At 34.7% G+C, this 55,521-nt stretch carries 69 protein-coding genes and 1 tRNA gene (1 of these 70 only partly in view); 32 read left to right on the plus strand and 38 right to left on the minus strand.

The window, feature by feature from the left end:
• The first annotated feature begins 431 nt into the window (after window positions 1-431).
• From CCY98_RS05455 to CCY98_RS05475, 5 genes are read left to right on the plus strand one after another with little or no spacing between them, the layout of a single operon-like run.
• Window positions 432-1,238, plus strand: coding sequence for a TOBE domain-containing protein (locus tag CCY98_RS05455; protein ID WP_112057566.1), 807 nt, complete (start codon window positions 432-434; stop codon window positions 1,236-1,238).
• Between the two features lie 34 nt (window positions 1,239-1,272).
• On the plus strand, window positions 1,273-2,037 hold the full coding sequence (modA, locus tag CCY98_RS05460; protein ID WP_112057567.1) for a molybdate ABC transporter substrate-binding protein: 765 nt from the start codon (window positions 1,273-1,275) through the stop codon (window positions 2,035-2,037).
• On the plus strand, window positions 2,024-2,425 hold the full coding sequence (locus CCY98_RS05465) for a molybdate ABC transporter (RefSeq protein WP_112057568.1): 402 nt from the start codon (window positions 2,024-2,026) through the stop codon (window positions 2,423-2,425). Before modA ends, CCY98_RS05465 begins: the two co-directional genes overlap by 14 nt.
• Window positions 2,419-3,087 carry a molybdate ABC transporter permease subunit gene (gene modB / locus CCY98_RS05470; RefSeq protein WP_220101899.1) on the plus strand — a complete coding sequence of 223 codons (669 nt, stop codon included), beginning with the start codon at window positions 2,419-2,421 and terminating at the stop codon, window positions 3,085-3,087. The genes CCY98_RS05465 and modB overlap by 7 nt, the downstream gene beginning before the upstream one ends.
• Window positions 3,084-3,956 (plus strand): ATP-binding cassette domain-containing protein, encoded by an 873-nt coding sequence (locus CCY98_RS05475; protein WP_112057570.1) that lies wholly within the window; start codon window positions 3,084-3,086, stop codon window positions 3,954-3,956. Before modB ends, CCY98_RS05475 begins: the two co-directional genes overlap by 4 nt.
• Window positions 3,957-3,962: 6 nt before the next feature.
• Here CCY98_RS05475 and CCY98_RS05480 read toward each other — a convergent pair whose 3' ends face one another.
• Genes CCY98_RS05480 through CCY98_RS05495 form a run of 4 tightly spaced genes read right to left on the minus strand, consistent with a single transcriptional unit; the run spans window position 3,963 to window position 8,644 of the window.
• On the minus strand, window positions 3,963-5,183 hold the full coding sequence (locus CCY98_RS05480; protein WP_112057571.1) for an ABC transporter permease: 1,221 nt from the start codon (window positions 5,181-5,183) through the stop codon (window positions 3,963-3,965).
• Window positions 5,183-5,911, minus strand: coding sequence for an ABC transporter ATP-binding protein (locus CCY98_RS05485; protein WP_112057572.1), 729 nt, complete (start codon window positions 5,909-5,911; stop codon window positions 5,183-5,185). The genes CCY98_RS05480 and CCY98_RS05485 overlap by 1 nt, the downstream gene beginning before the upstream one ends.
• Window positions 5,912-5,921: 10 nt before the next feature.
• Window positions 5,922-7,217 (minus strand): efflux RND transporter periplasmic adaptor subunit, encoded by a 1,296-nt coding sequence (locus CCY98_RS05490; RefSeq protein WP_112057573.1) that lies wholly within the window; start codon window positions 7,215-7,217, stop codon window positions 5,922-5,924.
• Complete coding sequence (locus tag CCY98_RS05495; RefSeq protein ID WP_112057574.1) at window positions 7,214-8,644, minus strand: TolC family protein; 1,431 nt, start codon at window positions 8,642-8,644, stop codon at window positions 7,214-7,216. The genes CCY98_RS05490 and CCY98_RS05495 overlap by 4 nt, the downstream gene beginning before the upstream one ends.
• Before the next feature lie 121 nt (window positions 8,645-8,765).
• On the opposite strand from CCY98_RS05495, the gene glnA reads away from it, so the two are divergent.
• The 7 genes from glnA (at window position 8,766) to CCY98_RS05530 (ending at window position 15,512) form a co-directional block, all read left to right on the plus strand.
• Window positions 8,766-10,202, plus strand: a complete 1,437-nt coding sequence (gene glnA, locus CCY98_RS05500; protein WP_112057575.1) for a type I glutamate--ammonia ligase — start codon at window positions 8,766-8,768, stop codon at window positions 10,200-10,202.
• A gap of 36 nt (window positions 10,203-10,238) precedes the next feature.
• Window positions 10,239-11,003, plus strand: coding sequence for a YaaA family protein (locus tag CCY98_RS05505; protein ID WP_112057576.1), 765 nt, complete (start codon window positions 10,239-10,241; stop codon window positions 11,001-11,003).
• A 52-nt stretch (window positions 11,004-11,055) separates the two neighbouring features.
• Window positions 11,056-11,799 (plus strand): 3-oxoacyl-ACP reductase FabG, encoded by a 744-nt coding sequence (gene fabG, locus CCY98_RS05510; RefSeq protein ID WP_112057577.1) that lies wholly within the window; start codon window positions 11,056-11,058, stop codon window positions 11,797-11,799.
• A gap of 65 nt (window positions 11,800-11,864) precedes the next feature.
• Entirely contained in the window at window positions 11,865-12,098 is a 234-nt protein-coding gene (gene acpP / locus CCY98_RS05515) for an acyl carrier protein (RefSeq protein WP_006656108.1), read from the plus strand.
• Between the two features lie 49 nt (window positions 12,099-12,147).
• Window positions 12,148-13,377 (plus strand): beta-ketoacyl-ACP synthase II, encoded by a 1,230-nt coding sequence (locus CCY98_RS05520; protein WP_112057578.1) that lies wholly within the window; start codon window positions 12,148-12,150, stop codon window positions 13,375-13,377.
• A gap of 6 nt (window positions 13,378-13,383) precedes the next feature.
• The gene (gene accA, locus CCY98_RS05525) at window positions 13,384-14,310 is read left to right on the plus strand and encodes an acetyl-CoA carboxylase carboxyl transferase subunit alpha (protein ID WP_112057579.1); all 927 of its coding nucleotides are present in this window, start codon (window positions 13,384-13,386) and stop codon (window positions 14,308-14,310) included.
• Window positions 14,311-14,360: 50 nt separating this feature from the next.
• On the plus strand, window positions 14,361-15,512 hold the full coding sequence (locus CCY98_RS05530) for an aminoacetone oxidase family FAD-binding enzyme (RefSeq protein ID WP_258439449.1): 1,152 nt from the start codon (window positions 14,361-14,363) through the stop codon (window positions 15,510-15,512).
• A gap of 15 nt (window positions 15,513-15,527) precedes the next feature.
• On the opposite strand, the gene nrfD (CCY98_RS05535) is transcribed toward CCY98_RS05530, so the two are convergent.
• From nrfD (CCY98_RS05535) to CCY98_RS05565, 11 genes are all read right to left on the minus strand, one after another.
• Window positions 15,528-16,364, minus strand: coding sequence for an NrfD/PsrC family molybdoenzyme membrane anchor subunit (gene nrfD / locus CCY98_RS05535; RefSeq protein WP_258439182.1), 837 nt, complete (start codon window positions 16,362-16,364; stop codon window positions 15,528-15,530).
• The gene (gene nrfD, locus CCY98_RS08620) at window positions 16,295-16,480 is read right to left on the minus strand and encodes an NrfD/PsrC family molybdoenzyme membrane anchor subunit (RefSeq protein ID WP_258439184.1); all 186 of its coding nucleotides are present in this window, start codon (window positions 16,478-16,480) and stop codon (window positions 16,295-16,297) included. The genes nrfD (CCY98_RS05535) and nrfD (CCY98_RS08620) overlap by 70 nt, the downstream gene beginning before the upstream one ends.
• Window positions 16,477-16,917, minus strand: a complete 441-nt coding sequence (locus tag CCY98_RS05540) for a 4Fe-4S dicluster domain-containing protein (protein WP_258439186.1) — start codon at window positions 16,915-16,917, stop codon at window positions 16,477-16,479. Before CCY98_RS05540 ends, nrfD (CCY98_RS08620) begins: the two co-directional genes overlap by 4 nt.
• A complete protein-coding gene (locus tag CCY98_RS08625) occupies window positions 16,889-17,047 on the minus strand; it encodes a hypothetical protein (protein ID WP_258439188.1) in 159 nt (52 codons plus the stop codon). The genes CCY98_RS05540 and CCY98_RS08625 overlap by 29 nt, the downstream gene beginning before the upstream one ends.
• Window positions 17,048-17,061: 14 nt before the next feature.
• Window positions 17,062-17,310, minus strand: a complete 249-nt coding sequence (locus CCY98_RS08630) for a molybdopterin dinucleotide binding domain-containing protein (protein WP_258439190.1) — start codon at window positions 17,308-17,310, stop codon at window positions 17,062-17,064.
• Window positions 17,307-18,575, minus strand: a complete 1,269-nt coding sequence (locus tag CCY98_RS08635; RefSeq protein ID WP_258439193.1) for a molybdopterin-dependent oxidoreductase — start codon at window positions 18,573-18,575, stop codon at window positions 17,307-17,309. Before CCY98_RS08635 ends, CCY98_RS08630 begins: the two co-directional genes overlap by 4 nt.
• 33 nt (window positions 18,576-18,608) lie before the next feature.
• Window positions 18,609-18,827 carry a molybdopterin-dependent oxidoreductase gene (locus CCY98_RS08640; RefSeq protein ID WP_258439213.1) on the minus strand — a complete coding sequence of 73 codons (219 nt, stop codon included), beginning with the start codon at window positions 18,825-18,827 and terminating at the stop codon, window positions 18,609-18,611.
• Window positions 18,828-19,319: 492 nt separating this feature from the next.
• A complete protein-coding gene (locus tag CCY98_RS05550; RefSeq protein ID WP_258439216.1) occupies window positions 19,320-19,880 on the minus strand; it encodes a methylated-DNA--[protein]-cysteine S-methyltransferase in 561 nt (186 codons plus the stop codon).
• An 8-nt stretch (window positions 19,881-19,888) separates the two neighbouring features.
• The gene (locus tag CCY98_RS05555) at window positions 19,889-21,160 is read right to left on the minus strand and encodes an MFS transporter (protein WP_112057581.1); all 1,272 of its coding nucleotides are present in this window, start codon (window positions 21,158-21,160) and stop codon (window positions 19,889-19,891) included.
• Between the two features lie 47 nt (window positions 21,161-21,207).
• Window positions 21,208-21,852 (minus strand): TIGR00730 family Rossman fold protein, encoded by a 645-nt coding sequence (locus CCY98_RS05560; protein WP_112057582.1) that lies wholly within the window; start codon window positions 21,850-21,852, stop codon window positions 21,208-21,210.
• On the minus strand, window positions 21,852-22,178 hold the full coding sequence (locus tag CCY98_RS05565) for a c-type cytochrome (protein WP_112057687.1): 327 nt from the start codon (window positions 22,176-22,178) through the stop codon (window positions 21,852-21,854). Before CCY98_RS05565 ends, CCY98_RS05560 begins: the two co-directional genes overlap by 1 nt.
• A gap of 122 nt (window positions 22,179-22,300) precedes the next feature.
• Between CCY98_RS05565 and folD the strand changes: the two genes are divergently transcribed.
• The 6 genes from folD to CCY98_RS05595 are packed head-to-tail and all read left to right on the plus strand — an operon-like array spanning window position 22,301 to window position 25,985.
• A complete protein-coding gene (folD, locus tag CCY98_RS05570) occupies window positions 22,301-23,158 on the plus strand; it encodes a bifunctional methylenetetrahydrofolate dehydrogenase/methenyltetrahydrofolate cyclohydrolase FolD (protein ID WP_112057583.1) in 858 nt (285 codons plus the stop codon).
• On the plus strand, window positions 23,155-23,946 hold the full coding sequence (gene lepB, locus CCY98_RS05575; RefSeq protein ID WP_112057584.1) for a signal peptidase I: 792 nt from the start codon (window positions 23,155-23,157) through the stop codon (window positions 23,944-23,946). The genes folD and lepB overlap by 4 nt, the downstream gene beginning before the upstream one ends.
• A 2-nt stretch (window positions 23,947-23,948) precedes the next feature.
• Window positions 23,949-24,632, plus strand: coding sequence for a site-2 protease family protein (locus tag CCY98_RS05580; RefSeq protein WP_112057585.1), 684 nt, complete (start codon window positions 23,949-23,951; stop codon window positions 24,630-24,632).
• Window positions 24,633-24,641: 9 nt separating this feature from the next.
• A complete protein-coding gene (gene rpiB / locus CCY98_RS05585; protein WP_112057586.1) occupies window positions 24,642-25,067 on the plus strand; it encodes a ribose 5-phosphate isomerase B in 426 nt (141 codons plus the stop codon).
• A gap of 8 nt (window positions 25,068-25,075) precedes the next feature.
• Window positions 25,076-25,414, plus strand: coding sequence for a hypothetical protein (locus CCY98_RS05590; protein ID WP_112057587.1), 339 nt, complete (start codon window positions 25,076-25,078; stop codon window positions 25,412-25,414).
• 16 nt (window positions 25,415-25,430) lie between these two features.
• Window positions 25,431-25,985, plus strand: a complete 555-nt coding sequence (locus CCY98_RS05595) for an adenine phosphoribosyltransferase (RefSeq protein ID WP_112057588.1) — start codon at window positions 25,431-25,433, stop codon at window positions 25,983-25,985.
• A 14-nt stretch (window positions 25,986-25,999) separates the two neighbouring features.
• Here the strand turns inward: CCY98_RS05595 and CCY98_RS05600 are convergent, their stop codons facing one another.
• Window positions 26,000-26,860 carry a zinc ABC transporter substrate-binding protein gene (locus CCY98_RS05600; RefSeq protein ID WP_112057589.1) on the minus strand — a complete coding sequence of 287 codons (861 nt, stop codon included), beginning with the start codon at window positions 26,858-26,860 and terminating at the stop codon, window positions 26,000-26,002.
• Between the two features lie 58 nt (window positions 26,861-26,918).
• Between CCY98_RS05600 and CCY98_RS05605 the strand changes: the two genes are divergently transcribed.
• Window positions 26,919-26,995: transfer RNA gene (locus tag CCY98_RS05605), tRNA-Arg, on the plus strand.
• 28 nt (window positions 26,996-27,023) lie between these two features.
• Here CCY98_RS05605 and CCY98_RS05610 read toward each other — a convergent pair.
• Genes CCY98_RS05610 through accD form a run of 4 tightly spaced genes read right to left on the minus strand, consistent with a single transcriptional unit; the run spans window position 27,024 to window position 29,739 of the window.
• Window positions 27,024-28,046 carry a hypothetical protein gene (locus CCY98_RS05610; RefSeq protein ID WP_112057590.1) on the minus strand — a complete coding sequence of 341 codons (1,023 nt, stop codon included), beginning with the start codon at window positions 28,044-28,046 and terminating at the stop codon, window positions 27,024-27,026.
• The gene (dksA, locus tag CCY98_RS05615) at window positions 28,043-28,393 is read right to left on the minus strand and encodes an RNA polymerase-binding protein DksA (protein WP_112057591.1); all 351 of its coding nucleotides are present in this window, start codon (window positions 28,391-28,393) and stop codon (window positions 28,043-28,045) included. Before dksA ends, CCY98_RS05610 begins: the two co-directional genes overlap by 4 nt.
• A 34-nt stretch (window positions 28,394-28,427) precedes the next feature.
• Entirely contained in the window at window positions 28,428-28,892 is a 465-nt protein-coding gene (locus CCY98_RS05620; RefSeq protein ID WP_112057592.1) for a 23S rRNA (pseudouridine(1915)-N(3))-methyltransferase RlmH, read from the minus strand.
• Window positions 28,885-29,739, minus strand: coding sequence for an acetyl-CoA carboxylase, carboxyltransferase subunit beta (accD, locus tag CCY98_RS05625; RefSeq protein ID WP_181566553.1), 855 nt, complete (start codon window positions 29,737-29,739; stop codon window positions 28,885-28,887). The genes CCY98_RS05620 and accD overlap by 8 nt, the downstream gene beginning before the upstream one ends.
• Before the next feature lie 83 nt (window positions 29,740-29,822).
• Between accD and CCY98_RS05630 the strand changes: the two genes are divergently transcribed.
• Together CCY98_RS05630 and CCY98_RS05635 are read left to right on the plus strand one after the other, a co-directional pair.
• Window positions 29,823-30,575 carry an MnmC family methyltransferase gene (locus tag CCY98_RS05630; protein WP_112057594.1) on the plus strand — a complete coding sequence of 251 codons (753 nt, stop codon included), beginning with the start codon at window positions 29,823-29,825 and terminating at the stop codon, window positions 30,573-30,575.
• A gap of 145 nt (window positions 30,576-30,720) precedes the next feature.
• Window positions 30,721-31,896, plus strand: a complete 1,176-nt coding sequence (locus tag CCY98_RS05635; RefSeq protein WP_112057595.1) for a replication-associated recombination protein A — start codon at window positions 30,721-30,723, stop codon at window positions 31,894-31,896.
• An 87-nt stretch (window positions 31,897-31,983) separates the two neighbouring features.
• Here CCY98_RS05635 and CCY98_RS05640 read toward each other — a convergent pair whose 3' ends face one another.
• From CCY98_RS05640 to CCY98_RS05680, 9 genes are all read right to left on the minus strand, one after another.
• Entirely contained in the window at window positions 31,984-32,268 is a 285-nt protein-coding gene (locus tag CCY98_RS05640; protein WP_112057596.1) for a 4Fe-4S binding protein, read from the minus strand.
• Between the two features lie 125 nt (window positions 32,269-32,393).
• Window positions 32,394-32,969 (minus strand): HAD-IIIA family hydrolase, encoded by a 576-nt coding sequence (locus CCY98_RS05645; protein WP_112057597.1) that lies wholly within the window; start codon window positions 32,967-32,969, stop codon window positions 32,394-32,396.
• On the minus strand, window positions 32,966-33,526 hold the full coding sequence (locus tag CCY98_RS05650) for a queuosine precursor transporter (protein ID WP_258439251.1): 561 nt from the start codon (window positions 33,524-33,526) through the stop codon (window positions 32,966-32,968). Before CCY98_RS05650 ends, CCY98_RS05645 begins: the two co-directional genes overlap by 4 nt.
• Before the next feature lie 287 nt (window positions 33,527-33,813).
• Window positions 33,814-34,071 carry a 30S ribosomal protein S18 gene (gene rpsR, locus CCY98_RS05655; RefSeq protein WP_006656143.1) on the minus strand — a complete coding sequence of 86 codons (258 nt, stop codon included), beginning with the start codon at window positions 34,069-34,071 and terminating at the stop codon, window positions 33,814-33,816.
• Window positions 34,072-34,082: 11 nt separating this feature from the next.
• Window positions 34,083-34,565 (minus strand): single-stranded DNA-binding protein, encoded by a 483-nt coding sequence (gene ssb / locus CCY98_RS05660; protein WP_112057598.1) that lies wholly within the window; start codon window positions 34,563-34,565, stop codon window positions 34,083-34,085.
• Window positions 34,566-34,574: 9 nt separating this feature from the next.
• Window positions 34,575-35,003 (minus strand): 30S ribosomal protein S6, encoded by a 429-nt coding sequence (rpsF, locus tag CCY98_RS05665; RefSeq protein ID WP_112057599.1) that lies wholly within the window; start codon window positions 35,001-35,003, stop codon window positions 34,575-34,577.
• A 78-nt stretch (window positions 35,004-35,081) separates the two neighbouring features.
• On the minus strand, window positions 35,082-36,083 hold the full coding sequence (locus tag CCY98_RS05670) for a DNA polymerase III subunit delta (protein ID WP_112057600.1): 1,002 nt from the start codon (window positions 36,081-36,083) through the stop codon (window positions 35,082-35,084).
• A complete protein-coding gene (locus tag CCY98_RS05675) occupies window positions 36,083-38,233 on the minus strand; it encodes a ribonuclease R family protein (protein ID WP_112057601.1) in 2,151 nt (716 codons plus the stop codon). The genes CCY98_RS05670 and CCY98_RS05675 overlap by 1 nt, the downstream gene beginning before the upstream one ends.
• Window positions 38,230-39,048 carry an HDOD domain-containing protein gene (locus CCY98_RS05680; RefSeq protein WP_112057602.1) on the minus strand — a complete coding sequence of 273 codons (819 nt, stop codon included), beginning with the start codon at window positions 39,046-39,048 and terminating at the stop codon, window positions 38,230-38,232. The genes CCY98_RS05675 and CCY98_RS05680 overlap by 4 nt, the downstream gene beginning before the upstream one ends.
• 122 nt (window positions 39,049-39,170) lie before the next feature.
• Between CCY98_RS05680 and rfaD the strand changes: the two genes are divergently transcribed.
• Genes rfaD through CCY98_RS05700 form a run of 4 tightly spaced genes read left to right on the plus strand, consistent with a single transcriptional unit; the run spans window position 39,171 to window position 42,709 of the window.
• Window positions 39,171-40,169, plus strand: a complete 999-nt coding sequence (gene rfaD, locus CCY98_RS05685; RefSeq protein WP_112057603.1) for an ADP-glyceromanno-heptose 6-epimerase — start codon at window positions 39,171-39,173, stop codon at window positions 40,167-40,169.
• Window positions 40,170-41,693 (plus strand): D-glycero-beta-D-manno-heptose-7-phosphate kinase, encoded by a 1,524-nt coding sequence (gene rfaE1, locus CCY98_RS05690; protein WP_112057604.1) that lies wholly within the window; start codon window positions 40,170-40,172, stop codon window positions 41,691-41,693.
• Window positions 41,694-41,695: 2 nt separating this feature from the next.
• On the plus strand, window positions 41,696-42,265 hold the full coding sequence (gene gmhA / locus CCY98_RS05695) for a D-sedoheptulose 7-phosphate isomerase (protein ID WP_112057605.1): 570 nt from the start codon (window positions 41,696-41,698) through the stop codon (window positions 42,263-42,265).
• A 3-nt stretch (window positions 42,266-42,268) separates the two neighbouring features.
• Entirely contained in the window at window positions 42,269-42,709 is a 441-nt protein-coding gene (locus CCY98_RS05700; protein ID WP_112057606.1) for a hypothetical protein, read from the plus strand.
• A 3-nt stretch (window positions 42,710-42,712) separates the two neighbouring features.
• Here the strand turns inward: CCY98_RS05700 and CCY98_RS05705 are convergent, their stop codons facing one another.
• Entirely contained in the window at window positions 42,713-43,495 is a 783-nt protein-coding gene (locus CCY98_RS05705) for a HesA/MoeB/ThiF family protein (RefSeq protein WP_112057607.1), read from the minus strand.
• 208 nt (window positions 43,496-43,703) lie between these two features.
• Between CCY98_RS05705 and CCY98_RS05710 the strand changes: the two genes are divergently transcribed.
• The 4 genes from CCY98_RS05710 to CCY98_RS05730 all read left to right on the plus strand — a co-directional run bounded on the left by CCY98_RS05710 (window position 43,704) and on the right by CCY98_RS05730 (window position 47,264).
• Window positions 43,704-44,036 (plus strand): metalloregulator ArsR/SmtB family transcription factor, encoded by a 333-nt coding sequence (locus tag CCY98_RS05710; RefSeq protein WP_112057608.1) that lies wholly within the window; start codon window positions 43,704-43,706, stop codon window positions 44,034-44,036.
• A gap of 15 nt (window positions 44,037-44,051) precedes the next feature.
• On the plus strand, window positions 44,052-46,007 hold the full coding sequence (locus CCY98_RS05715) for a heavy metal translocating P-type ATPase (protein WP_112057609.1): 1,956 nt from the start codon (window positions 44,052-44,054) through the stop codon (window positions 46,005-46,007).
• Between the two features lie 526 nt (window positions 46,008-46,533).
• Window positions 46,534-46,953 (plus strand): SMR family transporter, encoded by a 420-nt coding sequence (locus tag CCY98_RS05725; RefSeq protein ID WP_112057610.1) that lies wholly within the window; start codon window positions 46,534-46,536, stop codon window positions 46,951-46,953.
• Window positions 46,950-47,264 (plus strand): multidrug efflux SMR transporter, encoded by a 315-nt coding sequence (locus CCY98_RS05730; protein ID WP_112057611.1) that lies wholly within the window; start codon window positions 46,950-46,952, stop codon window positions 47,262-47,264. The genes CCY98_RS05725 and CCY98_RS05730 overlap by 4 nt, the downstream gene beginning before the upstream one ends.
• Before the next feature lie 4 nt (window positions 47,265-47,268).
• Here the strand turns inward: CCY98_RS05730 and CCY98_RS05735 are convergent, their stop codons facing one another.
• The 4 genes from CCY98_RS05735 to CCY98_RS05750 are packed head-to-tail and all read right to left on the minus strand — an operon-like array spanning window position 47,269 to window position 50,340.
• Complete coding sequence (locus tag CCY98_RS05735; RefSeq protein WP_112057612.1) at window positions 47,269-47,826, minus strand: MotE family protein; 558 nt, start codon at window positions 47,824-47,826, stop codon at window positions 47,269-47,271.
• Window positions 47,823-48,248: a flagellar export protein FliJ gene (locus CCY98_RS05740; RefSeq protein ID WP_112057613.1), complete on the minus strand. Its 426-nt coding sequence runs from the start codon at window positions 48,246-48,248 to the stop codon at window positions 47,823-47,825. The genes CCY98_RS05735 and CCY98_RS05740 overlap by 4 nt, the downstream gene beginning before the upstream one ends.
• The gene (locus tag CCY98_RS05745) at window positions 48,245-49,492 is read right to left on the minus strand and encodes an adenylosuccinate synthase (protein WP_112057614.1); all 1,248 of its coding nucleotides are present in this window, start codon (window positions 49,490-49,492) and stop codon (window positions 48,245-48,247) included. Before CCY98_RS05745 ends, CCY98_RS05740 begins: the two co-directional genes overlap by 4 nt.
• A complete protein-coding gene (locus tag CCY98_RS05750) occupies window positions 49,489-50,340 on the minus strand; it encodes an ATP phosphoribosyltransferase regulatory subunit (RefSeq protein ID WP_112057615.1) in 852 nt (283 codons plus the stop codon). Before CCY98_RS05750 ends, CCY98_RS05745 begins: the two co-directional genes overlap by 4 nt.
• Window positions 50,341-50,464: 124 nt before the next feature.
• Here CCY98_RS05750 and CCY98_RS05755 point away from each other — a divergent pair, with 124 nt between their 5' ends.
• The 3 genes from CCY98_RS05755 (at window position 50,465) to CCY98_RS05765 (ending at window position 52,511) form a co-directional block, all read left to right on the plus strand.
• On the plus strand, window positions 50,465-50,782 hold the full coding sequence (locus tag CCY98_RS05755; protein WP_112057616.1) for a hypothetical protein: 318 nt from the start codon (window positions 50,465-50,467) through the stop codon (window positions 50,780-50,782).
• Between the two features lie 95 nt (window positions 50,783-50,877).
• Window positions 50,878-52,155, plus strand: coding sequence for a homoserine dehydrogenase (locus tag CCY98_RS05760; RefSeq protein WP_112057617.1), 1,278 nt, complete (start codon window positions 50,878-50,880; stop codon window positions 52,153-52,155).
• Entirely contained in the window at window positions 52,155-52,511 is a 357-nt protein-coding gene (locus CCY98_RS05765; protein ID WP_112057618.1) for a YraN family protein, read from the plus strand. Before CCY98_RS05760 ends, CCY98_RS05765 begins: the two co-directional genes overlap by 1 nt.
• Here CCY98_RS05765 and queF read toward each other — a convergent pair.
• The 4 genes from queF to CCY98_RS05785 all read right to left on the minus strand — a co-directional run.
• A complete protein-coding gene (gene queF, locus CCY98_RS05770) occupies window positions 52,508-52,975 on the minus strand; it encodes a preQ(1) synthase (protein ID WP_112057619.1) in 468 nt (155 codons plus the stop codon). The two genes, CCY98_RS05765 and queF, sit on opposite strands and share 4 nt — an antisense overlap.
• Before the next feature lie 133 nt (window positions 52,976-53,108).
• Complete coding sequence (locus tag CCY98_RS05775) at window positions 53,109-53,951, minus strand: HNH endonuclease signature motif containing protein (protein WP_112057620.1); 843 nt, start codon at window positions 53,949-53,951, stop codon at window positions 53,109-53,111.
• Entirely contained in the window at window positions 53,948-54,655 is a 708-nt protein-coding gene (locus tag CCY98_RS05780) for an OmpA family protein (protein WP_112057621.1), read from the minus strand. Before CCY98_RS05780 ends, CCY98_RS05775 begins: the two co-directional genes overlap by 4 nt.
• On the minus strand, window positions 54,652-55,521 hold the 3' portion of the coding sequence (locus tag CCY98_RS05785) for a hypothetical protein (protein WP_112057622.1). The gene runs 429 nt beyond the window's last position; 870 of the gene's 1,299 nt are visible here — the last part of the coding sequence; its start codon lies beyond the right edge, outside the window; the stop codon is at window positions 54,652-54,654. Before CCY98_RS05785 ends, CCY98_RS05780 begins: the two co-directional genes overlap by 4 nt.

Consider the following 55,521-nt stretch of genomic DNA (forward strand, 5'->3'; position numbering starts at 1 on the left):
TAAAAATGAAACTTACTTAAGTGGAAATATGGGGATAAAGTATAAGTTTTAAAAGTTACTAGCTAGAAATAAATTATCTTTAATTTCTAGCTAGTTTGGAGGTTTAAAAAACAAGAGAAAAACCAAAGTACCATAAGCAAAAATAAATCATTTAAAAAAATAAGGAGAATCTCTTAGAATTAATAGATTCTCTTAAATTTAATCTCCTTAATATGAATTTCATTTATTTGTTATTTTTTTATTTAGTGGTTTTATTATGGTTGTGTTACCATCTTGCCCTCCATTTTACTTTAAATTATAAAAACTCCATCACAATGCACTTTATAAAAAAATCACAAAAAATACCAAATTTTACAAAGATATACGCTTAATTGACAATATATATATTTTAAAATATAATGCACAAAATAAAATCATAAAGGCAAAAACTGATGGAAGTTGAAGGTAGAATCTGGGTCAAGGAAAATGGGAAAAATTTCATAGGGCACGGAAAAGTAGAACTTTTAGAAAGAATCCACAAAAGTGGTTCAATCTCAAAGGCGGCTAAAGAAATGAGAATGAGCTATAAAGCCGCTTGGGATTGCATTGATGCAATGAATAAACTCTCCCAAGAACCCATTGTGATTTCTGCACTTGGTGGAAAAAATGGGGGTGGCACAAGCGTTACCCCAAAGGGCTTAGAAATCATTAAAGCCTTTAGGCAAATGGAAAATATTTATGAAGAACTTCTAAAAATGTTTGAACAAGATTTGCAAGCTTGGAATAGCTTAAAAATTAAAGAAGCTTTTAGCTTACAAAAACAACTACAAACAACAAGGAGACCTATGATTAAAACAAGCGCAAGGAATCAATTTTTTGGAAAAATCAGTCATATAAAACTAGGTAGCGTTAATGCAGAAGTAACGCTTCAAGCAGGGGAATTAAGTATTATTAGCATAATCACTTTAGAATCTTTGAGAGAAATGAATTTAAAGGTGGGCGATTCTTGCTATGCACTTATTAAAGCTAATTGGATTGTGGTTTTTAATGAGCAACCTAAAGGTTCTATGAGAAATTGCATTAAAGGGGAAATAGCTAATCTAATCAAAGGAGAAGTTAATACGCAAATACAAATCAAACACGGCGACACTTATTTAAGTGCAATCATCACAAAAGAATCTTGCGATGAGTTAGAACTAACTTTAGGCAAAGAGGTATGGTTTGGTTTCAAAGCAAATCATGTTATTTTGGGAATTTAATTAAACAAAAATTCAAAAACAAAAAGGAGAGAAAATGTTAAAAGGATTTAAAAAAATAGTATTTATGGGGGCTTTATTGTTGTTTGGCGCACAATTTGCCAACGCAGAACAAATTAGAGTTTTAGGGGCTGCTTCACTTAAATATGTGTTAGAGGATATTAAGAATGAATTTTTAAAAAATCGCCCAAATGACAAAATAGAAATTTCCTATACTTCTAGTGGAAAGGCTTATGCGCAAATCAAAAATGGTGCGCCCATTCATCTCTTTGTGGCAGCTGATGTGAGCTATCCCGCCAAACTCTATGCTGAGAAACTTGCTCCACAAAAAGAAGAAATTTATGCCAAAGGAAAACTTGTCTTATGGAGTAATAATTCAAATTTCAAAATTACAAAATTCACAGATATTCTAAATCCAAAAATCCTACACATTGCTATCCCAAATCCCAAAGTAGCCCCTTATGGTAGAGCAAGTATGGAAGCACTAGAGGCTACAGGAATATTACAGAAGATACAAGACAAGCTTGTAATGGGAGAGAGTATTGGAACTGCCACTACCTATGTAGAATCACAAAATGCTGAAGTGGGATTCACCGCCCTATCTATGCTTGGGGAAAATGGAATCCACACTCCAACAATGAGCTTTATTACAATTAATGAAAAGCTTTATAAGCCCATTAGTCAAGCCCTGGTTATCCCAAATTATGGAAAAGATTCTAAGCTCGCCCAAGCTTTTAAAGAATATATCTTAAGCCAACCTGCTAAAGATAAATTTATACAATTTGGATATGCCATTGAATAATCTCAATGGCACTCTAAAAGCAATTTATTCTAGCAATGGCATATCAAGATTAGTTTTACAAAGTCAAGACAAAGAATTATCGCTTTTGTTGTTAGAAGAATTATCACAAGATCTTTTGGGTAAAAAGCTAGAGATTAATTTCAAAGAAACCAATGTCATTCTAGCATTCAAACTAGAGGGAGCAAAAAATACCTTTTGCTCTAAAATTTTAGAAATCCAAAGCGATGCTCTTTTTGCACGGATTTCTCTGGAGTTTTCATCGGCAAAATATGGGATTATTCAGGTGCTTACAGATTTAGAATTTGTCTCAAAAAATCGCTTAAACATCGGCAGTGAAGTTTATTGGCATATCCCAGAAAATGAAATTATGTTGCTAGGAATATCCTAATGGATTTCGCACAAACTATGATTCTAACCTTTAAGGTTTCGCTAATCACAACTTTTTTGCTTTTATTAATCTCAATTCCCATTGCCTATTTTCTTGCCTTTAGTAAAAGCAAAATCATACCTTTCTTGGAAGCCATTGTTTCTATGCCCTTAGTGCTTCCTCCAAGTGTGCTTGGATTTTATTTACTTGTTTTTTTTAGCCCACAAAATACCTTTGGAAAGTTTTTATTAGAAACCTTTAATCTCAAGCTTGTTTTTAGCTTTGAGGGCTTAATTGTTGCTTCAATTCTCTTTACTTTGCCTTTTATGGTAAATCCAATCCAAACAGGCTTTTCTAGTGTTCCAAAATCACTCTATGAAGCCGCGCTAAGCCTTGGTAAGAATCGCCTTGAAATCCTCTATCGCGTTTTACTACCAAATATGAAAAATTCTATTATAATTGGAACTGTGGTCTCCTTTGCGCATACCATTGGAGAATTTGGTGTTGTAATGATGATAGGGGGAAATATTGCAGGAGAAACGCGCCTAGCAAGTATCGCCATCTATGATGAAGTTGAGGCGCTTAACTATGCCTTAGCGCATCAATACGCATTAAGCCTTTTTGTCATTACTTTTTGCATCTTGCTTTTTACATTTTATCTTAACAAAAAGCACACACGATGATCTACTTAGATTTTTGCAAAAAACTACACAGCACTCAAGGTGAGCTACTCTTAAAAGTGCAATGCGAATTTAAAATGCAAGATTTAATCACACTTTTTGGGAAAAGCGGAGCGGGTAAAACCACTATATTACGAATCTTATGCGGTCTTACTACTCCAGATAGCGGAATAATTAAAGTGCAAGATGAGATTTGGTTTAGTTCTAAAGACAAAATCAATCTCCCTCCACAAAAGCGAAAAGTTGGCTTTGTTTTTCAAGATTACGCCCTTTTCCCCAATATGAGCGTCTCTGAAAATCTCCTTTTTGCCTTGCCAAAGGGTGGAGATAAAAAACGCATTGACTTTTTGCTAGAAATCACCGAATTACAAAACCTAAAAAACTTTAAACCCTCTATGTTAAGTGGCGGACAACAACAGCGTGTCGCTCTTGCAAGGGCTTTGGTAAGGGATCCAAAAATACTTCTTTTAGATGAACCATTTTCTGCACTTGATTCAGCAATGGCTCAAAAACTTCAAGAAGAGCTTTTAGGAATTCACCGACAATTAAACCTAACAACCTTTCTTGTTAGCCACAATTTTGGAGAAGTGTTTTTTCTCTCTCAATATGTCGTGTATTTAGAAAATGGAATCATTAGCAAACAAGGTAGCCCAAGCAAAGTATTTTTAAACCAAATTCCAAGCGGAAAATTCCGCCATAGCGGAACCATTTTAGAGATCAAGCCAAGCGGACTTGTGTGCATCATAAGTATTCTAGCTGGGAATGAAGTTACCAAAATTATCATCTCCAACCAAGAATCCAAAGAATTCAAAGTAGGAGATTTTGTGATTATTAGCTCTAAAGCGTGGAATCCAACCCTTACTAAAATATAACGCTTTTTACTCGTGTCTCAACGCATCAATAGGATTAAGCCTTGAAGCTCTTCTAGCAGGGAGATAACCAAACAAAATACCAATAAATGCCGAAAATAAAAAGGCAATCATAGCCACACCATAATCAAAATGAAATGGAATATTCATTAAATGACAAATTCCAAGCGAACCAAAAAAGGCTAGAATAATTCCAATAAATCCACCTAACGAACTTAGCGTTACTGATTCAATTAAAAACTGCAACAACACCTCGCTCTCTAAGGCTCCAATGGCTAATCTTGTCCCAATCTCTTTGGTGCGTTCTGTTACAGAGACTAACATAATATTCATAATACCAATCCCCCCAACAATCAAACTAACACCTGCAATAGCACCCAAGAATAATGTAAGATTAGCTGTTGTGCTTTTCATCATTTCAATAATCTGCTTAGTATCCATAATCTCAAAATCATTTTTCTGCCCTTCTCTAATGTTTCTAATTCCCCTTAATGCTTCTGTAATCAATCCAACTGCAGCAGTAGAATCCACATCGTCTTTTAGCGAAATCATAAGGCGACTAATATTATAAAGCGAATCGGATTTTAAAATACTGCGCTGGTAAGTCTTAAGAGGAAGCAAAATCACATCATCTTGATCATTGCCCATAGCACCCTGCCCTTTACTTTTTAAAACCCCAATGCAATCACACACAATATTTCCAAGCCTAATACGCGATCCAAGCGGATTAGTCTTGCTTTCACCAAAGAGATTTTTTCTAACGCTCTCACCAATCATACAAACATTGCTACCTGCGCGATATTCTTCTTTGCTAAACTTCCTGCCTTCTGCAATTCCCCAATCTGTGGCTATAAAATATTCTGCATTGATTCCTTGTGCTTGGGTTTGCGTGTTGCTTTGGCGAAATTGCGCCAAAACACCTGCCGAAGATAGCGGAGCTATAGCGCGAGTCAAATACCCAACTTGCAATTTTAATTCTTCAACATCTTGAAGCATAAACTGCTTTCGCCCACCTTTACCGGGTGTTTGATCTCGCGCTGGAAAAATAAGCAATATATTGCTTCCAAGACTACTCATTCTCTCTGTAATAACTTGAGTTGTGCCATTTCCAAGCGTAATCATAATAATCACTGCTCCCACTCCAATAATCACCCCAAGCATTGTTAGAATTGCGCGCAAAAAATTCCTTTTAATCTGCCTAAAAGCTAAAAAAAATGCATTAAGAATCATCAAGCTTCCTTTGAATGCAATTTGTTTAAATCACTATTTTTAGAATTTTCTTTAGAATCAGATTGCACTTGCCCATCTAAAAATACAATTTCACGCGTAGCATATTTTGCCATATCTGGCTCGTGAGTTACCATTAAAATTGTAATTTGAGCCATAGTATTTAAGCACGATAGAATCTCCATAATTTCCACACTTCTTTTGGTATCTAAATTACCTGTTGGCTCATCAGCTAACAAAAAAAGTGGTTTGGAAGCAATTGCTCTTGCAATTGCAACGCGCTGTTGCTGACCACCACTTAATTCATTGCTACTATGGTGGCACCATTTCTCCAAACCCACCATCTCTAAAGCCTCCATAGATAATCTTATGCGCTCTTTTTTGGGAACTTGACGATAAAGTAAGGGTAATTCTACATTTTCCAAAGCTGTAGTGCGTGGTAATAGATTAAAGCCCTGAAAAATAAAACCAATATAATGTCTCCTTAAAATTGCTTTTTGCTTGAGTGTTAATCCACATACATTAACTCCACAAAAATCATAGATTCCACTACTTGGACTATCAAGACAACCCAAAATATTTGCCATAGTGGATTTTCCACTACCACTAGGACCCATCAAAGCCACAAATTCACCTTGAGAAATTTCTAGATTCACACCGCGCAAAGCTTCAAAAACATTAGGTGGCTTGCCATAGCTTTTATGAATATCTCTTAGGGTAATAAAACTCATTTATCCGCCTTTATTTACCCTGCTTTTGTCCGACAATCACCAACATATCTGGCTTAATAGAATCGCCTAAAATCTGTGTGCTTTGTCCATCACTAATCCCTGTTTCTACTTCTATTTTTTTAGGTGTTCCATTTTCTAAAATCCATACAGAACCTATTGTTTTTCTTTCATTATTAGCTGCAACTTGTCTTTGGTGCTTAGGACGCATTTGAACAAATGGATTAAAGGGGGATTTTTTAGGAGTAACTTCTTGTATTTTGGGAGTAAAATACAATGCGCTAGAGGGAACTAAAAGCGCATTTTTCGCACTTGCTACTTCAATATCAGCTGTAGCACTCATTCCTGGGCGCAAAAGCAAATCCTTATTACTTACATAGATTCTTGCTTCATAGCTTACAATCCCACTACTTGTCGTAGTAGTTGAACTCGAAGCAGTGGAGCTTGAAGTATTTGAAGCCCCATAATTCACTCTATCTACTTTTGCCTTAAAAGTTTTAGCAGGGTAGGAATCCACACTAAACTCAACACTTTGCCCCACTTTCACTTTGCCAATATCTGCTTCAGAAATACTTGCATTAAGCTCCATTTCTTCCAAACTCTCTGCAATGATAAAAAACTCTGGTGCTTGAAAACTAGCTGCCACACTCTGTCCTACCTCAATGGAACGCTGCAAAACTACTCCATCTATGGGGCTTGTAATTTTTGAATTTCGCAAATCCACTTGGGTAGAACGAATAGAAGTCTCAATCTCCTTAATACTTGCTTTCCTAATCTCTACATTGCTTAAAGCTTCATTGTAAGCAGTTTTTGCTGTTTCTAACTCCAAAATTGAAGGGGTTTTGCCTTTGGTTTTTTGGTATAAATTTCGATACTGCTTATATTGCCATTGTTTCTCTTGTAGCGTTACTTGCGCACTTTTTAGTTGAGCTTTAGCGCTCTCTAGCTGCGCTTGATAGCGATAAAGATCTTGCTCAATGCTCTCTGAATCAATCTTAGCTAGAATCTGACCCTTTTTTACTTTATCATTCACATCAACCAACACTTCAAGCACAATTCCTGAAATAACCGAACCAATAGAGATTTCATTAGTTGGCGAGAGTGTGCCATTAGCACTAATAGTGCTTGAAATATCGCCTATAAAAGCCTTTTGCGTTTGATAGCTTATACTTGGCTCCCTTGTATTCCACCAATAAATTAGTGCTATTAAAATTGCCACTACGACGCTAATAATCCCCCAAACTAAAAAGATTTTTTTATAATTTTTTTTAGGGTTAATGGTGTTTAAAATGCTTTGTGTGCTTGTCATTGCGCTTCCTTTGTTAAATAGAGATTCCCGCCAAATGCTTTAAAGAGAGTAACCAAAGCCTGTAAGTGCGTATTTTTAGAAGTATTAAGATTTTTTTGAGAATTATTTAAAGAAGTCTTGTTAGTCAAATATTCTAGCTCATCAATCAAGCCTATAGAACGCCTATTAGCAGAAAACTCATAATAGCTTTTTGCATTTTGGAGTCTTTGGGTGTTATTTTGAACTTGTAATTGAGAACTTTGGGTGTTAAAAATCGCATTTTCAACTTCGGCAAGTGCGGTATTGAGAGTTTTCTGCAAGGTTAGGTAAGATTCTTGAAGTATTGCATCTTGCAAAAAATAATTTTGCGTTAATTGTGTGCGGTTTAGAATCGGAGCTGTAAGCCCTGCTGCCAAGCTCCAAGCCAAATTCCCTGCTTCACCCTGTGAAGATCCTAAAACATCGCTCAAATTTGCGCTCAAAGATAAAATGGGAAATAAACTTGCCTTAGCATTTTCTTTATTATAAACTTGCGCATAAAGGCTTTGAATAGCAGCTTTAATATCAGGACGAAAGAGTAAAACATCCGCCGGAATCGTATTTAGAGCAAAAGTGCTGGGCAAAACAAAAACATAATCTCCAAGCAAATTAAAACCAAGATTCTTGACATCTAATAACACCAAAAGTGCATTTTTGGTTTCCTCTTGTTTGCTTTTGAGTTGCTCAAGGATATTTTGTTCATTTGTAAGCATATCTTGCGCATCAAATAGCTCTGTGGTGTCAAGCAAACCATTTTCAACTTTAAGGCGTGTGAGTTCCAATATATCTTGATAATACAAAATATTTTCTTGCGTTAGCAGAATATTCAAAGACATTTCCCTTAGCGTAAAATAAAGATTCGCCACATCGCCTAACAAGATAATTTGTGCATTAGACAAATCCTCCAAACTCTTATAATACAATGATTCTTTGGCATTTTTAGCGGCACTCAAACGTCCAAACAAATCCACTTCCCAAGAAAGTGTAGCTTGAATCTGTGTGTTTTGATTTGAAGTCTCTACCACTGCACCATTTTTCACAGAACTTCCTCGCGTATGGCTATCATTCACTTTCAAATTTGCATTCACTTGTGGAAACATTTCGCCCCACGCACTCTTTAGCTGACTTCTGGCTTGTAGTATTCTTGTTTGCGCGATCTGTAAATCCATATTTTGCTTAATTGCAATTTCTATTAACCCCCATAAAACTTCATCTGCAAATAAAATTTGCATTTGTTCTTTGGGTGATAGAATCGTGCTACTTGGCATAGCAAATGCAATTTGCTCGATAATTTTTTGATTAGCAAAATTTTGAGGAATCTTTTGCGTGAGTTCTTGATGATTTGGCACTTGGGCTGCACATCCACAAAAAACAATAAAACTAAAAATGATAGTAACAATCCTAGACAAAAATTTTCCTTAGAAGTTTTAGCAAAATCTTATCAAATAAAAGTGAATAAAGTGTGAAATTTTACAAAATCTTTAACTTCAAAATGCTAAGATTACACAAAAATTTTAAGAAGGGAATACTATGCAACGACCACAAATCGACAAGCAAGCCATAGCGCAGTTCTTTAAAGAATGCAAAGAAAATGAAGTTGAATTTATTGATTTCCGTTTTACCGATATTAAGGGAATTTGGCACCATCTCTCATTTAGTGCGAGCACAATTGATGAGAGTAGCTTTGAGGGTATTCCTTTTGATGGCAGTTCTATCCCAGCATGGCAACCTGTAGATAAATCCGATATGATTCTTATCCCTGATCCTGTGCGATATTTTATCGATCCATTTACCGCTGATACTACGATGGTAGTGTTTTGTGATGTATGGGACATTTACAAAAATCAACCCTATGAAAAATGCCCCAGAAGCATTGTAAAACGAGCGATGCAATACCTCAAAGAAACCGGAATTGGTGATGTGGCTTATTATGGACCAGAAAATGAGTTTTTTGTTTTTGATTCCATTAAGATAAAAGATTCTGTCAATTGTCAATATTATGAAATTGACACAGAAGAGGGCGAGTGGAATCGAGATAAGGAATTCGAGGGTGTTAATATGGGACATCGCCCTGGGACTAAAGGAGGATACTTCCCTGTAGCACCTGTAGATACTATGGTAGATATTCGCGCTGAAATGGTAAAAGTGCTCAATCAAGTGGGCTTAGAAACTTTTGTAGTGCATCACGAAGTTGCCCAAGGACAAGGTGAAATTGGAGTTAAATTTGGTGATATGCTTGAAGCTGCTGATAATGTTCAAAAGCTTAAATATGTTGTCAAAATGGTCGCTCACCTAAATGGCAAAACAGCAACCTTTATGCCAAAACCACTTTATAATGACAATGGTAGCGGAATGCACACACACATTAGCATTTGGAAAGAAGGCAGAAATCTCTTTGCGGGGAATGCTTATGAAGGTTTGAGCGAAATGGCACTACATTTCTTAGGTGGAGTATTAAACCACGCACGCGGATTAGCTGCTTTTACCAACGCAAGCACTAACTCTTATAAACGCTTAATACCCGGTTTTGAAGCACCATCAATTCTTACTTATTCTGCACAAAACCGCAGTGCAAGCATAAGAATCCCTTACAATAGTGGAGAAAAAGCAAAGCGAATGGAATTTAGATTCCCTGATAGCTCTAGCAATCCTTACCTTGCTTTTGCTTCCCTACTTATGGCAGGAATCGATGGAATCCAAAAGCAAAGTGATCCAGGAAAACCTATGGAAGTAAATCTTTTTGAACTCACACTTGATGAAATCCGCGAAAAAGGTATCAAACAACTTCCACACACTTTACGCCACGCTGTTGAAGAAATGTTGCTAGATAGAAATTATCTAAAAGAGGGCGGAGTCTTTAGTGAAGAGTTTATCCAAACCTATAAAAAATACAAATTTGAAACAGAAATTTGGCCATGGGAAGGACGACCGCACCCATTTGAATTTCTAACAACTTATAGTTGCTAAGAAACTCCAATTTCTTAGCTTCTAAAAAGTTATAGAATGTGGTTTTTATTTTCTCCTAGTGAAAAAAAACACCTTCATCATACCACTGAAATCCCAAGCATAGAGGGATTTTATAAAAATTTTTTGGCACAGAATCTCCAAGAAATTTTACAGCAATATACCCATTATCTTAAGACTAGTAATGAATCCTCACTGCAAAAGCTTTTTGGCACCAAACAAATTAACCTAGATGAACTTGCTCTAGCACAGAATCTTTTTACATCACCACTTGTTGATTCTATCCTGCGCTATAATGGCGTTGCCTACAATGCCTTAGATTTCAAAACTTTGAATAAAAAATCCCAAAATTATCTCAATGAGAAAGTTTTAATTTTTTCTAATCTTTTTGGGATTTTAAGGGCTAATGATAAGATTCCATACTATGATTTAAAACAGGGCGAAGGATTTTTGAGATTTGAAACTAAAAAATTCTATCACGATAATCAAGAAATTTTCTTACATTTTCTCAAAAAAGACAAAGAAGTGTTAGATTTACGCGCCGGATTTTATCAAAAATGCTTAGAATTGCCCAAAGATTTCTTAATTTATGAGCCACTTTTTATTAAAAATGGTAAAGTAATTAGCCACTATGCTAAACATTATCGCGGAATCTTGCTAAGAGAGTGTGCTAAAAACACCCTTGCTTCTCTTGAAGATTTGGAAAATATGGAGATTCAAGGACTAAAATTGCTAGAGATTCAAACAAAACCTTACAAAAAAAGTCAAAAAATCTTTTTAACCTATGAAGTAAAAAATGCTTGATTTTATGTATAATTCTAGAATTAACAAATTATCAATCAACCAAGGAATATAAATGGAATTTCGTGGAAAAAATGTTTTAATTACAGGTGCAAGTAAAGGCATTGGCGCAGAAATTGCAAAGCTTTTAGCTCAAATGGGCTTAAAGGTATGGATTAATTATCGCTCCAAACCTGAACTTGCTGATTTGCTTAAAAGTCAAATTGAATCAAGTGGTGGCAAGGCTGCTGTGATTAGATTTGATGCAACCAAAGAGGAAGAATTTATCGCAGGCATTGAAGCTATTTTAAGCAGTGATGGTGAATTAAGCTACCTTGTGAATAATGCTGGTATCACCAATGATAAGCTCTCTATGCGAATGAAAACAGAAGAATTTAATGGAGTTTTAGAAGCCAATCTTACTTCAAGCTTCATTGGTTGCAGGGAAGCCCTAAAGATTATGCGAAAGCAGGGCTATGGAAGTGTGGTCAATATCTCTTCAATCATCGGAGAAATCGGTAACATCGGGCAATGCAACTACGCTGCAAGCAAAGGTGGAATGATTGCAATGACAAAATCTTTTGCCAAAGAAGGTGGAAGCAAGGCTATTCGCTTTAACTGCATTACTCCAGGATTTATCCAAAGTGATATGACAGAGGGATTAAAAGAAGAAATCAAACAAGCTTATGCTGCTAATATTCCACTTGGCAGATTTGGAAGCGGAAAAGAAGTTGCTGGTGCTGTTGCTTTCTTGCTTTCTGAATATTCTAGCTATGTTACAGGCGAAGTTTTAAAGGTAAATGGCGGATTATATATGTAAAAATTGCTTTTTTTAAGAAAAACTTAGCTAGAATAGCGATTTATGATTTTTTTAAGGAGAATACGATGGCATTATTCGATGAAGTAAAGGCAGTTGTAGTAGAGCAACTTAATGTAAATGAGGGAGAAGTAAAGCCAGAATCAAAATTCGTAGATGATTTAGGTGCTGATTCTTTGGATGTTGTTGAGCTTGTTATGGCATTAGAAGAAAAATTTGATATTAATGTGCCTGATGAAGATGCAGAAAAAATCTCAACTGTGGGTGATATTGTCGCTTATATCGAAAAAGCAAAAGCATAATCTAAAGTATGCCTTTTGGCATACAAAATTTTATTGTTAAGGATCAAAAATGCGAAGAGTAGTGGTTACAGGTATAGGAATGATTAATTCTTTGGGTTTAAACAGAGAGGATTCTTTTAGAGCTATTGTTGAAGGAAAATGTGGAATTAAAACAATCTCCTCTTTTGATGTATCTGAATTTCCTGTAAAGATTGCTGCAGAAATCACAGATTTTGATCCAAATAGCGTAATGGATGCAAAAGAAGTTAAAAAGGCTGATAGATTTATCCAACTTGGAATCAAAGCTTCTAAAGAAGCAATGGAAGATAGTGGCTTAGTTGATTCTCAAAACAATCTATTAGTAGATGGAGAGAGATTTGGAATTAGTTCTGCATCTGGAATTGGGGGATTGGGTAATATTGAAAAAAACTCTGTAATTAATTTTGAACGCGGACCTAAAAGAATCTCCCCTTTCTTTATTCCCTCAGCCCTTGTAAATATGCTAGGCGGTTTTATTTCAATTGATTTTTCTCTCAAAGGTCCAAACTTAGCAAGTGTAACGGCTTGTGCTGCTGGAACGCACGGAATCATAGAGGCAGGAAAGACTATTATGCTCAATGAAGCTGATAGAATGCTTGTAGTTGCCGCTGAATCTGCTATTTGCGGAGTTGGAATTGGAGGGTTTGCAGCAATGAAAGCCCTATGTGATAGAAACGATGAGCCTCAATTGGCTTCACGCCCTTTTGATGCAGAAAGAAGTGGTTTTGTAATGGGAGAGGGAGCGGCTGCGCTTGTGCTAGAAGACTACGAAAGCGCCAAAGCTAGAGGGGCAAAAATCTATGCCGAATTAGTTGGCTTTGGTGAAAGTGGAGATGCAAATCACATCACTACACCCGCTCCTGAAGGAGAGGGAGCCTATCGCGCTATGAAAGCAGCACTCAAAATGGCAAATACAGAAATTGGTTATATCAACGCTCATGGAACTAGCACCAAATACAATGATTATTATGAAACCCTAGCACTCAAAAAAGTCTTTAATGGCTCTGTTCCACCTGTTAGCTCTACAAAAGGACAAATTGGGCATTGCTTAGGTGCAGCTGGCGGATTAGAAGCAGTCATTTCAATTATGGCAATGCAAAAGGGTATCTTACCACCAACGATTAACCAAACCACAAAGGATCCTGATTGCGACCTAGATTATATACCAAACACAGCAAGAGAAGTAAAAATAGATGTCATTATGAGCAATTCCTTTGGTTTTGGCGGAACTAATGGTGTTGTTATTTTTAAGAGAGTGTAAAAGCAAGTGGCTACCTATTTAGACTTTGAAGTAAAAATCAAAACTTTACAAGAAAACATTGCAACTGCTCAACTGAAAAATGATATGCACGCCATAGAGATTCTCAAAAAAGACTTGGAAAAAGAAGTCGATAAAGTCTATTCTCATCTTTCAGATTACCAAAAACTCCAACTTGCAAGGCATCCTGATAGACCCTATGCGATGGATTATATCCATTTGATTCTGAAAGATTACATGGAGATTCATGGTGATAGACATTTTAGCGATGATAATGCCATTGTTTGTTTTCTGGGAAAAATCGAAGAACAAAAAGTTATGATCATTGGCGAAGAAAAGGGGAGAGGAACTAAAAATAAAATCCAAAGAAACTTTGGAATGCCAAATCCAGAAGGATACAGAAAGGCATTACGTGCAGCAAAAATGGCAGAAAAATTCCAAATTCCTCTTTTAATGTTTATTGACACTCCTGGAGCCTACCCTGGAATCGGCGCAGAAGAGAGAGGGCAAAGCGAGGCAATTGCAAAAAATTTACAAGAATTTAGCCAACTCAAAACCCCAACCATCGCCATTGTTATTGGAGAAGGAGGGAGTGGTGGCGCTTTAGCCATAGGAGTAGCCGATAGGTTGGCAATGATGGAATACTCTGTCTTTAGCGTAATCTCTCCAGAGGGCTGTGCGGCAATTTTATGGAATGATCCAAACAAAATAGAAAATGCCACACAAGCGCTTAAAATCACCCCCGAAGATTTAAAAAGTGCAGGGCTTATTGATTCTGTTATTAAAGAGCCCCTAATTGGCGCACACAGAGACAAAGAAGGTGCTGCTAATGCCATAAAAGAATATTTTTTAAATACTCTTAAAGAAATCAAAAATGACACAGACTATATTCAAACTCGCTATCAAAAATTAATGTCTTATGGGAGCTTCCAATAACCCCAAAAATCGCTATCATTGGGGCAGGCGCAAGCGGAATCTTTAGTGCAATTCAACTTGCCCCGCTTAAAATCCCCATTTATCTTTTTGATAAAAATAAAATAATTGGCAAAAAACTCCTAGCAACAGGAAATGGTCACTGCAACATTCACAATCAATCTTTAAGTCCATCTTGCTACCAAAGCTCCAGCTTCTCTCCAAAAGAAATCCATACTATTCTTAAAAACTTTGACTTTAATGCCTTTAAGCGCTTTTGCGAGAAAATAGGTTTATTTCTAGAAATCAAAGAAAATGGTAAAGCTTATCCCATTTCAAGTAGCGCTAAATCGGTTTTAGAAATTTTTATGCCCCTCTTAGAATCTGTTACTCTAAAACTAGAAGAAGAGATTCTAAGTATCAGTCAGACTGCTGATGCTTACTGCCTTCAAAGCCCTAAAGACACTTATACTTTTACACATGTGATTCTAGCTTGTGGCAGTGAGGCTATGCCTAAACTTGGTGGGAGCGATAAAGGTTTGAAGTTAGTTAAATCCCTTAATTTAGAGATTCTACCAACCTATCCCTCCTTAGTCCCGCTCAAAATTAATTCACCCAAACTCCAAAACCTAAGCGGAATAAAACTAAAAGCTAATATTACTTTAATGGAAGCCAACAAGAGCATTTATCAAACCTATGATGATTTATTATTTACAAGCTATGGTATTTCCGGCTTTGGGATTTTAGATGCTTCATCTTATCTCTACCAAGCTAAGAATCCAAAAATCTTACTTGATTTACTTCCTACATTTTCCGCAAAATCATTAGAAAACATTTTTTTAAATCTCATTAAATCTTATCCCAATAAAAACGCAACTGAAATACTAAGCGGTTTGCTCCACCCTAAACTTGCCTTGCATTTAGTTAAAAATCTCAAACTTCAACTCACTAACACCAAAACTATCAAACAAACGCTCTATGAACTAAAAAATTTAACCTTAGATTCTCCTAGCTTATATGGATTTGATAGTGCTGAAGTTAGTGGCGGTGGGGTTAGTGCTAGAGAAATTAATACGACAAGCTTTGAATGCCAAAAATTTAAGAATCTTTATATCATCGGAGAAATGCTAGATATTGTAGGAAATAGAGGTGGCTACAATCTTGCTTTTGCTTGGGCAAGTGCTTGGAATTGCGCCAAAGCAATCCAAAGCACCCTTAAAGCCTAAGCTAAACGCGGGGAATTAGAATACCCCCAAATACAATTGCCCTGCATATAAAATATACATTCTCAAAGCAAAAACACCAATCATAATTAAAAAAGCATTAAGCAAAATAAAATTCACTTTATAAGCGTGATTTTTAAGCGCCGTTAGGGCAATCACACTAGGAATAATAACACTAAATCCAATCACTCCAACCCAAAATGCCCACGCCCAAGTCCCTAGGCTTAATGCAGTAACCGCTACTATTGCTTTTTCTCCACCTTGAAAATACAATCCCACAAAAAGTGCAAAAATCAATAAAGATTCAATAGGAATTACACGCAAATCCATTGTGAGCAGATATTTTGTTGTGCTTTGCGAAACTTCTTTTTCAAAAAACAATAATCCCACGCAAATGCAAGTAGCAATCCCACTTGACAAACCACTTGCAAGAAACAAAATTGGGCTATTATAAAGTGGAAATGTTTGCACTGCAGAAAACAAGAATCCAGTATAAACACCCACTCCACCAGCTAGAGCAAACACCAAGCGCCCAAACCAAAGCGAATGTGATTCAAACCAATCTAAGATTCCACTAAACGTCCTTATTAATCCACCTACAAAACTTCTCTCCAAAGTTCCTCTATATCGCATAATAGCATAAATGGCAGAAAATGGAGTGTAAAATAAAAGCAATAAAACACCCAAAGACATAACCGAGCTTAAATTATAAGTTATCAGTAATTGATAAAAATTTAAAGGCTTAGTTAAATCAAAAATTAAAAGCCCTAAGCCCAAAATAATACTCAAAGGTGCAATAAGAACTCCTGCTCTCTCAAACGCATCCCAAGGAGCTTTTTTTGTGGATTCATCCACTCAACACTTAAAGCTGTGATCATTGCTCCACTTGATAACCCCACCAAAAACAAATAAACTGCAATCAACCAATGCCATACAATAGCCGGATTTTCCGGTCCCCAAATCTCATTCATAGCTCAATGCCTCCTTTGTTATTAGTAATCACAAATAATTTTGGCTTTGTCCCTAAATGCGGTTTGCTTGTAACAAAAGGCTTAGTGGATAAAATATTAAAAATTGGACTACTTGGATCATCTAAATCTCCAAAAATCAACGCATCAGTCGGACAAACCGCCACACAAGCAGGCTCTCCATATTGCTTTAAATGCGTATGTTTGCAAAAATTACATTTATCAGGCACATTGGTTTTAGGATTAACATAACGTGCATTATATGGACAGGCTACTACGCAATACAAGCAGCCCACGCATTTATTAGCATCAATATCCACAATCCCATCTTCATCCATAAATGAAGCATGTGTTGGACATACCGTAACACAAGGCGTATGCTCACACATTTCACAAGAATATCGCACATAATTAAAAGAAAGATTTGGGGAAAACCCCATGAGGTCCATCCATCTTTACTTTAAGCCTAAAAAACCCATCAGAAACTGCATTTTCACTCCTATATGCAATGGTGCAACCCTGACAACCAATGCACTTAACCGAATCGTGAATCATTGCATATTTAGCCATTTTTACCCCCCCCCCTAAACTTTTTCAATTTTTACGCCAACAGTATGCACATTATTTCTAGCTACTGGCGAAATAGTATTTTTTAACAAATGCCCAGCACTCAAACCCTTGCCATAAGAGATCTCATTATGCTTACTTGTATGCCCAAATCCAAAATACGCAAAAATAGTGTCTTCTCTTATTCCAATGGTGGGCAATACACTTCCAATTTGTGAACCATATGAGCTAGTAATTCTAATCTTATCACCTTTTTTGAGATTCATTTTTTAGCCACTTTTTGGTTAATCCACACAGCATTGTCATTCATTAGTGTATTAAGCCAAGGGACATTTGCAGTATGTTCATTGGTATGCACCGCAGTCTTTCCTTGTATAAAATAAAAATCACCTTCGCCTTTTAAATTTGGATTCCTATAAGTCAAACCACCACGATTACAAGCTTTCTCTAGTGTTTCATCAAAAAGCTCAATTTTTCCGCTTTTAGTTTTGCATTTCAAAAACTCTGCAAACTCATTATCAGAATCTAAAAATTCTTTAGAATTAGGATATTTCTCTACAAACTTCTTAATACTCTCTTGATCTCTTGCTAATAATGGAATCCCATAGCTTACAAGCCCTTTTTGCTTTAACTCAAACATAGCTTCTGGATGCTCATAGCCTTGCTTCATTCTAAAATCTTCAATATCTTTATAAGGGAATGCCTCACCATAGCCCATTTTTTGTGCTAATTCTAAATAAATCTGCCAAGATGGCTTTGTATTGCCTATAGTTTTGACAACTTTTTGTCGCACTTGATAGCCTGGATTCTTTCCATTATTTGCCAAGAATTGCTCATCTCTCTCCAAGTAAGTTGATTCAGGCAGAATAATATCTGCATATTGTGCTGTATCTGAAAGATATACATCCACACACACAAACAAATCAAGCTTCTTAATAGCCTCCACCACAGAATCTGCCCCTACAACCGTCATTACAGGATTAGAACACGTAATGAAAGCCCCTTTTAGCGCATAAGGATTCTCGCTTAAAATACATTCATAAATCTTGCTATAAACACCACGATTTTTAGGAATCTTACTAAATTCTCCCTCTTTAACATCAACAAAATCGATTCGTGGATGATTTGGTTCTGGAATTTTGGGCAGAATCGAGCCTTTGATAATAGGTGCTACTTTTTCTCCTGCGACCTTATTATACAAAGCCGCTCCTTTAGGAAAATACAATCCACCCTTAACTTCCATATTACCAAGCAAAGCATTTGCAATAGCAATAGATCGCCTAAACTCAATCTCTTCAGGCGTGAAAGTTGCTCTATGACCAAAATCCACCATACAATGAGGCGCATAACTAGCGCATTCTCTAGCAAGAGCAATAATTTTATCAGCTGGAATATCACATTCTTTTGCCATTTTTTTGGGAGTGTAGTCTTTAATGCTTTCTTTTAGTTTATCAAAGCCCGTAGTGTATTTTTCTACAAATTTCTTATCATAGAGCCCCTCAAAAATCAAAGTATGCAAAAATGCCATCATGAAGGCTGCATCTCCACCAAGGCGAATTGGAATCTACTCACTTGCTTTGGAAGATAAAATAGAAAATCTAGGATCTAATGAAACTAACTTACAGCCATTTTCTAAAGCTTCTGTAATGCCCCTAGCATAGCTAATCACCATACCCTCATAAACATTATGCCCAAAGTTTAGCATAAACTTACAATTTGCAAAATCCCTGCTTACTCCACCATTATCATACACATTACCCTCTCCACGCTCTCCTACACGCATAATAGGATTAACAAGGCGATTTGGATCATAAAGCTGACTTACACCAGAACCGCCCCTAGCACAAACTGCACCACCTGTTGCGATGGAATAAGGATTCCCCTAGATAAAGACTTTACTCCCATCATCTACCCTTGCTTCAATAGGACAGCGTGTGCTACACATTTCACAAATACTTGGCACAAATTCTGATTCCCCCTCAATCTTGCCGCTAAAAGCCCCAAGAGTTCTGGGTATGCTTAATGCAACAGAGCTTATTCCAACACCCCTTAAAAGTCTCTACGATGTATGCTCAAATCATCTCCTTTTTATAAACTTACGAAGATACTATACAGCCATACACCTATAAATAAATAAATATAAAAAAATAATAAAAATATTTTATCTTTCTATACAAATTTTTATATAAAGTGCAATCTTTATTGACTTACACTGATTCTAGTAAATCCATTCTATAGCACCAATAAAATAAATACAACAACTCTTCAATCTTTCTCAAAAATGATATAAATTCACTAAATCTGCTTTTTCACACTCCAATAATGCAATCTTTTTCTTGATTCCTCCAGCATAACCTGTGAGCTTTCCATTAGCCCCAATCACTCTATGACAAGGAATAATAATAGGAATGGGATTCCGTTTAAGCGCACCGCCTATTGCTTGAGCTGACATTTTATTCTTATGCGTAATTCTTGCAACCTCCTTTGCTAACTCACCATAAGTGCAAACCTTTCCATAAGGAATCTTTAAAAGCAACTCCCACACCACTTTAGCAAACTCACTTCCATTTGGATTTAGTGGAATTGCTTTAAAACTCGGATTTTTGCCATTAAAATACTCATCAAGCCACTCCCTTGTTTGCTTCAAAACAACCTCATCGCATTTTTCACAAATTTCCTTTGCGAATAACAAATTTGGATCTTGATTTAAAAATTCCAATTTAATAAGCTTATCTTCTTTGCTTATAAGTTTAATTTTGCCCACAGGACTTTGATAAAAAGCCACGCAAACCACACCTTTTTCTCTTTGATACAATCTTTTTACCAAAAGAGTCAATTAGAATTCTATCCTCTATGGACTCTTCCAATTACAATTGCCAAAATTCCCAAAATCGACATATAAACACCAAGCATTATAATCCAATCGCTTTCCATAGCCCAAGCAAAAAAGATAGGCGTTAAGCCACCAAAAAGCGCGTAAGAGAGATTATAGGCAAAAGAAATGCCACTATACCGAATCATCGCAGGAAAGCTCTGCACCATAACAATAGGCGTAAAAACCATTAATCCAGCACTAAAAGCCATAAGATAATACACAAGCAATATCACATCAAAATATTGCGCCAACCCCTTTCCATAGCCAAGCATATAATAAAAACACAAAGCAAATCCCACTAGCGCCACACCAAATATCGCACTTGCATTTTTAATTCCAATCCTATCACTTAACACTCCTGCAAAAACATTGCCTGAAGCTAGAAAAAATATGGCAATAACTTGATACACTACCTTTGAAATAGGAGAGAGCTCAAACACCTTACTTAAAAGATTTGGCGTTAAAAGCACGGATATAACAACACATCCTGTTAAAATCCAAGTGCTAAAAAAAGATTTTACAGCTCCCAATTGCGAAGTTTTAAAAACTTCTTTAATGGGAAAATTTTGTGTTTGCTTTAAAGCCAAAATTTCTTGAAATACCGGAGTTTCATTCAAAAATTTGCGTAAAAATAACGAAATAATCCCAAAAATCCCTCCAAGAACAAAAGGTATCCGCCACGCATATTCCTTAATCTCTTCTTGAGTAAAACTCATATTAACTGCCAAAGTAACAATACTACCAAGCAAGATTCCAGAAACAACCGCACTAGTAAAAATACCCAAATGAAATCCCAAAGAATGCTGATTGCTATGCTCATAGACAAAAACCCATGCACCAGGGAGTTCGCCACCAATAGCAATTCCCTGTAAAATTCTCACAATCAACAAAACAATAGGAGCCACATAGCCAATACTCTCAAAAGTTGGCATAAGCCCAAGCACAAAAGTTGGAATCACCATAAGCAAAATGGAGAGCATAAACATCTTTTTACGCCCACTTTTATCTCCAAAATGTGCCATAATAATCCCACCCAATGGTCTTGCAAAATACCCTGCTGCAAAAGCACCATAAGTATTCATCGCCGCCCAAAAAGGGCTAAGAGTGCTAGGAAAAAAGAGACTAGAAATCACATTGGTGAAAAAAACAAAAATAATAAAATCATAAAACTCTAACATTCCTCCAAGTGAGCTTAACCCTAGAATCTTAACTTCGGACTTTTTAAGTTGCATTTTTGCCATTTCTCTTATTTTCTCCTTTATGGAATTTAAATACGTAATTTACAAAATCATACCAATCTTGAATCTTTACGCTCATTTTTTTGTTTTTTGAAAATCCTTAAAACTTCTTTGGGAGAATCAGCAAAACTCAAAAGCGCGAACTCTTCTTTAGAAATCATTCCCTCTTTTAAAAGCCGATTCTTAAACCACTTAATCAAACCCTTCCAATAATCTCTACCATATAAAATGATGGGGATTTTTTTGTGCTTTCCCGTTGAAATTTGAACCAAAACCTCACTCAACTCATCTAATGTTCCAAAGCCACCCATTGCGACAATAAAAGCTGTGGAATTATGATTAAAAACAAGCTTTCGACTAAAGAAATTTTCAAAAATCAAAGGCACTTCCACATAGGGATTCATATGCTGCTCGTGGGGAAGCTGAATATTTAGCCCAATAGAAACCACTTGCGGATTTTTCTCCTTAGCTTGTAATAATCCGCGATTTGCCGCTTCCATTATACCAGGACCACCCCCTGTCATAATTGAATATCCCATTTCTCCAAGCTTGCAAGCAAGTTTTTGGACTTTTTTATAATCTTTATGGCTTGAATTGATTCTAGCGCTCCCAAAAATCGTTACGACATTGTCATGCTTTTTTAAGACTTCAAAGCTTTTTGAAATCTCTTGATAGTTTTCCAAAATTTCTTCCATTAGCTTCCCTTGTTTCCTTTTTTTGATTGCAAATACTTATAAATAGCTTGAATCTCGCTTTTTGTTAGATAATACTTTGGCATTACCTTTTTTGATTCTTGCAAACTTCTTAAAAACTCTTGGAATCCAAGGTGATTAATCCTAACTCCCTTAAGTTCTTTGTCTTTATTTTTATGGGAATAATACGCAATCAATCTCCCCTCACCTCTTTCTCCATGACAATTCACACAGCCAATCCCGCGCGGATTTTCATAAAGCATTTTGCCATATTCAATTTGTGTAATAAAGCTATCTTCAGCCAATAAACACGCTTTACCTAAACCAATACAAATTATCAATCCTAATTCAAACCACCTCAAATTTGACAAACCTCGCTCAAAAACACAAAAACTCTTTTGTATCAAAACTTTTTTGTTATAATATCAAAATAACTTTTTAAAGGGCATTAATGCAAATTTTAGATGGGAAGGCACTTGCCTTAGAGATTCAACAAACTATCAAGCAAGAAGTTCAAGAGCTTAGCAAACAACAAATCACACCAGGATTAGCCGTGATTTTAGTTGGAGATGATCCTGCATCACAAAGCTATGTCAATATGAAAGCCAAAGCTTGTAGCCAAACAGGAATCTACTCTACTACTCACAAAATGCCAGAGAGCATTACTGAAGAAGCACTACTACAAACTATCTCAATGATGAATGAAAATCCAAATATTGATGGAATCTTAGTTCAACTCCCACTTCCAAAACATATCAATACTACCGCGATTTTAGAAGCCATTTCTCCCAAAAAAGATGTTGATGGATTCCACCCTTTTAATATGGGAAGAGTTTTTACTAATCTTGATGGCTTTATTCCTGCAACGCCTATGGGAGTGATTACTCTGCTTGAACATTACAAGATTCCCATAGAAGGCAAAAATGTCGTTATTGTTGGGGCGAGCAATATCGTAGGAAAACCCCTTGGCGCACTCTTTTTAAACAAAAATGCCACTATCACTCTTTGTCATATTTACACACAAAATCTTGCAAATCATACCAAAAATGCCGACATTATATGTGTAGGTGTCGGAAAGCCAAATCTCATCACACAAGATATGGTAAAAGAAGGTGCTATTGTAGTGGATATAGGAATCACAAGACTTGAAAATGGCAAAATTGTAGGGGATGTGGATTATGACAATGTCGCTCCAAAATGTAGCTACATTACGCCTGTCCCAGGTGGCGTGGGACCTATGACAATCGCTTCACTCTTGCAAAATACCATCAAAGCAGCCAAACTTAGAGCGAAAAAAGAGACAAAATGAAGTTTTTTGATAAAATTTATCGTTTTGTAAATAGTTGGACAGGGACAATTATTATTGTTTTATCTGTTATTTTCTTTGTTGCACAAGCTTTTGTTATCCCCAGTGGAAGTATGCTAAATACAATGCTAATTGGAGATAATTTATTTGTCAAAAAATACGCTTATGGTATTCCAACTCCAACCATTCCTTGGATTGAATTTAAGATTTTACCTGATTTTAATAACAATGGGCATTTATTTGAAGGAGAACGCCCCAAAAGGGGAGATATTGTGATATTCCGCTATCCTTTAGACCCAAAGATTCACTTTGTAAAACGAAATGTTGCAATAGGTGGCGATGAGGTAATTTACACCAAAGATGGCTTATGGGTGCATTTTAAAGAAGAGAATCCTTATAGCCAAAATCCAACAAAAACTCTACAATATAATGGCAAAACTTTCATTTATGATCCCTATCTCCAAAAGCACCCCGGAGTGCATTATGACAAAAGTGGAGTTGATTCTTTTGTGCTATTGCAAAATACGCAAGGAATTGCTATGGAACCTATATTTTTAGAAAGTGATGAATTAGGCTTTTATGCCAAAATTGCCGAAGATGAGTTTTTTATGATGGGAGATAATCGCAATAACTCAAGCGATTCTAGATTCTGGGGAAGTGTGGCTTATAGCTATGTGATTGGCAAACCTTGGTTTATTTATTTTAGTTGGGATGATAATTTTAATGTCCGTTGGGATAGAATTGGCAAAAGCATTGAATCGCTAGAAAAGAAAATGCGGGAAAATCAATAATTATGCTTAATCTACCCTCTCTTTACACTATCCCTTTGATGATAGCAGCACTTTTATTAGCTATCATCGGACATGAGATTATGCACGGATATGTGGCTTATAAATACGGCGATAATACCGCAAAAATAGCTGGGAGACTAAGCTTAAATCCTATCGTGCATATTGATTTGGTAGGCTCTATTTTGATTCCTGCCGTGCTATTTTTGTCTAATGCGCCCTTTTTGTTTGGCTGGGCAAAACCTGTGCCTGTTAGAATGGATAGGGTAATTTATCAAGGCGGATATTTTGCGGCTTTATTAGTTTCATTAGCAGGAATCTTATACAATTTAGCTCTTGCGCTTTTAGCTACTTTTCTCTTTTATGCTTTTAATGGCGGAATCTTAAGTGGATTTTTTGAATACTTTTCAAATCCTCAATTGCCTTATGCTTTAATTCTCTTTTTCTTTTTGCAGCTCATTATTTATAATATCATTCTGGCTATCTTTAATCTCTTGCCCATTCCACCCCTAGATGGCTCTAATGCTCTAGCATATCTCGGCTTAATTTTTAAAAGTGATTTTTTTTCAAGAATCTTTAATAAAATCCACCCCATAGCGGGTATGATTGTTTTGATTCTTATTCTAAGCACTCCGCTTTCTGCAGTAATTTCAGCACCCGTTAATCTTATCTTACAATGGCTTTTATAAGGAGAGAAAATGAAGTTTTTTATCGCTAGTGATCATGCAGGATTTGAACTCAAAGAATCACTCATTCCATTCTTAGAAAAAATGGGGCATGAGATTATCAATCTTGGACCTGCTAACAATAATCGCGTGGATTATCCTGATTTTGCTAATTTACTTTGTCAAGAAGTTTTAGCCACTCCCCAAAGTCTTGGGATTTTAATATGTGGCAGTGGAATTGGAATGAGTATTGCTGCTAATAGACACAGAGGGATTCGTGCCGCACTTTGCAATGAACCCTATGGAGCAACAATGGCTAGAGCACATAATGACGCTAATGTCCTTTGTTTAGGAGCTAGAGTGGTTGGATTAGGTATGGCAGAGTGCATCTTGCAAAGCTTCATCAAAGGAGAATTTGAAGGTGGCAGACACACCCAAAGAGTAGAGAAATTACAATAAGGAAAATAATGGCACAATTTGCGCAATGGCTTTTTTTAACTGCTTTTATTCTTTTTATTTTGTTTATGGTTGTTAAGACCTTTTTTTACAAAAGTGTTGCACAAAAAGAAGAAAAAAATAGCGCAGTAATGAAACTTACCTTGCAAGAAGCAGAGATTCTTATACGCAAACACCAATTGCAACTTCAAAGAGCTTTAGGCAATATTGATATTCTAACAGATGAAATCACTGCCTTAAGAAATGAAGTTAAAACGCTCAAGCAGCGCAACTCTCAATACCGCGTTGAAACTGAAAAATACAAAAGTAAAATTAAAGACTTAGAACAAAAAATTGAAGCTCTACTCTAATAAATAAGGAGAAAAAGTGGAACTCACCCAACAAGAAAAAAATATACTTTTAGATTCTATTCGCGAAATAAAGAACTTTCCACAACGTGGAATCATCTTTCGCGACATCACTACATTATTAAACAGCAAAGAAGCCTTTAATCTATTAATAGACTTTTTAACAAAACGCTATCAAAAATACAATTTAAACTACATTGCAGGAATTGAAAGTCGCGGATTTATCTTTGGGGCGGCACTGGCACATTCTCTAGGTATTGGCTTTGTGCCTATTCGCAAAAAAGGCAAACTGCCCTACACCACGATTTCTGAAAAACATTCACTAGAATATGGTTTTAGTGAAATAGAAATTCACATTGATGCTTTCAAAAATGAAAATTTAGAACGTACACCAAAAGTTTTACTCATTGATGATCTCATTGCAACAGGAGGGACAGCTTATGCGGCTGCTAATCTCATTCAAAAGGGGGGTGCTACTTGCGTAGAAGCCTGCTTTATCATCAATCTAGAAAGCCTAAATGGATCCAAAGAGCTAGAGAAGATTATCCCTATTTTTAATGTTTTAGATTTATAATTTCAAAGCTAAGGCTAATTTTTATTAGCCTCTTTTAATGTTTCTGCAAATCTGATAAGATTCTCCGCCCAAGGAGTTTCTAAGGGCGAGAAGTAACCTAGTTTTGCCCCCGATTCTTCAGCAATAAACTCTGCTGCTTTGGTAGAGAACTCTGGTTGAGCAAAGATGATTTGTAATTTTTCTTTTTTAATGGTATCAATAACTTGCACCATCTCTTTCATTTTTGGGCTTTTTCCTTCCACTTCAATAGAAATTTCCTCTAAATCATATTCTCTTGCAAAATACCCAAGCATAGGGTGAAAAACAACAAATTTTTGGCGCTTAGGAACATCTTGCAATGCTGCTTTTATTTTTATATCAGCTCCTTGAATCTGTGCTAGTAATGCCTCATAAGCTTTAGAATAATCTCCCCTAGGATTAAGCTTCACTAGGGCTTGATAGATATTTGAAGCAATTTGTTTGGCATTAGAGAGTGAAAGCCAAATATGTGTATCACCATCTTCTCCATGGTTGTGATAATCGTGGTGTTCGTGCTCATCTTTAGAGTGGTGAGCAAAATTAATCGTTTTAATTCCTGCGTTGGAAGGGAAAATTTTCATATCTGGATTTTGATCTAAAAATCGCTTTAACCAAGCATCTTCAAATTCAACACCAATAGGAAAATACGCTATGGCTTCATTCACCTCTTTAATGCTAGAGAATTTAGGTTCAAAATCATGTGGATTTGTGCCTTTTTCTACTAGCACACTAATATCATACTCCTCCCCAGCAATCTTTTCTATAAATTCTGCTTGCATCGGAATGCTCACTGCTATAATTGGCTTTGCCATCAAACTACTAGCAATAAAACATAAAAATACTAAAACTTTTTTCATTTTCAATCCTTTTTAGTTTTTATTAAAAATAGATAAGGTAAGATTTTAATTCTCTTTAGCGTCCATAGCTCAATTGGATAGAGCATCAGACTTCGGATCTGAGGGTTGGGGGTTCGACTCCCTCTGGGCGTACCACTCCCTTAATCACTCCCCATTATAATCATTACTTATCTAACAAAAATAGCTCTAGTGGATATTTTTTACCCAAATCTTTCAAATCCAAATAAGCACGAATCTTCAAAAGCTCATTTTGCGGATGAGAATTTAATCGCTCCTTGGCTTCATCAATCATTTCAAGTTCTAATAAAACATAAAAATAAGCCAATTCTGCATTTTCATCTTTGTTAGCCAAAAACTCAAATAGTTCTAACCATTTAGCAGGTTCATAGCATTCTTTCATTTTTTGTGCTAAATGCAAATAATCCTCTTTAGAATAACCCACATCTATACAAAGCTTTGAAACTTCCTCATCGCTGAAATTCATTTTTTGCGCATAACACATTCCAAGCACAACACCTGCCAAATCTTTATTGAATTTTACCTCCCCTACAAATCTCCGAACATCTTTAAATTCACCTGTCTCTAAAAGCTTTCTCAAAGCCTCTTGCTTAAACTCATTGCTGTAGCTTTGTCTCCTTAAAACTTCCATAGCAAATTTCTCATCACTGCGTATCTCATTAAGAATATTTTGCTTCAAAAAGGGGCATTTCTCCCCAGGAGAGAATTTCTTAAGATTAACATATTCGCCCCTTTTTAAATCTCCCAAAGTCTCAATAATTTCATCCAACTTTACCTCTCCGCTTTTAATAGGAGCACCCTCTTTAATATCAAAAGTTAGATTATTCAACAAAATAGCAAGTTTTTTATAACGATTCATTGTGGGCTGTTTGAAAGGAACCTCTCTGCTTAAAAGCTGATTTTCAATTTGTGCCAAAAGAATCTTGTAATCATTTTTATACTTTGTTCTTTTTCTCCACATGCGATAAGCACCGCCAACTTCTAAAAATGCTACCACAATGAAAAATATCACCACGGGAATAATAATCCAAACTGCAACAGGAAGTGCTATGCTATGAATACTAAAAGGTATTTGATAGGTGTAACTTTCCCCAGTTAGCGTATAGACATACAATCCAAGCAAAACAATAAAAACAAACAAAGCGCCAATATAATATTTAAATTTCATTTTTTACCCTTTAAGTCTTTTTCTATAATTTCACGACACACGATACAATACCTTGCATGTGGCTTTGCCCTAAGTCTTTGAATCCCAATGGGTTCATCACACATTTCACAAATCCCATATACACCTTCTTCTATCTTTTCTAATGCCCTCTCTATATATTCTAGCTCTTCGTTGTGGCGCTCAAATATCAAGCCATCTAGGGTATTTTTCATACTCATTGCTGCTTCATCTGCCTCATCCAAAGAAACTCCGCGTAAATTTTCCATACTCTTTTGATGAACAAAATTGTTATCTAAAATCGCCTGCTTTTTTTCTTCTAAAATTTTTCTAAAAGCATCTAACTCCATTTTCTGCACTAAATCCTCCAAATTTACTTCAATTTTACTTGTGATATGGGTGATTATTTATTAAACAAAAAGCTCTAAAAACCTGCTCACTTAAAACAACCTTTGCAACCTTATGGCTAAAAGTCAATGGCGAGAGCGAAAGCACACATTGGCACTGATTTAAAAATGCCTCTTCTAATCCATAAGCGCCACCGATAAAAAATGCAATCTCCCCTTTATTTTCAAGATTTTTGGCAAACTCTATGGAATCAACGCTTTTCCCATTAGGCGAAAGTGCAATTTTGTAGGCTTGATTCTTTGAAACTTTGAGAAACTCTTTAGTGTAAGACTTTTGCGCTTCTTTTGCGTCTTGCTTTTGTCCTTCTTTGATAGACTTTGAAAACAAATTAATAAATTCCATTTTTACGCCAACCCCTGCGCTTAAAGCAATAAATTCTTCACATAAACTATCGCTTAAATCTTTAGTTTTGGCTATATAATACACAAAAACTTTAATCATTTGCGTTAAGATACCTCAAAACTCGCGCAATACTTTGTTTCATTTCTCTTCTTTGAACAATCATATCAATTAGTCCATGCTCTAGCAAAAATTCTGCCGTTTGGAATCCTTGTGGCAAATCCGCACCAATTGTCTGTTTAATCACTCTAGCTCCTGCAAATCCGATCATCGCACCTGGTTCAGCCATAATAATATCGCCCAAAAAGGCAAAAGACGCACTAACTCCACCCATTGTAGGATCTGTCAAAATTGAGATAAAAGGCAATTTTGCCTCACTTAAAACATTTAAAGCCGCTGAAGTCTTTGCCATTTGCATTAAAGAATAAGTTGATTCTTGCATTCTTGCACCACCACTTGCACTAACAATAATCAACCCCTGCTTTTTTTCCACGCTACGATTAATAGCCCTAACAATCTTTTCTCCCTCCACAGAAGCCAAAGAACCACCCATAAAGTTAAAATCAAACAAAACAAGCTGGGCAGGTATCCCTTCAATTCTACATTCACCGCTGATAATTGAACTAGGGCGACCACATTTTTTTTGGTATTCTTCTATGCGCTTTTTATAGCTTTTTTTATCAACAAAATCTAAAGGATCTGTAGGGGCTAAATCTTTATCATATTCAACAAAACTTCCATCATCGCACATCAAAGCAATTCTATCTTGTAATCCAATACGCATATGAAAATTGCATTTAGGGCAAGTATAATATTGTGCGATTACTTCTTTATAATACATCAAAGCATTACAACTAGGACATTTTATCCAATGACTTGGAGCTTCTTTAGGTGTTGCTCTTTCTTGATTTTCCTTTTTAAAAGTTTTAAAAAAATCTACAAATCCCACCATTTATTCCTTAAGCTTGAAAAGTTTCAAAAAATAACAAAATTGTATAAAATTCTGTGTTAATTTATACTAAAGATTTCAAAATGAATATTCAAACTAGTGACAAAAGCTTTACGCTTTTTAATCAAACCTTCCAAGAACACTATCATTCTACCAAAGATGGTGCTTTAAAAGAAACCTTACACAAGCATATTTTTCCTAGTTTTGCCTATTTTAAAAACAAACAAAAACTAAGAATCCTTGATATTTGCTTTGGACTTGGTTACAACACGCTTTGTGCAATAAAATATGCTAGTAGCTATGGTATCCAATCCCTAGAAATCCACTCCCCTGAAATGGATTCTTGCCTATTAAAATCACTCTCAAGCCTTACTTATCCACAAGAGCTTGACTTAGAGATTCTTAATAGCCTCACACAAAACCATTTTTATAAAAGTAAAAATTTGGAAGTTTTTTTGCATTTAGGCGATGCAAGAGAGATTTTAAAAAGCTTTCAAAAATCTTTTTTTGATATAGTCTTCCAAGATGCTTTTAGTCCCGTTAAAAATCCTCTTTTATGGACTTATGAATATTTTAAAACTCTTTTTTTGCTCACCCAAAAAGATTGTATTCTAACAACTTATAGTCAAAACTCGGCTATGCTTTATAGTGCCTTTTTAGCAGGATTCAAACCTTTCAAACTTACCCAAAAACACACACGGGATTCCATAATCTTTACCAAACTAGAATCCACTCCACCCTTAAAACTTGAAAATGTGCTCACAATCAAGCCCATTAATCTTACCCACAAAATCACCACCAATCACAATCTCAAGGGCTTATATGATTCTTTTTAATTCATTCAACACCTTATAAAGGTGCCAAAAACTCAAAAAACTGGATTTCCTACTCCATACATCATAAACAAAACCATAAAAGCTGCAAATAATGCTAAAATAATAGGTGCAAATCTTGCCATCATAAAGCCTTAAAGAGAAGATAATGAAAGAGTTAGCATACAATAAAAGACCTAAAAACTTCCAACAATTTATTGGACAAAAGCATATTTTTGGAGAAAACTCTCCTTTTATGCGATTATTAAAAAGTGGCGAGATTCCACACAGCTTCTTTTTTGGTCCCCCAGGAAGTGGCAAAACAACTGCTGCAAGACTGATTGCCAATGAACTTGATTATCCCTTTTATAGTCTTAATGCCACAAGTTTTAAAAGTGAAGATTTGCGTAATATTCTAAAACAGCACCAAAATACTCTGCAAAAACCTCTTATTTTTATTGACGAAGTCCATAGATTAAACAAAGCCCAACAAGAACTGCTTTTGCCCATTATGGAAAATCACCAAGCTTTAATCTTAGGGGCTTCTATGGAAAATCCCTTTTTTTCGCTGATTAATGCGATTCGATCACGATCTTTTGTGTTTGAATTTTATCGCCTAAGTAAAGAAGAATTAGCGCAGATTCTAGAAGAATACTTCCTAGAAGATTCTATTAAAGACTTTTTAATTGGCACTAGTGGTGGCGATGCAAGGGCAATGCTAAATCTACTTGATTGTGCCTTATGCACTAAAATGCCACTCACTCTTGAGCTTTTAAAATCCATTCGTCCTCATTCACTAAATAGTAGCACTAGCGATTCTGATACACATTACAATCTTATTTCAGCTATGATAAAAAGCATTCGCGGAAGTGATGAAAATGCTGCTATTTATTACCTAGCAAGACTAATTGAAGGGGGTGAAAATCCTGAATTTATCGCAAGACGACTTGTAATTTTAGCCAGTGAAGATATTGGCAATGCTAACCCAAATGCCTTAAATCTTGCCAATTCAACCTTGCAAAGCGTTGCCAAGATTGGTTATCCAGAAGCAAGAATCATTTTAAGTCAATGCGTAATTTATCTCTGTGCTTCACCCAAATCCAACACTTCTTATGAAGCCATTAATGCTGCCTTAGAATATGTCCGCAAAAACCCCAATGAGCCTATTCCAGAACATATACAACAATTACACAAAAATTATTTGTATCCGCATAATTTTGGGGGCTGGGTGAAACAAAAATACCTACTTAAAAATTTAGAGTTTGTTAAATGGCAACCCAAAGGCTTTGAGAAAACACTAAAAGAATGGCTTGATAAAATACGCACTATCAAAACCAAAGAATAAAAATAAGCTTAAAAAACACTCATCAAAAAAGAGTTCAAAAACTAAAAAGAATCAAATAAAAAGAGAGTGGCACTAGCCAAGGGCTAGTTATTCCACTACTGGGATATGGGCAGTTCTTTTATCCTCACCAATATCATCTCTGTGTGGTTGAGAATCTACCACTGCATCCCAAACGATACAGCCTTCTGTTGGACAGGCAGAAGCACAAGCAGGCTCATCATTGTGTCCTACACACTCTACACATTTATCATTATAAACAAAATAGCAACCATCGTTATTTGGGCTATCATCATCATCTACAATTGCTTCTACTGGACATTCATCAATACAAGCACCACAGGCGATACAAATATCAGTAATCTTAACAGCCATATTATCTCCTTTAATGTTTAAAATTAAACTTTAAAGTATATAAAAAAGCTACTAAAAGGAATCTTTAATCAACTCTTCTTGGCAATTTTTGTTTTAAAAATGCTTAAATTGTAGAGCATAGTTATTTAATTATGTTTATTGATTGCTTGAAATAGTTTCAAAGCTTCTTTAAGATTTGAAACCCTATGTGTCGCGTGTAAAGCTTGGTTTTCCCCAACCAAAATTCGCGTTTGCACTCCAGCTTCAAGCCCTGCTATCATATCCGTATCTTTGTCACCCAAAATATAGCTATCATATTGCGATAAATCCAATCCAAAATCCGCACAAGCTTGAAGCAACATTTGAGGCTTAGGCTTGCGACAAAAACAATTTTCTTCCTTGGTATGCGGACAAAAATAAATGCCATCAAAACCAATATTTTTAGGCACAAAACCGCTTTGACGCAGTGGAATCATAAGGCAAGAAACAATGCAGTTTTGCATAAAAGCACTTAAAGTTTCAAAGTCTTTTTGCGTGAATATTCCACGATGAATACCTGATTGATTAGTTACCAAAAAACACAAGGAATCTTGTTTTTTTAACTCCAAAAAAAGCTCCATAAAAAAGGGAGCGAAATAAAACTTTTCAATCTCATAGCCATAAGGAGCATCTTCAAGATTCACGACATCATCTCGATCAAAAAACACGACCTTTTGTTTCATCTAAATACCCCTAGGAACTTTTGCAATCTAATGGCAAAGAGATAGAAAAATGGTGTATTTAAAAGCCCAAGGCAGAATTTAATCAAATAATCTCCAAAGACTAGCATAAGGACATTTTGCCAAGGCATAACAAATAAAAAGGCAATGTGAAAAAAAATCATCGTATCAACAAACTGCGAGAATGCAGTGCTTCCGACACTCCTTAGCCACCACAAACGAGGAAACTTTGATTTTAACCAATAAAAGATATAAACATCTGCTTGTTGCGAAAAGAAAAAAGCACTCACACTTGCAAGGGCAATCCGGAATTCGGCCAAAAACATTGAAGGGATAAAGGCACAAAAAATACCGATTCTAACCACCTTTAAAACCTCATCTCTATGGTATCTTTCTGCTAAAATATCTGCCAACAAAAAAGTAAAAGGATAAGTTATAGCGCCATAAGTAAAAAAGTTATTGACAGGGAATTGCACGAGATAATTTGAAGCCACAATCAATGCAGTAAAAATCACCACTGATACCAATATAACTGAAAAAGACATTGTTTTTTTAAACATCTGCCAAACTCCAAACTTAATTTCTCAAACACACAAAGTCTAGGCATTTAATATTATCAAATTGATAGTAAAAGACTTACATCATTTTATTGCAAACTCATATTTTTAAGAATCAAGATTCTAGCTAAATTAAAATAACAATCCTAAAAATAATTCTTAAAAATCTATTTTTGCAACGCAATTAATCAGTATTCAAAGCATTTAGACAAACACTCGCAAACACCCAAAAACCTATAAAATTTGCTAAGATTAAGCAAGGATTCCAAGGTGGAATCCAAAAGATTGCTTCAAATTTTAAAAGGGTTTTCAACCACTCTTTTTCTATCTACAATGTAAGGAATAAGCGCCATTTGTCTTGCTCTTTTGATAGCAACTTCTACGCGCTCTTGCCATTTTTTAGAGTTTCCAGTTAAACGGCGTGGCATAATTTTGTAGCGCTCTGATAAAGAATGCTTAAGCATATCAATATCTTTGTAGTCAATAAATTCAATTTTTGATTCAGTATATCTGCAGTATCTTTTAGAGTATCTCTTTTTCTCTGCCATAATTTATCCTTTTAAAATGGTATTTCATCGTCATTAATATCAATCACTGGGAGATCGGGCTCTTTTTGTGGTCTTTGAACTTGTGGCGATGGTTTTTGATAAACTTCTTGTTGCTCATAACCACTAGCATACCCACTCTCTCCATAGCCAACATTCTCATTAGCATTTTGTCTTTGCCCTAGCATTTGCATATTTTCTGCGGCAATAGAATGCTTACTGCGCTTTGTGCCTGTATTATCAGTCCAACTCTCAAGCACCAAACGACCTTCAATGAGAACTTGAGATCCTTTCTTAAGGTATTGATTAGCCACTTCAGCTGTCCTACCAAAGAGATTTGCATCAATATAACAAACCTCCTCTGCTTGAGTGCCATCTTGCTTTTTGTATCGGCGGTTTGTTGCCAAACCCAACCTTGCTAATGCTGCACCACTTGGCAGATAACGCAACTCTACATCACGCGTAAGATTTCCTACTAAAATGACTTTATTAAACATTGCAATTCCTTAAGATTCTTGAGAAGCTTCCTCACTCTTTGCTTCTTCTTTTGGAGCTGTTTCCTTAGCTTCACGCGCTTCTTTTAATGGTGTCGCTTTTTTATTGTGAATAGCTCTATCTACCAAGACTTCCCATGCTTTTTGTTCTTTTTTGCTATCGTATTTAATCACGATAAAACGCAAAATGTCTTCATTAATGCGATACAAACGCTCTAATTCTAAAACGAGTTTTGGCTCAGCTTTGAAATAAATTACAAAGTAATATCCTCGTTTATTTTTCTTGATTTCATAAGCAAGATTTCGCATTCCCATATCCAATGTCGCGCTAATTTCTCCGCCATTGTTAAGAATCGCTGCTTTATAAAAATCGATTTTTTGTGTGATTTCTTCTTGTGTCAAAGTGGGTTTTACCACAAACATAGTTTCATAAAAACGCATTTTTTCTCCTTATGGATTCTGCCCTTTTTGCTAAAAAGAGCAAGGATTTTTTACAAGTAAAATGTAAAGCCTAAAATTTTATTCTAAAATAGCTTGAATTTTAATTAAAGCGCGTAAAAATCCATTCCCTTTTGTAATTCCCCTTATTGAATCCTCATGCCACCTATTCAATACGCAAAATATCTTCAAAAATTTTTCTTGTCCTATTTGTATGGCTCTTCTTTTTTTCTTTTCTAGTAGATTTACAGGAAGTTTATAGCCCAAAACCTCTTCAGAAGTTGCATTTCCATAAAGCTTAATATGACTTGAAAATAAAAAAAGTTGAAAGAAATATTTCTGTATTTCTGCAATGAGCGGAATCTCTTCAAATCCCTGCTCCAAAAACTTTTCTAATAGATTATTATAAGGTTTCCTATCAAAAATCAATTCCAAAATTTCTTCATAATCAACACTGCCCAAGCTATAACCTAGATTCTCAATATTTTCTGCATTAATCTCTGAATCAAAAATGGTGTATTTTCTCAATTCTGCAACACTAAGCCCCAAATCATAATTTTGCTGCTCCAAAATCTTTCTCAAAGAAAAATCCGAAATTTTCAACTCAAAGCCATTGGCATATTCGCGCAAAATCCCAAAGGCTTCACCTGCACTAAGGTTAAAAAATCGCACTTCATAAATATTCTTGCCCTTAAAACTTCCTGCTAATGCCTTGCAATCTAGTGAATACTCCGCAGCACTTTTATTTTCTGCTTGATAAAACTCTAAAATTAAATAGCCACTGCCATTTTTTTCCAAAGCTGCAATAAGCAAATCAAGCTGTTTTTTGGGAATCTTTTTGTCTGCTTTAATCCAAACAAGCGATTCCCCTCCAAAAAGAGAGCCTTGAGAAAAACAAGCCATAGCACTATTAAAATCAAATTCACTAAAATAAAAGCTATTTTTTTCACAATCTTTTTTGAGAATCTCTTGGGCTATTTTCTCTCCATAATACCCAACCAAAAATGAATCTTCACCATAGAGTAAAATCGCACGAATCTCGGTATTACTTGCAAGTTTAGAATCAAGTTCTCTTTTATACATTATCTGTTTTTCTTTCTTTTTCTTGGGATTTTATTTTGTTTTCTTTGCTTATTTTTCTTGGCAATTCTCAAAGCTTCTCTTCTAGCTAATTCTTTATTTTTCATGGCTTGTTTTTGTCGCTTTTGGGAAATGTATTCTGAAATCCTTAAATTTTCACCCCCAAATCCCTCGGAGAAAACCTTTACCATTCTACCATAAACCTTTGCCGTGGCAAGATTCACTTCCAAAATCTGAATCCGTGCTTTTTGGTATTTCACGCCTTGACCATTTAGAGTTATCACCCTAGCACCCATTAAAGGAAAATCGCTCAAAGCTACAATCAAAGGTGATTTTTCACTCACAATGATACCATCATAGATTTGTCCCAAATACTTGGAGAGATAACGCGCAAATTTTCTATCTTGAAAATCCAGCTCTATTTGTGCCACTTCACGCTCTTGCAAACTTAATTGATCGCATAAAATAGGCAAAGAATCTTTGTATTGCTTATTTTCATTGAGTGCAACTTTGTCTTTTAAGATTCGGTGCAAAATCAAATCGCTATATCTTCGAATCGGAGAAGTAAAATGGCTATAAGCCTCAAATCCTAACCCAAAATGCCCTACATTATGACTAGCATAACTAGCTTGTTGCATAGATTTAACAATAAGCTTATCCACTTCCCTTTGTATTTTTGCTCTTTTAGCAATGCTTTGAATCTCCAAAATCGCCTTATGCAAAGCCATTTTTGTTTTAGGGATTGCCTTGTCTCTCCAAATTCCTAAAAGCCGCAATTCTCCAAATAACTCATTTAATTTTTCCATTTTAGGTTGAGGATGGATTCGATAGATTCCTAGCTTTAAATGATTGTCATTTTGAGCATTTTTTTGCTCTAATAGCTTAGCGCTCTCCACATTAGCAAGCAACATACACTCTTCAATTAATTGATGAGAAAGTGTTTGAGATTCAAAAGACAGCGCCCTAAGTTCTAAATTTTTATCTAGCTCTAGCTCCACCCCATCTCCTGTGAAATCAAACCCATATTTCAAACGATTCTTGCGCAATTTTTGAGTTAATTCTTTCAAGGATAAAAGCATTGTTTGCAAAGGCTTTTTAATAGTAGCGCTTTTTTGAGTTTCAAAAAAGGCATCCACTTCTTCATAATTTAATTTTTGCTTGACTTTGATAATTGCTGCAAAAAGCTCACTATTTAATACCACCTTAGTGCGTTTATGAAGCCGAATCTTCCATACCATTGCTAAGCGATTTTTGCCCTCTTTTAGGGAACAAAGATTTTCACTCAAAGTGCGCGGTAACATTGGGATAGATTTATGTGGAAAATAAATACTAAATCCACGACTTTTTGCTTCCCCATCTAAAGGGGAATTAGGCGTTACATAATGGCTAACATCCGCAATCCCGACATAAAGCATCGCATTATCTTGATCATAAAAAATTGCATCGTCGTGATCCTTAGCGCCAACTGGATCGATCGCACAAAAAGGCAAATGTGTAAGATTCTCACGCTCTTTAAAGTGGCTAATTTGCACTTCTTTAAAGCTTTGCGCTTGGAGTTCGGCTTGGAGACTAAAGGCTTCTCGTTTGTTGTAGAGATTAAGGGCAATAATCTCATCAATTTTGGGATCATCCAAAGTGCCTAAAATCTCCAAAACCTCTCCATTTTGTGGATTTAATTTCAAAATAGTTTGACTGGGGAGTGCCTTTAGGGATTTTTGAGAAGCTTTGATTTTATATGCTACTTCATTAGGGATAGAAATCGCAATACAATCAAGTTTGTATTTTTCCAAATAGCACACTATATTTTGTGTTCTATGTTGCAAAACTTGTAAAATTTTGGCTTTAGTCTTGCCCAATCTAGCCTTAGTAATATTTTTTGCAAGGACAATATCGCCTTTTTGTGCTCTTTGTGTGTGATTCTTCTCTATAAGCCAATCTTTTTGGTGAGAATTAAAAAGGCTACACACAAAGCCATATCCTTTTTTAGTGGGTTCAAATCTACCAATTTGGAATTTTTTACCCAAAAAATAACGCGCTTGTTTTTTCTCTATTGCCCCATATTGTTGCAATAGGCTTATTATTTTTTTAAATTCAGGTGCTATCTCCAAATTTAGTGGGATTCCTACTTCTATAAGTCGGACAAATTCAGTCATTCAATCTCACTCAAATTTTCTACAAACCCCATTTCCAACAAAGCCCTTTTAAAACCCTCTTCATCTAAACCATAAAGAGAAACATACTTAAGTGCCTCTTGAATCTGTTCCTTGCTTGCAATGCTATAAGGATTAATTAAAAAATTTACCACACGCAAGGGATAAATATAACATTCTAATTCTTTTGGCAACTCTGGTTTGCCCAAATAATGCACAATTTGCACCATTGTTTCTTCAAAATGCCAATGCTCAAAAAGCATTTCTAAAATTTCAATTTGATCCATCTGCAAAACCGATCTTTCTGCTTCAATAAGGGACATACTCTTAAGCTTTTTTTCAAAGTCTTTTTCTTTATTTGTGCTTCTTAAAACATTAGCTAAAATAACCATTCCAACATGGATAATCAGCGCACAAGAAATTAAGGAATGCAATATGGGATTTTTAGATTGATGCCATTTTGCCAAAAATATTCCCTTTAAGTTAGAAGCTTTTATAAAATCAGCTACACTCAATCCATAAGGACTTAAATCCATCTCTAATTGTGACTTTATTGCGCTTGCAATTGCTAGTCCCTTAGCCGTATAAACACCAAAAAGCATCACCGCTTGTGAGACTGAATTAATGGTTCTTGAATAACCAAATAACGGAGAATTTGCAGTTTTAATAATATTAGCAGTCAAAAGAGGATCGCTTTCAATAATACTTGCTATCTCTCTTATGCTAACATCTTCTCGCAAACAAGCTTTTTGTAACTCCGATATTGTCTGAGGCAAGGGTGGCAAAGAATCAATTTCAGAAATTATCAAGTCTTTCATTATCGTTATCTTGCATTAAAATAATCTTTGCAAAATAATAGCATAAACTCCCTAAACCAAACAAATCTTTTAAAGGTATTTTGTTATAATGTAGCATTTATAAATTATCACAAGGAATCTAAATGCAATACATTGATGACACCCTTGCAGGAAAACGCATTTTAATCACAGGTGGCGCTGGATTTATTGGATCTAATCTCGCGCTTTATTTTCAAAAATATCACCCCAAGTCTCAAGTGGTAGTTTTTGATTGTTTTAGAAATGGGGAAGCTTTTGAAAATGGAAATCCAAAATCGCTAGGACATTTTAAGAATCTTTTAGAATTTAAGGGTGAGGTCATCGCAGGAGATATAAACAACAAAGCCGATTTGCAAAGATTAGAAAATATGAATTTTGATTATATCTTTCATCAAGCAGCCATTTCAGATACTACCGTGCTTAATCAAGAGCTTATTTTGCGCAGCAACCTTAATGCCTTTAAAGATTTACTAGATTTGAGCATAAGAAGCGGAGCAAAAATGATTTATGCTTCAAGCGCAGGAGTTTATGGCAACACTCCTGCACCAAATAGCATTGGTAGTGGCGAGATTCCAGAGAATGCTTATGGATTTTCTAAATTAATGATGGATCATCTAGCTTCCAAATATTTACAAGAAAATCCTAGTTTGCATATCGTTGGATTACGATATTTTAATGTCTATGGCGAAAATGAATTTTACAAAGGCAAAACAGCTTCAATGATTCTGCAACTTGGCTTACAAGCACTCCAAAACAAAAAAGTAAGACTCTTCAAGATGGGAGAGCAAAAACGTGATTTTGTTTATATTCAAGATGTTATTCAAGCCAATGTAAAAGCTATCAATGCTAAAAAAAGTGGCGTTTATAATGTAGGCAGTGGAAAATCAAGAAGCTATAATGATATTGTGGCTTGTTTGAAAAAAGAGCTAGGGGAATTTGAAGTAGAATATTTTGACAATCCTTATTCTTTTTTTCAAACACACACTGAGGCTAATATCGTGCTAACAAAAGAATTTTTAGGTTATGAGCCTAGATTCTCTTTAGAAATTGGTATCAAAAACTATCTTGATCAAATCAAAGCTATTCACGCTAAAGGCTATTAATTGAAACCCAATATTTTAGTCATTGGGGATTTGATTTTAGATCATTATATTTGGGGCAAATGCGAAAGAATCTCCCCAGAAGCTCCCGTGCAGGTGATTGAAGTTGCCAAAGAAACACTCAACCTAGGAGGCGCTTGTAATGTCGCAAACAACCTCATCGCCCTAGATTGCAATGTGTTTATCTGTGGAATGGCAGGTGTTGATAAGGCAGGTGAGGATCTCAAAAACAAGCTAGAATCACTTCATATCAACACTCAAGGAATCCACTTTAGCAAGAATCGACCCACCACGCAAAAATCCCGCATCATCGCTTCACATCAACAAGTTGTGCGTGTAGATAGAGAAGATAAAAGCCTAATTGACAAAGAAGCAGAACAATTTATTTTAGAATCTGCCAAAAAATTAATCAAGCATTCCAGAATTCATTGTATCGTTTTATCTGATTATCAAAAAGGTGTTTTAAGTCAAAATCTCACTCAAAGTCTCATTCAACTTGCTTGTGATTCTAAACTTAAGATTCTCATTGATCCAAAGGGTAAAGATTACTCCAAATATCAAGGTGCTACTCTGCTAACCCCAAACAAAAAAGAAGCCACTGAGGCTACAGGAATCCAAATAAAAGATGATTCTTCACTGCTCCTAGCTCTCCAAAAGCTCAAAGAGATTTGCCATCTTGAATATTCACTCATCACCTTAAGTGAAGATGGAATTGGTATCTTAAAAGACGGATTACACAAAATCCCAACTATTGCCAAAGAAGTTTTTGATGTAACGGGCGCTGGAGACACCGTTATTGCAGCTTTAGCTTTTATGCTTGCAAAAGAAGAAGATATTCTCTCTAGTCTTCACTTTGCTAATGCCGCAGCAGCTGTGGTGGTAGGCAAAGTCGGATCAGCAACGGCTAATAAGCAAGAAATTTTAAATTACCTTAGAGACAATCATCTCTTAGATTCTCTCTCCAAAGAAATTCCAAAGATTCTTAATACTAATCTTGCTGATTCCAAATTTTTGCCACATTTGCAGAGAATCTCACAAAAACAAAAGCCAATGGCTCTTGACTCTAAATTTATAAAATCTAATGATTTTGCCTTATTTTTGGACTTTTTACAAACCTTAAAGTCGCAAGATTTTAAAACTATTTTTACCAATGGCTGTTTTGATATTTTGCATTTTGGACACATTAGCTATCTCAATAAAGCTCGTGAATTAGGAGATTTGCTTATTATTGGATTAAATAGCGATTCTTCTATCAAGCGGCTTAAAGGTGATGAGCGCCCAATCAACTCTCAAGAGGATAGAGCCGCACTGCTGTGTGCATTAGAATGTGTAGATTTTGTTATTATCTTTGATGAAGATACACCGCTTAATCTCATTAGCCAAATTAAACCTGATATTTTAGTTAAAGGCGCAGATTATGCCAATAAAAAAATAGTTGGAAGCGACCTTGTTAAAGAAGTGCGTTTAATTGAATTTATAGAAGGCAAAAGCACTAGTGCAACAATAAAAAAAATCAAAAAGGAATAAAAATGCAAGCACATATTTTAAATGAAATCCAATCTCACTTGCAAACCACTCAAAAAATGTCAAGTCTTGTTGATTCTATTCAAGAAGCTGCTAACCTTGCTATTACAACACTTCAAAATGGAGGCAAGATTCTCATTTGTGGTAATGGTGGAAGTGCAGCTGATTCTCAACATATTGCAGCTGAACTTACAGGACGCTACAAAAGAGAGCGAAAAGGCTTAAGTGCCATAGCCCTAACAACAGACACAAGTGCTTTAACTGCTATTGGAAATGACTATGGTTATGATTTTGTTTTTTCTAGGCAATTTGAAGCACTTGCTAAAAAAGGTGACTTGCTATGGGGAATCTCTACAAGTGGTAATAGCACCAATGTTTTAAACGCTATGCGATGCGCCAAAGAAATGGAATGTAAGATTCTAGGATTTAGTGGCAAAGATGGCGGAGAAATGAAAAAATGGTGCGATCTCTTGCTTCTTTCTCCTAGTGATGATACACCAAGGATTCAAGAAATGCATCTTTTAATGGCTCATATTATTTGTGATTTGATTGAAAAAGCGACAATGAAGGCTTAGGTTTTGTTTTTTCAAAAAACCATAGAATCCTGCCATACAAAGCAGATTAATCTTACTAGTGAAATACTAAAAATTCTCCAAACAAGTGGGATTGCTGCAAATCTTGCTGATTTGACATTAGATGAAAATGGAATCTATTTACCACTTCCCAATCAAACCACCACAAAAGTGATGCTCTACCAAGCCAAGATTCAAGAATCACTTTTTCGCACTCAAGGAGAACCACTCGTGCATCTAAGCGCCTGTGGTGAAAGCCTAAAAAACTACAAAAATGCTGATTTTCTAGCTATTATCCGCACTGATATGCAGTTTTTTTTAGGTATTTACTCTCACAAAATTCAAACTAAAATCTTTAATCAAAAGCCTCTTAATCTCTGCCCACACTGCCACAATCTACTTCATCGCTCCTATCAAGGCAATTTACAACTTTTCTTTGAAAAATAGACTTCATTGATACCTATCTAAATCTAAACTTTTTATACCATTTTCACCACATACGCGACATTTTAAGTTGCGCTTAATGTTAATTTTACGAAATTCCATATCCCGCACATCACAAGTTAAAAATTGATCAAAAAGTGGCTTACCAACTCCTGTAATGATTTTTATCGCTTCATTGGCTTCAATACAGCCAAAAAGCCCAGCAACTGCACCCAAGATTCCTACACTTGCGCCTATTGGAACTTCTCCTTGTGGTGGAGAATCAAATAAACACGCATAACAAGCACTTTCCTTTGGCTTTATACTCATTGCCTGTCCGCAAAAATGCAAGGCACTCGCTCTAACTAGAATCTTGCCCCCAAGCACACAAGCATCATTAAGCAAAAACTTTGAAGCAAAGGCATCTGTAGCCTCTATGACAAGATCATAATCCTTAATAATCCCTAAAATATTACTCACATTTAACCGCTCTTTGTAAATGTTAATTTTAATTTTGGGATTGAGTGATTCTAGCTTTTCTTTAGCTGAGAGTGCTTTGTTTTTTTCTAAATCCTTTGTTGTGTGCAAAATTTGTCTTTGAAGATTGCTCAAATCCACATTATCGCCATCGCAGATTCCAATCTCGCCAATCCCAGCAGCAGCTAAATAAAATAAAACTGGAGAACCAAGCCCACCAGCACCTACTACAAGCACTTTAGCGTTTTTTAGCTTTTGTTGCCCTTCTTCCCCAACTCCACTTAATAAAATATTACGATTGTATCTTTCTAATTCTTCTTGAGTAAATAACATAATAATCCTTTTCTCTAAAAAACCCAATTTTATCGAATCATCTTTGTTGCCTAAAATTTACGCACAAAATTGTATCGTTTTAAGCTTAATATCTTTATGTTTTAATTTTTTTATAAAGAATAAAAAGTTATATTTCTATATATGAATAAATATTCATATATTCATACTTTTATTAATTTTATATTTTAAACAATATTAAGGGAAATAGATGCAAGAGCTTGATTCAGAACGACTTTTAAATATTTTAAAAAAACTCCCCAAAGAAGAATTGCTTTATGAGTTAGCAGAATTTTTTAAAATTTTTGGTGATTCTTCGCGCATTCGCATCCTTTCTTTACTTCAGCAAGAAAAACTTTGTGTGGGAGAAATTTCAGAACTTTTAAACCTCTCTCCCTCCGCTGTTTCTCACCAACTTAGAATCCTACGCCAAGCAAGACTTGTGCGGTATAAAAAAATTGGCAAAGAAGTGTTTTATGAACTTGATGATGACCATATTGAAAAAATCTTTGAACAAGGTTTAGAGCATATTCAAGAAATGTAATATAAGGAGAAAACAATGGCAAATTGCTGCAACACTTGCACAAATACCCAAAATACAATTCATACAAAGAGTGATTTTCAAAATAAACTAGCCCAAAGTCTTTTTTATTTTAGCATTATCCTTTATCTTATTGCACTTAGTGGAGATTTTGGAATCTTTAATTTTCATCTTAATGCCCCCATACTTTATAGTTTTTATCTTTTCTGCTATTTTGCTTTAGGCTATGAAATTTTAAAAAAGGCATTGATTGGGTTTTATAAACGCGAATTTTTTAACGAAAATAGCCTTATGGCACTTGCAAGCATTGGTGCTTGGGCTATCTCTCAGGGAGCTGAAGCCGTAGCAATCTTACTTTTTTATCGCATTGGAGAAGCTTTAGAGGATTTGGTTATTGAAAAATCTAAAAAATCTATTCGCACCCTCGCCTCTATAAAAATAGAACAAGCCCATTTATTTAAAAATGAAAAAATTGAAAATATTGATCCAAAAAATATTCAAGAAGGCGATATTTTAATAATTTTTGCTGGGGAAAGAATCCCTGCTGATGGAATCATTATAAAAGGCGAGGGTAGTATTGATAACTCTGCACTTAATGGAGAATCCCTGCCACAAAATGTAAAAGTGGGAGATTCTCTTTTTTCTGGTAGCATTAATCTTGATTCTATTTTACATTTAAAAGCCACTAAAAGCTATGAAAATTCAACCTTTAGCAAAATTATCAAGCTTATCGAGGAAGGTAGTGCGCAAAAAAGCAGAAGTGAAGAGTTTATCACAAAATTTGCGCGTTACTACACCCCCATTGTAACGCTTTTAGCCTTTGGCATTATTCTTTTCCCTACGCTTTATTTTTGGGCTTTTGGTCAAATGGAATTAATAGAAGCACTTAAAATTTGGCTTTATCGTGGAATTATCTTTTTAGTCGTCTCTTGTCCTTGCGCTTTGGTAATCTCTATTCCACTAACCTTTTTTGCTTCACTTGGAAAAGCTTCAAAAGAAGGAATTTTAATCAAAGGCTCTAGCTATATTGAAGCCCTAAAAGATGCTAATGCCATTATTTTTGACAAAACAGGAACTCTAACAAAGGGCAAATTAATCATTAAAAAAATTAATTCTTATAAAAATTATGATGAAAAATTTATATTAAAAATTGCTCAATTGCTCGAATCTCACTCTAACCACCCCATTGCAAAAGCCATTATGAACTGCAACAATGAAATAAACTTACAAGAAGATTTAAAAAAACTTAGTAACCTCAAAGAAAGCTCTGGAGGCGGAGTGAGTGCGATGTTTGAAAATAAAGCCATTGCTTTGGGGAATGCTCGTTTTATTCAATCCCTAACAAAACAAAATCTCCCAAAAGATTCTAGTTTAAAATGCCAAATTTTCATTGCCTATGATGGAGAAACCATTGGAGATATTATCTTAGAAGATGCCATAAAAAATGAAGCTAAAGAAGCTATAGAGAAGCTAAAAAGAGAGCATTTAGAAGAAATTTATATCCTAAGTGGTGATAAGGAAAGTGTCGTTCAAGAAGTCGCTCAAAGTCTAGGAATCAAGCACTTTTTTGCCTCACTTTTGCCAAATGACAAAGTCAATCATCTAAAAACGATCCTCCAAACCCAAAATCAAAAAAATAAAAAAGTGATTTTTGTAGGAGATGGAATCAACGATGCACCTTCTCTTGCACTTTGTGATATTGGTATTGCAATGGGAAAAACAGGAAGTGATGTCGCGCTAGAGGGAGCAGATATTGTTATTATGAATGATGACTTAAGAAAAATTCCAAAAGTCTTGCAAATTGCCAAAAAAACAAGGCAAATCTTGTGGCAAAATATTTTCTTGGCTTTGGGTGTTAAAATAGGAATTATGATTCTTGGTGCCTTTGGAGCAACAAACCTATGGATAGCCCTTTTTGGCGATGTGGGAGTTGCGCTTTTAGCTTTACTAAATGCCATTAGAGCCATTCGCTAAGTAAGGTTCTGCCTTACAAGCTTAAAAAAATTCATTAAAACTTAACATTTTTTAGTAAAATTTCTTCATACTTTTTTGTAAGAATTCCATAAAACATTTTAAAGGAATTGCTATGAAAATAATCTTTGAAAAAAATGATAAAAATGTCAATTTAAAAAATATATTTATTCTTAGCATAAAAGGCTACATTAAGGTTTTATATCAACAAGGTATGAGTAAAAACAGAAATTAAACAAAAAATCTCTCTTGAATCTAAAAATTTTAATCATCATCATGATTTAATCCTTACTAATTACAAGAGTTTTAATTAAGTTTTGTATCAAAATTTTTTGCTAGAATTTCACACCAAGGCTTGTTTATAAAAGGAGGGAAAATGTATTGTAAGTTTTCTGTCAAACCAACACTAAAAGCCTTAAAAACTATTTTTAATATTATGGCACTACAAACTCTTTATTAATCAACTTCATCTTTTTGTTTTATTTTTACAATCTTAAAAATATTTATAATTATTATTTGGGGGAAGCTTATGAAATTGGGCTGGTTTTGTGTTATTCTTGGTGGAATCATCGAAATTTTTTGGGTGAGTGGATTAAAGTATTCAACAAGTTTTTTAGAATATTTTTTTACTGCTTTTGGAATTTGCTGTTCATTTGTGCTAATGATTCTAGCAACAAAAAAAGTTGAGGTAAGTATTGCTTATGCTGTGTTTGTGGGAATTGGTGCTGCTGGAGTAGCGCTTAGTGAGATTCTTGTTTTTAATGCTCCAACCAATCCTTTGCAACTTACTTTAATTGTCCTTTTGATTTTAAGTATTATAGGCTTAAAGCTTGTAAGCAAAGAGAGTGATAAACAAGATATAAAAGCCATTGAAGAAATTTCTAAAGATTTAGGGATTAATGAATTAGATAATCAGCTTGAAACGCTTAATTCAAAGGATTTAAGATGAGTTGGGTATTTTTGATTTTAGCTGGGATTACAGAGATTTTTGGAGTGATTTGCATAAAAAAATTTGCGCTTGATAACAAGAAAATCTATCTATTAGGCATTTTTCTTTTGTTTGTCCTTAGCTTAAGTCTTTTGTCTTTGGGGTTAAGAGAGATACCAATGAGTATTGCTTATGCTATTTGGACAGGCATTGGGACAGCTGGTGGAGTGCTTGTGGGGATTTTTTTATATAACGAATCAAAAAGCTTCTCCAAGCTTTTCTTTGTTACTAGTATTGTGGTTTGTAGCGTTGGACTTAAGGCTTTTTCATAAAATTTTAATTATTTTGTGAATTTACTTTTGTTTCTTGGGTTTCAAAAGGGGGTCCTTTTTGGATTATTTGCGTTAGATTCGCTGCTTTTTGTGGGTCCATTTTAGCTAGAATCTTGCTCACCACTTTTGTATCTAGTGCAAACAATATCATCGCTGCTTCAGATTCTGGGAGATTTTCCAAAATTGCAGCAGATTTAGAATCTTTCATACCTGCATAAGTTGTGCCAATTTTGCTCTGTGTGGTATTTTTTATTTCTGCTAGAATCTTTTCATTTTTTTCTAAAAGCCTTTTAATTGCCTCTTCTCTTTGTTCTAATTCCTTTTTTTCAGCCGCCAAAGCCGCTTCTCGTTTTTTTAAATCCGCATCTTTTTGGTCTAAAACATTTTGAGTGGCACTTTGCAAAGCTTGCAAGGCTTGTTGTTGTTCATCAATCTTTTCAATCTCTCGCAAAATTTCTGCTTTTCTCTGTTCAAAAATAATATTGCAATCAACAATCCCACTCCCTTCCACACTCCACAAAAAACTTGTCAGATAAAAGCCAAAAAACACTGCTTTTTTCATTTTTGCTCCTTATGATTAGCATAAAGCATTACAGAAATTTCATCTAAATCCTTGCTTTCTTGCTTTTTTAATCTTTCTAAATTTTTCTTAATTTCTAATCCATCTAAATATTTTGCTTTTTCGTATTCTATATTTTGGACTTTAAAATAATCTTGCAATTCTTGCTTTTGCCTTTTAAGTAAGGCTAATTCTCCCATTTTAAAATCAATAGTTTGGCGATATTCATTTTTGTGATGCACAAAAGTTAAAAAAGCTTGATAAACCCCACTTTTTGGTTCTTCTAATGTCGCAAATTCTCTCACTAAAGCATCAATTTCAGCTTGTTTGGCTTGGATTTGTTGCGTATTTTTTTGTAGCATTAATTCAGCTTCATCTACTTTTTTTTTGCGCAAAATCACAAGCTGAGTGAATTTTGTTTTCATCTAAAAATTGTATCATTCCTATCAGGGCTAGTAGAAATCATACTAAATTTCACTCCAATTAATTTCTCTAATTCCAAAATATATTCCTGCGCTGCTTGTGGTAACTTATCAAACTCCCTAATTCCAGCAGTTTTATCCCAACCTTTGAAACTTTTATAAATAGGTTTTATACCTTCAAAATCAAAAGGAAAAGTTTCTAGAATCGTGCCATTTTTATCTTGGTATTGAGTGCAGACTTTCACTTCATCAAAACCATCTAATACATCAAGCTTCATCATAGCTAACTCGCTTACACCATTTAAACGACAAGCATATTTTACAGCCACTGCATCAAGCCAACCGCATCTTCTAGCGCGTCCTGTGGTAACGCCAAATTCTCCTCCTTTTTGGCGTAAAAGCTCTCCAATCTCTCCTTTTTCTTCTGTTACAAAAGGTCCATTTCCCACTCTTGTGCAATAAGCCTTAGTGATTCCAATGACATTGCCTAATTCTCTAGGAGAGATTCCACTCCCACTACACGCACCTGAAGCTGTTGTTGTAGAGCTTGTAACAAAAGGATAAGTTCCATGATCAATATCAAGCATACTTCCTTGCGCACCCTCACAGAGAATTTTTTCTCCCCTATCCATAGCCGACCATAATAAACTAGTTGTATCTACTACAAAAGGGAGTAGCGCTTCTGCATAAGAATCAAGTTTTGCTTTAAGAAATTCTTTGTTAGGAATCTCTCCACCTAAATTAATAATATCCTTTTCTTCCATTAATTCTAAGACTTTTTCGCACAAAGTTTGTGTGTCTCTTAACTCTCCGATTCTAAAGCCTTTACGCGCGACTTTATCGGTATAAGCAGGTCCTATTCCCTTGCCTGTAGTGCCGATAGCCTTTTTGGCTTTTTTTTCATTTAATTTATCTAAAAACTCGTGATAAGATAGAATCAAATGAGCTTTGTTGCTAATAAATAATCTACCCTCTAAATTTTGGAATTGTTGCATCTCTTCTAGTAATGCACTTGGGCTAATCACAACTCCATTACCAATAATATTTTTACATTGAGAATAGAGAATTCCTGATGGAATTAGGTGTAAGGCGTATTTTTTACCATTTACAACAATGGTATGCCCCGCATTATGTCCTCCTTGATAGCGCACAACATAATCATAATTTTGGGCAAGTAAATCCACCATTTTACCTTTACCCTCATCACCCCATTGAATCCCTACAATCAAATCTGCCTTTGTCCTCATTTCTTCTCCTTAATTAAATGCAAAATTACACAATCTGTATAAATACCAAAACCACAAGCCCTTTGTTCTAAAATCTCATAATCTCCGCCTAAAATCATTGTTTGATTCTCCAAGAAAAAACGAAAAAGCATTCCTTTATAATAAGACATGGGTGAATAAAAAAGTGGCGCAAGAATCATATTTTCATAATCAATGTTTTGTGCTAAATTTAATAAACTTTCTAATTCTTTTTTTAAAGATTCTGGAGCTTTTATCAAAAGAGTTTTAAGTGAATCTTTATCCTGCACTTCCAAAAGTTCTGCTAAAAATTCATTAGTGCCTTGGATAGCGCCCACATCATTTTTTTCAAAAACTTCTAAAGATAGCCCAAATTCCTTTGCACAAATCTCTGGAATCTTCACATTTGATAATTGTAAAAAAGGCTTAATATTTATATTTTTTAGAATCTTAAGTGACATTTGTATAAAGGGTAAAATATCGCATTCTTCTAAATTTTCTACACCAATTTGGTGGATTTCTTTTGTAGGGTAAGTAAAAATAGGCTGGATATAAAACCACTTCTTTTTTGTGTTATTTTCTTTTAAATGGGGCGCTAAAAGTCTAATAGTATCAATAGTAGAATCGCTTCTTAGTGTGATTTGATGGTTAAAGGGATTGCTGATTCTTACAAACTCCCTGCTTTGCATATCTCTTTGATATTGTAAATAAGAAAAAGTCGGGGTTAGAATCTCTTCATAATCATTTTGATAAAGTATCTCGCTGACAAGATTTTCAAAATCCCTTTTAACTTTTGCACTTTTGCCAAAATAAAGCTTCGAATCCTGCGGTATTTCGTGGCTTAAAATCAAACATTATCCTTAAAAATTCTCTCTAAAAGTTGCATTATAACATAGTTTTTTATATTTATTTGATTAAAGGGCAAAAACCAAACACTTATGATAAAATTCACATTACCATAAATGGAGGTGAAAAATGGCTTTTAAAATCAATACTTTAGTTTCTCTAACTCCAAAAGAACCACACAAACCACAAACCACAAAGCCCCAAAAACCACAGGAGAATCAACAAACCTCAACACAAAATTCTAATCCTATTAAAAAACCTCTTGGAAATTTAGATTCTACTCTTCCACAAAGCTCTAATAGTGCTTTTAGCTCACTTTTTCTCTCCCAAAAAGATTGGCTACAAAAAGAATTTGGAATCACCGATGAAACAATCAAAGATTTACTAAAAGAAAGCCAAGAGCAAGACTATATTTCTGATTTTTTGTGGAAATTTCAAAAACTCTAAAATAACACACCAAACTCTACAAAATTTCCTTAAAACTTAAAAAAATCTTATTTTTAAAATGCTATAATTCAACTTTATCTAAAAAAGGCACTTTTATGAAAAAACAATTAAATATCGGAATCATTGGGCTAGGCGTCGTTGGAAGCAGTGTTGCAAAAATTTTAAAAGAAAATCAAGATCTCATTGCAGCAAGAGCAGGTTGCCAAATTATCATTAAAAAGGGTGTGGTGAAAAATCTCTCAAAAAGTCGAGAAATCTTTGATTTTCCTATCACAAATGAAGTAGAAAGCATTTTAGAAGATCCTGAAATTGATATTATTGTGGAGTTAGCAGGAGGTGTTCAAGAGCCTTTTGAAATTGCTAAAAAAGCGCTTTATCACTCCAAAGCCTTTATCACTGCCAATAAAGCAATGCTTGCCTATCACCGCTATGATTTACAAAAAATTGCCGGAGACTTACCAATTGGTTTTGAAGCAAGTGTAGCAGGTGGGATTCCTATTATCAAAGCCTTGCGCGATGGACTTGGCGCTAATCATATCTTAAGTATTTGTGGAATCATCAATGGGACTTGTAATTATATTTTAACACAGATGAAAGAACAGAATCTTAGTTTTGAAGAAGCTTTAAAAGAAGCTCAAGAGCTTGGCTATGCAGAGAGTGATCCTAGTTTTGATATTGGTGGTTATGATGCCGCACACAAACTTTTGATTCTAGCAAGTATTGCTTATGGAATTGATGCTAAGCCTGAAGATATTTTAATTGAAGGAATCACACAAATCACACAAGAAGACATAGATTTTGCAAAAGAATTTGGATACAACCTTAAGCTTTTAGGAATCGCTAAAAAAGATAAAGAAAGTGTGGAACTTAGAATCCACCCTACTTTATTGCCACAAAATGCGATGATTGGTAAAGTTGATGGAGTGATGAATGCTATTAGTGTGGTAGGTGATAATGTAGGCGAAACACTCTTTTATGGCGCAGGTGCAGGGGGAAATGCAACTGCAAGCGCTGTTATTTCAGATATTATTGAAATTGCTCGCACCAAAAGCTCTCCAATGCTTGGCTTTAAAACCTCCATTGAAAAAAATCTCACACTCAAGCCCATAGCAGAGATTCAAAGTGCCTATTATTTGCGAATTATTGTCCTTGATAAACCTGGAGTTTTAGCTCAAATTACAACGATTCTAGGGCAACAAGAAATCTCTATTGATACTTTCTTACAACGCAAGGCTAAAAATAAGAATCATTCTACCTTATTGCTTTCTACTCACACTTGTCTTGAATCAAAGATTCAAATTGCCATAGAAAAAATCAATAACCTAGAAATCACACAGGAAAAACCTGTAATGATACGGATTGAGAAAAACTAATGAATACCACTCAAAAGGGAAAAGAAGCCGAATCTTTTGCCTGTGAGTATCTCAAAAATCAAAACTTTGAAATCTTAAAACAAAACTTTTTCACATCCTTTGGGGAAATTGACATTATTGCTAAAAAAGAGGGGGTTTTATACTTTATTGAAGTTAAAAGTGGAATTGGTTTTGAACCTGTATTTAATATCACCAAAACTAAACTAACGCGTTTAATTAAAAGTATTGAAGTGTATTTAAAAGCAGAAAAAAATAAAGATTCTTACTGCCTTAGTGCAATTATTCTCTCTAAAGAGACTTCAAAAGATTCTGCTTTTAAAATCCAATGGATTGAAAATTTAACACTTTTTCTCTAACGATTATCAATTTTTTCTGGATATAAATCGTGATTTAAAAGCCTAAATTCTGCCATTTCTGCATATTTTGTATTAGGGATTCCATAATTCACATAAGGATCTATGCTAATCCCCCCTCTTGGTGTAAATTTTCCCCAAACCTCAATATATTTTGGCTCCATAAGCTCTACTAAATCATCTAAAATCACATTCACACAATCTTCGTGAAAACCTCCGTGATTCCTAAAACTAAAAAGATAAAGTTTTAATGATTTTGATTCCACCATTTTAAGATTAGGAATATAAGAAATATAAATCGTAGCAAAATCTGGCTGTCCTGTAATAGGGCAAAGACTTGTAAATTCAGGGCAATTAAATTTTACAAAATAATCGCGTTTAGAATGTTTATTTTCAAAAGTCTCTAACACTTCTTTATTGTATTGAAAAACATAATCTGTTTGTTTTCCTAATTGTTTTAATTCCATATGCAACCTTTTAAATTTTTTGTTCTATTTTTAAAAATGAAAATTTTTGGTGAAGTTTTAAACACTTCCGCCTAATTTATAAAATCATATACCATATTACAATAAGGTTTAACAATATTTTTGCCTTCATCATTTAAAAAGCTGTATTTTTTCTATTAATTTTAGCGTAATGTTCGTGCATAGGTTCTTTGGAATGACACTCTTTACACAACACCATTAAATTCTTTGGATTATTATGATTTTTTTGTCCATTAATATGATGAACATCCAATTGTGCTTTATTTTGTGAAAAATCCTTATGGCATTTTTGACATTTCCATTGAGCTTCTTTTCTTGTATTATATGAAATTTCCTTCCAATCGTTAGAATAAATATTTAAAGGTGCTATTTTATCGCTAAAATGATTCTTAGAATCGATAATATTTTTTGGATATTTTTTAAAAAAATCTTTTAAATCAAAATTGTTTCTTATTATTGAACGATCTTTGCCTGAATACTGATTAATATTATGCCAATTTAATTTTCTTAAGCAATACATACAAACATCTAGCTTCCTCTCTTGGCTTTTGGTTTTTACCATAGTATCTCCTTGAAAGCCAAAAAAATTAAGCCAAAAAATACCATCATCTCTACTACTTACTACATATCTATGTTTTCTATTATTGGATAGCATAGTTTGATAAGCATTGCAATAGCACAAGTGATATCTTGGTAAAGCGCTGTTTATATCATTTTCTTTATATAAAGGCGAAACATCTCTTATGTATATTAACACTCTACGATTTTTATAAGAAAAAGTGCCATCATTAAGAACTTGAATATCATCTATATCAACATCTATACCTTGTGTTTCTAGTAGTTTAACTTCTTCTGCACTAATAGAATTTTTAATATATGAAAGATCTATATGTTCTAATGTTGCACCAATTTTTATTCTTAAGTCTATTATAGGTTTTAATATACTTTCTATATTCACTTATTAACAACCTCTGCTATCTTATTCTCTATATTAGTTCTTACTCTAAATTCTACTCTTTGAGAGTTTATGAAATTTTCTTTTTCTCCTTTTTGCAAGGTTTGGCTTTTATCATTTAGCGGTTTTGCTGAAGAAAAACCTATCGCTCTGAAATGTTTTTTTAGCCATTCTTTCTCTTTTTTATCTAATTTCAAACTTAGTAAGTATTTTATTACTTCTCTTGTTCTAGCTTGAGAGAGCTCCATATTATTTAAATAAGCAGTATCGCCTTTGATATTTCCCCAAAATGAGCTTGTATGTCCTTCTATCCTAATTTCTTCTATATTATTAACAAATTGTTTATCCATCATAATTTTTAAATATCTTGGAAAAAATTCATTGAGTATTTCTTTAAATTTTGGACTTAAAACCCAAGAACCTGTTTTAAACAAAATATCAGGTTGATAAAAACGTATGGTTAAATCCTTATCAAGCACTGCACCCCAACCTTTTAAATCTTTATCAAATTCCTTATTTAAGCGCTCACTTAAACCTTGAGTTGTTTCTTTAAAAATTTTAGGCACTCTAACGCTATCTTCTACTTTAATCATATATACAATGCTGATAAGCAAAAAAAGTAACATTAATGCAGTCATTATGTCGCTTAATGCTATAAAAAAATCATCACTATCGCTTGTTTTTTTCTGTTTTTTTAAAAATATCATCTTAAATTACTCATTTTTTGATTTAAAGAAGAAAGGTTTGAAAGAATGGTATTGTAATCATCTACAAATTTGGTAGAGATTGAAGCTAGATTAGATCCAAGATTTTTTAATACATTTTCTAATTCTTGATCTAGTGTTTTGATTTGTGAATTAATAGATGCTGAAGCACTATTTAATCCCTCAATAAGTTGAGTGTTAATTTTTTCATTGTGTGCTGATAATTCTGTATTAAATTTGCCTACATATTCGCTTATATCATTTATTAGTTTCTCACTAGCTTTTGTATAACTTTCTTCTAGATTTACACTTAACTTAGAAATATTTTCTATAGTATTTAAACTTTGTTCTTTAAAATTATTAATTTCCTGTATTAAAGAAGAAATAGAAAGTTGTGTATTTTTTAAAAAAATATCTAAATTTTCTATACTACTTTGTATTTGAATTCTTTGCTCGGATATTTCTTTTAAAATATTTTCAAAAGATTTTGCATAGCTAGTAAATTTTTCAGAATTATCTACTACAACCGAATAATCTTCCACTGTTTTTTTTAAAGATGAAAGTAAATTTTCTATAAAGGATTCACTTTTTTCTATATAATTTTTATAATTTTCTTGCCAAGTTAATAAGGCACCAACTGCTAAATTTAATTGTTTGAAATTATCACCAAATTGTTCTGTTATTTTATTATTAAAATCCTTTATAACCTCCTCTAAAGCTTGTATAAATGCTTTAGAATTATTTTCTGCCATAGTTTTAGCAAATTCCTCAAAGCTATTTTTTATATTTATAAAACCTTGTTCATTGTCTGCTCTTAATAATTTTATACTATCATTGGTTTCTTTTGTGGCTCTTAAAGATTGGTTAAG

This window comes from Helicobacter sp. 11-8110, assembly GCF_003288905.1.
Classification (GTDB): Bacteria; Campylobacterota; Campylobacteria; order Campylobacterales; family Helicobacteraceae; genus Helicobacter_D; species Helicobacter_D colisuis.

Bases quoted from the DNA above. Each gene is read 5' to 3' on its own strand.
- CCY98_RS05455 (WP_112057566.1), top strand. From the start codon at position 432: ATGGAAGTTGAAGGTAGAATCTGGGTCAAGGAAAATGGGAAAAATTTC.
- modA (WP_112057567.1), top strand. From the start codon at position 1,273: ATGTTAAAAGGATTTAAAAAAATAGTATTTATGGGGGCTTTATTGTTG.
- CCY98_RS05465 (WP_112057568.1), top strand. From the start codon at position 2,024: ATGCCATTGAATAATCTCAATGGCACTCTAAAAGCAATTTATTCTAGC.
- CCY98_RS05475 (WP_112057570.1), top strand. From the start codon at position 3,084: ATGATCTACTTAGATTTTTGCAAAAAACTACACAGCACTCAAGGTGAG.
- CCY98_RS05480 (WP_112057571.1), bottom strand. From the start codon at position 5,183: ATGATTCTTAATGCATTTTTTTTAGCTTTTAGGCAGATTAAAAGGAAT.
- CCY98_RS05485 (WP_112057572.1), bottom strand. From the start codon at position 5,911: ATGAGTTTTATTACCCTAAGAGATATTCATAAAAGCTATGGCAAGCCA.
- CCY98_RS05490 (WP_112057573.1), bottom strand. From the start codon at position 7,217: ATGACAAGCACACAAAGCATTTTAAACACCATTAACCCTAAAAAAAAT.
- glnA (WP_112057575.1), top strand. From the start codon at position 8,766: ATGCAACGACCACAAATCGACAAGCAAGCCATAGCGCAGTTCTTTAAA.
- CCY98_RS05505 (WP_112057576.1), top strand. From the start codon at position 10,239: ATGTGGTTTTTATTTTCTCCTAGTGAAAAAAAACACCTTCATCATACC.
- fabG (WP_112057577.1), top strand. From the start codon at position 11,056: ATGGAATTTCGTGGAAAAAATGTTTTAATTACAGGTGCAAGTAAAGGC.
- acpP (WP_006656108.1), top strand. From the start codon at position 11,865: ATGGCATTATTCGATGAAGTAAAGGCAGTTGTAGTAGAGCAACTTAAT.
- CCY98_RS05520 (WP_112057578.1), top strand. From the start codon at position 12,148: ATGCGAAGAGTAGTGGTTACAGGTATAGGAATGATTAATTCTTTGGGT.
- nrfD (WP_258439184.1), bottom strand. From the start codon at position 16,480: ATGAATGAGATTTGGGGACCGGAAAATCCGGCTATTGTATGGCATTGG.
- CCY98_RS05540 (WP_258439186.1), bottom strand. From the start codon at position 16,917: ATGGGGTTTTCCCCAAATCTTTCTTTTAATTATGTGCGATATTCTTGT.
- CCY98_RS08625 (WP_258439188.1), bottom strand. From the start codon at position 17,047: ATGGCTAAATATGCAATGATTCACGATTCGGTTAAGTGCATTGGTTGT.
- CCY98_RS08630 (WP_258439190.1), bottom strand. From the start codon at position 17,310: ATGAATCTCAAAAAAGGTGATAAGATTAGAATTACTAGCTCATATGGT.
- CCY98_RS08635 (WP_258439193.1), bottom strand. From the start codon at position 18,575: ATGATGGCATTTTTGCATACTTTGATTTTTGAGGGGCTCTATGATAAG.
- CCY98_RS08640 (WP_258439213.1), bottom strand. From the start codon at position 18,827: ATGCGTGTAGGAGAGCGTGGAGAGGGTAATGTGTATGATAATGGTGGA.
- CCY98_RS05555 (WP_112057581.1), bottom strand. From the start codon at position 21,160: ATGGCAAAAATGCAACTTAAAAAGTCCGAAGTTAAGATTCTAGGGTTA.
- CCY98_RS05560 (WP_112057582.1), bottom strand. From the start codon at position 21,852: ATGGAAGAAATTTTGGAAAACTATCAAGAGATTTCAAAAAGCTTTGAA.
- folD (WP_112057583.1), top strand. From the start codon at position 22,301: ATGCAAATTTTAGATGGGAAGGCACTTGCCTTAGAGATTCAACAAACT.
- lepB (WP_112057584.1), top strand. From the start codon at position 23,155: ATGAAGTTTTTTGATAAAATTTATCGTTTTGTAAATAGTTGGACAGGG.
- CCY98_RS05580 (WP_112057585.1), top strand. From the start codon at position 23,949: ATGCTTAATCTACCCTCTCTTTACACTATCCCTTTGATGATAGCAGCA.
- rpiB (WP_112057586.1), top strand. From the start codon at position 24,642: ATGAAGTTTTTTATCGCTAGTGATCATGCAGGATTTGAACTCAAAGAA.
- CCY98_RS05590 (WP_112057587.1), top strand. From the start codon at position 25,076: ATGGCACAATTTGCGCAATGGCTTTTTTTAACTGCTTTTATTCTTTTT.
- CCY98_RS05600 (WP_112057589.1), bottom strand. From the start codon at position 26,860: ATGAAAAAAGTTTTAGTATTTTTATGTTTTATTGCTAGTAGTTTGATG.
- CCY98_RS05610 (WP_112057590.1), bottom strand. From the start codon at position 28,046: ATGAAATTTAAATATTATATTGGCGCTTTGTTTGTTTTTATTGTTTTG.
- dksA (WP_112057591.1), bottom strand. From the start codon at position 28,393: ATGGAGTTAGATGCTTTTAGAAAAATTTTAGAAGAAAAAAAGCAGGCG.
- CCY98_RS05620 (WP_112057592.1), bottom strand. From the start codon at position 28,892: ATGATTAAAGTTTTTGTGTATTATATAGCCAAAACTAAAGATTTAAGC.
- CCY98_RS05630 (WP_112057594.1), top strand. From the start codon at position 29,823: ATGAATATTCAAACTAGTGACAAAAGCTTTACGCTTTTTAATCAAACC.
- CCY98_RS05635 (WP_112057595.1), top strand. From the start codon at position 30,721: ATGAAAGAGTTAGCATACAATAAAAGACCTAAAAACTTCCAACAATTT.
- CCY98_RS05640 (WP_112057596.1), bottom strand. From the start codon at position 32,268: ATGGCTGTTAAGATTACTGATATTTGTATCGCCTGTGGTGCTTGTATT.
- CCY98_RS05645 (WP_112057597.1), bottom strand. From the start codon at position 32,969: ATGAAACAAAAGGTCGTGTTTTTTGATCGAGATGATGTCGTGAATCTT.
- CCY98_RS05650 (WP_258439251.1), bottom strand. From the start codon at position 33,526: ATGTTTAAAAAAACAATGTCTTTTTCAGTTATATTGGTATCAGTGGTG.
- rpsR (WP_006656143.1), bottom strand. From the start codon at position 34,071: ATGGCAGAGAAAAAGAGATACTCTAAAAGATACTGCAGATATACTGAA.
- ssb (WP_112057598.1), bottom strand. From the start codon at position 34,565: ATGTTTAATAAAGTCATTTTAGTAGGAAATCTTACGCGTGATGTAGAG.
- rpsF (WP_112057599.1), bottom strand. From the start codon at position 35,003: ATGCGTTTTTATGAAACTATGTTTGTGGTAAAACCCACTTTGACACAA.
- CCY98_RS05670 (WP_112057600.1), bottom strand. From the start codon at position 36,083: ATGTATAAAAGAGAACTTGATTCTAAACTTGCAAGTAATACCGAGATT.
- CCY98_RS05675 (WP_112057601.1), bottom strand. From the start codon at position 38,233: ATGACTGAATTTGTCCGACTTATAGAAGTAGGAATCCCACTAAATTTG.
- CCY98_RS05680 (WP_112057602.1), bottom strand. From the start codon at position 39,048: ATGAAAGACTTGATAATTTCTGAAATTGATTCTTTGCCACCCTTGCCT.
- rfaD (WP_112057603.1), top strand. From the start codon at position 39,171: ATGCAATACATTGATGACACCCTTGCAGGAAAACGCATTTTAATCACA.
- gmhA (WP_112057605.1), top strand. From the start codon at position 41,696: ATGCAAGCACATATTTTAAATGAAATCCAATCTCACTTGCAAACCACT.
- CCY98_RS05705 (WP_112057607.1), bottom strand. From the start codon at position 43,495: ATGTTATTTACTCAAGAAGAATTAGAAAGATACAATCGTAATATTTTA.
- CCY98_RS05710 (WP_112057608.1), top strand. From the start codon at position 43,704: ATGCAAGAGCTTGATTCAGAACGACTTTTAAATATTTTAAAAAAACTC.
- CCY98_RS05715 (WP_112057609.1), top strand. From the start codon at position 44,052: ATGGCAAATTGCTGCAACACTTGCACAAATACCCAAAATACAATTCAT.
- CCY98_RS05725 (WP_112057610.1), top strand. From the start codon at position 46,534: ATGAAATTGGGCTGGTTTTGTGTTATTCTTGGTGGAATCATCGAAATT.
- CCY98_RS05730 (WP_112057611.1), top strand. From the start codon at position 46,950: ATGAGTTGGGTATTTTTGATTTTAGCTGGGATTACAGAGATTTTTGGA.
- CCY98_RS05735 (WP_112057612.1), bottom strand. From the start codon at position 47,826: ATGAAAAAAGCAGTGTTTTTTGGCTTTTATCTGACAAGTTTTTTGTGG.
- CCY98_RS05740 (WP_112057613.1), bottom strand. From the start codon at position 48,248: ATGAAAACAAAATTCACTCAGCTTGTGATTTTGCGCAAAAAAAAAGTA.
- CCY98_RS05745 (WP_112057614.1), bottom strand. From the start codon at position 49,492: ATGAGGACAAAGGCAGATTTGATTGTAGGGATTCAATGGGGTGATGAG.
- CCY98_RS05755 (WP_112057616.1), top strand. From the start codon at position 50,465: ATGGCTTTTAAAATCAATACTTTAGTTTCTCTAACTCCAAAAGAACCA.
- CCY98_RS05760 (WP_112057617.1), top strand. From the start codon at position 50,878: ATGAAAAAACAATTAAATATCGGAATCATTGGGCTAGGCGTCGTTGGA.
- CCY98_RS05765 (WP_112057618.1), top strand. From the start codon at position 52,155: ATGAATACCACTCAAAAGGGAAAAGAAGCCGAATCTTTTGCCTGTGAG.
- queF (WP_112057619.1), bottom strand. From the start codon at position 52,975: ATGGAATTAAAACAATTAGGAAAACAAACAGATTATGTTTTTCAATAC.
- CCY98_RS05780 (WP_112057621.1), bottom strand. From the start codon at position 54,655: ATGATATTTTTAAAAAAACAGAAAAAAACAAGCGATAGTGATGATTTT.